Raw genomic sequence first — 57,116 nt, forward strand, 5'->3', positions numbered from 1 at the left:
TGCGCATCTGCGCGATGTCGAGCCCGTCGGTGAAGCCGAAGGGCGTGATGCCGAAGGCGCCCATCTGGTTCTTGAGCAGCGTTTCCGTGCCGCCATAGAGCGGGCGGGAATGCAGGATCGTGTCACCCGGACGCAGGAAGGCGAAGCAGGTCGTCGCGACCGCGGCCATGCCGGAGGCGAAGACGGCGCATTTCTCGGCCTCGTCCCAGATCGCCAGGCGATCCTCGAGGATCTCCATATTGGGATGGTTGAAGCGCGAATAGACGAGACCCGGCTTCTCTCCGGGCTTCGGCTGGCGCCGGCCCGAGGTGAAATCGAAGAAGTCCTTGCCCTGCTGGGCGTTCTCGAAAACGAAGGTCGAGGTCAGGAAGACCGGCGGCTTGAGCGAGCCTTCCGACATCGCCGGCGAATAGCCGAAGCCCATCATCAGCGTCTCGGGATGAAGCCGGCGATTGGCGATCCGGTCCTTGTGATAGCTGTCTTCGCTCATGGACTTTTCCTCCTGTGCCGCGACGGGCGCGACGGCCTCTGCCGCTCAGAATAATCTCGCAGGAACGCCATTGCTTGGTCGATCAGGCTCGCCTTAACATCCTCTCTGCAGCTTCCTGCTCATCCAAGGCCTACGGAGAGCATATCATGCTCGATACAATCGACCGCCGAATCCTCGCCGTGCTGCGCGAGGACGGACGCATCACCAACCAGGACCTCTCGCAGCGCGTCGGCCTCTCGCCGACCCCCTGCCTGCGCCGCCTGAAGCGGCTGGAGGAAACCGGCGTCATCCAAGGCTATGCCGCGATCGTCGACCCCAAGGCCTATGGCCTGCCCTTCAGCGTCTTCGTCTCGGTGCGCCTGATCCAGCAGAACCAGGACCATATCACCGAGTTCGAGAAGGCGGTCGAGAGTTGGAGCGAGGTGGCCGAATGCTATCTGATGACCGGCTCGCAGGATTATCTGCTGCGCGTCGTCACAGACGGCATCGAGGGCTATGAGCGCTTCCTGAAGCAGAAGGTGACGAAGCTGAAATGCATCCAGTCGGTCGAATCCAACTTCGCGCTGGCGACCATCAAGAAGCGTTCCGGCCTGCCGCCGATCTAGGGGCGGCCTTCAGAGGCCGCGATCCATCGCGCGGCGCACCACCTGCGTGACCTCGCTGTTGGACAGGAAGAGGTCGTGGCGCAGCATGCTCCAGCCGCGGCCAGAGGTGTCGGCGACGCGCACACCCAGAGATTCCAGCCGAGAGCGGTCGGCGGCGCCGGCCCGTGCCACGCCACCGGCGATGCGGGCCGAGAGCGCGAGCGCCCTGTCGCCCGGATCGATGATGACCGTCATGCGGCGAGCGAGCGGCCCGAGCTTCTTCACCGTCTGCTCGAAGGCGTCGATATCGACGTCCGGCGAGGCCAGCACGACCGAGCCGATCCGGGCGTAGACATCCTGCGAGTCGCGCAGCTCGCGCAGGCCTTCCAGCGTCAGGAACGTCCCCATCGAATGGGCGACGATGTGGATGCGCCCGACGGTCGGGTTGGCGACGAGCGCCTGGAGGGCCTGCACGAAGCCGTCTCGGGACCAGAGAGCGCTTTCCCGATCATAGGCGTAGTCGAAGAGCTTGCCGCCCGAGGGCCAGGTGAAGAGCGCCGTGCGTCCCTGGAATTCGAGCGCGTGCGAGAGCTGTCCGGCGCTACGCGCGGCCGATTCGAAACTCTCGTTGAAGCCGTGCACGTACAGCAGCACGTCGCGGCCGTTCGCAGCCTGGGCGAAGGCCCGCGTGGCGTCGCGGCTGGTCTCGCGCTCCGCGCCCAGCACCGCCCAGTCGCCGCTGACGGCGGAGGAAACGCGGCCAGCGATGCCGCGGCCGGGCGGATCGAGCTTGATCTCCGCGAAGGTCAGCGGGCCGCGGTCGGTGCCGAAATAGGGCGCCGTGTTGCCCGTCGCATTGCGGGTGGTCATCACGAGCAGCCGCGGCTCCTTACCGAGCGACGAGGCATCCGCCCGCTCCGGCTCGGAGAAGGGCGAAACACTCGCCTCGCTCTGCGCACAGGCGGAAAGCCCCAGCGGCAGCAGAGCGGCCAGGACCAGCGAACGGCAGGAGAAATCGCGCCTCGTGACAGGCATGAGGTCAGGCATCCGATGATTCGAGAGAGGCCGAAATTGGCCAGCCCCACCTTAAGGACAGGCCAACGCGGCCAGAATGCGGCAATCCCGCCGTCCGCTTCATGGAAAGACGCGAGCGTTGCACCAAGGCGACATCAGCGCGCGCCGGAGAGGATCGTGATCGGGGCGGTGACGACGAGCCCCACCGTGGAGCCGACCGTGCCGACCACGCCACCGGCGACATCACCGAGCCGGTCGCCGAACTGCGGCCCGGAGAAGCCGACGCCCTTGTCCTGCCTGAGCCGCTCGCCAATGAGCTGCACCACACGGGGAGACGAGGCGAACTTGCCATGGTTGAGGCCATCGCCGGACGAGATTTCAGAGAGGTCGATGAGCTTCACGCCGAGCTTCTCCAACTGGGCGATCGTCTCCGTATCCTTGCTCGAAACAGCCCCGAGCCGCTTCTTGTCGCCGGCGAAGCGGCGCGAAAAATCAAGTGCCCGGTCGTCGGCTGAGACGAAGACCGTGACGGGACGCCTGATCTCCCGCATCTGCGTCCTGAAGACGTCGAGATCGACATCCGGCGCCGCCAAGATCACGTCGCGCAGCTTGCCGCCGAAATCTCCGTCGCCGCGGATCGCGGCCTGCCGCAGCGCCTCGAGCGTCAGCATCGTCCCCATCGAATGGGCGAGGATGTCCATTTTCGTGGGGCCGAGGTCACGCGCGATCGCTCGCAGGTTGAGCTCCAGGAAATCGCGCGAATAGAAGGCGCTCTCACGGTCATAAGGATAGGCCAGGAGCTCGCCGCGAGAGGGCCAGGTGAACAGGACCGCTATGCCCTTGAAGCCGGAATCGTAGACGATCTGCGCGAAGCGATAGGCGGCGTCGGCGAAATTGGTGTTGTAGCCGTGGACGAAGACCAGCACGTCGCGCTGCGCGGCCGGCAGGCGTTGGATATCCCGCCGCACATCGGCCAGCACAGGGGCAAGGTCGAGCTTCTGGATCTGCGTCACCGTGAAATGTTTCGACGGATCGCCCGGCCCGGAGCTGGGCAGTTCCAGCTCGCCGGCCTTGTGGCTCAGCGGGACGGTGACGTCGAGCCGACCGAATGCAAGCCTCCGCCCGCGCTCACCGCTGAAATAGACCGGCTGCGCCGACGGCTCGCGGGTAGTCGCGACATAAATCTGGACCGTGCCCGCGACATCGGCCTTGGGTGCCTGGCTCAGCTCCAGCACACGCGGCGTGCCGCAGCCGGCGAGCACCACCGGCGCAAGCAGCACGAACATCAGGACACGAAGCCGCTTCGCAACGCACATCATCGTTCAGTCGTCCCACCACCGCGCCGAATCCTCAAGATGCGCGCATGACACAGTGATGAAGGATTGAGGATGCGCGGGGATAGCTTGTCGCCCGCGATGCCGCCTTGCTAACTGGCGCCATGGCCGACCCGACCTCCCCTGCCGACTCGCTCGGCGACGCGATCCTCGCCGGCGAGCGAGCGGCGCTGGCACGCGCCATCACGCTGGCGGAATCCCGCCGGGCGGACCATCGCGCGCAGGCGCAGAAGCTGATCCAGCGGCTGCTGCCGCATACCGGGAAAGCGATCCGCGTCGGCATCACCGGCGTGCCGGGCGTCGGCAAGTCGACGACGATCGATGCGCTGGGAACCTATCTGACGGGCAAGGGCCACAAGGTCGCGGTGCTCGCGGTCGATCCGTCCTCGACGCGGACCGGCGGCTCCATCCTCGGCGACAAGACCCGCATGGCACGGCTCGCCGTCGACCCCAACGCCTATATCCGCCCCTCGCCTTCGTCTGGCACGCTGGGCGGCGTCGCGGCCAAGACCCGCGAGACGATGCTGCTCTGCGAGGCGGCCGGCTTCGACGTGATCCTGGTCGAAACGGTCGGCGTCGGGCAGTCGGAGACGGCCGTCGCCGACCTCACCGACTTCTTCCTCGTCCTGATGCTGCCCAATGCCGGCGACGAGCTGCAAGGCATCAAGAAGGGCATCATCGAGCTCGCCGACATGATCGCGGTCAACAAGGCCGACGGTGCGGGGGCAACGCCCGCTCGCGTCGCGGCCGCGCAGTACAAGGCGGCGCTGCATATCCTTGCGCCGACCTCGTCGCTCTGGAGCACGCCGGCCGTCACCATCTCGGGCCTGACCGGGGAAGGCCTCGATGCGCTCTGGGCCAAGGTCGAGGAGCATCGCGACCGGTTCGAGGCCAAGGGCCTGATCGCCGAGAAGCGCCGCCGGCAGGATGTGAAGTGGATGTGGACGATGGTCCAGGACCGGCTGCAGGCAAAGCTGCGGCACGATCCGGCGCTCAAGGCCCGCACGCCGGAGCTGGAAGCCTCCGTCGCATCGGGAGAGCTGGCGCCGACCCTGGCGGCCGAGGAAATCGCGAAGGCATTGGGACTATGAGCAGCAACCGGACGCTGGACCTTCTCGTCACCGGCTTCGGCCCTTTTCCGGGCGTCAGAATCAATCCCACGACGCGGCTGGCGAAACTCGTCGAGGCCCGCCTGCGGAATTCCGGCCTGCGGATCGGCTCCGCAATTCTTGAAACAAGCTATGCGGCGGGGCTGCCCACTCTGCGACGAGAGATCGACGCTGCCGCTCCCGGAGCGATCCTGCTGCTCGGGGTCGCGGCGCGCGCCCGCAATGTCCGTGTCGAGCTGTATGCGCGCGGCCGCTCGAACCCGCTGCATCCCGATGCGACCGGGCGCACGCCCAAAAGCACGAGCCGTGGGGGCGGTCTGCCGAAGCTGACCACGGGCCGGCCGCTCGGCGCGCTGTCGCATCTGCGCCGCCTCGGCATCGCCAGCCGCCTCTCGCCCTCGGCCGGGCGCTATCTCTGCGATGCAAGCTATGCGGCGGCGCTCAACCACCCCGCGATGGCCGGGCGGCCGGTGCTGTTCGTCCATGTGCCCTGGCTGAAGCCGGCGGCCGGCTCTAAGCCTGCGACACGGGTGAAAGCCTTCCGGCCGGGAACGGATCGCCTGTCGCGGGCGCTGGCCGCGATCGGCCTGAGCCTCGCTGTCGCGGGTCGCTGACTGCTCTCAGGCGGCCGGCGCGCGCACGCGGCCGACCTCGATGCCGTTCCAGTTTTTCAGCACGGCCTCGCGCAACGGCGCGAAATCGGCTGCTGTCGCCTCGTCCATCGGCAGGAAACGCGCAATGAGCGCGCCGAGCGCGACCTCGGCGGCGCGGCCGGCGCCGTCGTCGCATTTGAGCGCGATGCCGTAACCCAGATCCGGCAGGGCCGCGCAGTAGACGCCCTCGGCCCCGGTCTTGGTGAAGGCGCGTGCGCCGAGCAGGGTCATCAGCCGCGTGTCATAGCGGTCGGTGCCCGCGACCATGAAGGGATGCGCCGCGGCCGCCGCCCGGATGCGCGCCGCAGCCTTTGCCCGCTCTGGGCCGAAGCCGTGGCCGGTGCCGAGGCGGGCGAAGCCGAGCGCCAACGCGTTGAGCGGCACGGCATAGGAAGGGATCGAGCAGCCGTCGGTGCCCATGTGCTCGGAAGTATGGGCGGCGCCCGTCACCGCTTCCAGCGCGCCGCGCACGGCCTGCTGGACGGCGTGGCCAGCCTTCACATAGCCGGCCGGGTCCTCGTCGAGGCCGCAGGAGAGGCAGACGAAGCCGGCATGCTTGCCGGAGCAGTTGTTGTTGAGCGCGCTCGGTTCGGCGCCGGACTTGGCCAGCGCGCGGGCGGCCTTCTCGTTCATCGGCCAATGCGCCCCGCATTCGAGGCAGCCGGCTTCGCGGCCCGCCTTCCTCAACATGCCGAGTGAGGTTTCGGCATGGAGCGGCTCGCCGGAATGCGAGGAGACTGCGAGCGCGATCTCGGCCTCGGTCAGCCCATAGCGGTCGGCCGCGCCGCTCTCCAGCAGCGGCAGGGCCTGGATCGCCTTCACGGCCGAACGCGGGAAGACCGGCCGCTCGAGATCGCCGGCTGCGAAGACCACCGCGCCATCGGCATCGACCACGATCGCGGAGCCGCGATGGCGCGACTCGACGGTGTTGCCGCGCGTGACTTCGGCGAGAACGGGATTTTCCATGGCGGCCTCCTTGTCCCACGCTCCGGCGGGTCGGCGCGTTTTGGCCGCAGGCGCGTGTCCTGTCAAAAGCATCGGCGGCGAAAGCGCTGGCGGAACGGCGCCATGGCTGCCACGTTGGACCTGAAGATCGCCTTGGCGAGCAGGATGCCGATGTCACCCGACTACGAGACCGAGTACAACAACCGCGCCCGCGTGCCGGAGCATCCCGGCATCATCGCCGGCTGGCAGGCGGATGCCGAGGCCTATCGCTCCACGGCGCTCTGCGAGCTCGGCGTCTCCTATGGCGAGGGCGAGCGGCAGTTCTACGACCTGTTCAAGCCGGAGACCCAGCGCGGCAACGCGCTCGTCATGTTCATTCATGGCGGCTACTGGCAGGCGCTCGACCGCAGCTTCTTCTCGCATATGGCGCGCGGGCTGAACCGACTCGGCCTGCCCGTCGCTGTCATCGGCTACGACCTCTGCCCGCAGGTTTCGCTCGGCCATATCGTCTGGGAGGCACAGCATGCCGCGGCCGCGCTCTGGCAACGCTTCAACCTGCCGGTGATCGCGACCGGCCATTCCGCCGGCGGGCATCTCAGCGCCTGCGTGCTGGCGACGAACTGGAAGAATGTCGATCCCGACCTGCCGGAGCATGTCGTGCCGGCCGCCTATGGAATCTCCGGCCTCTACAACCTTAAGCCTCTGGTCGAGACGAGCATCAACCAAGCGCTCGGCCTCACGCTGGAGGAGGCCGAGCGTGAAAGCCCGCTGTTCTGGCCGGCCCCGGCCTCGCTGACGATGGATGCCGTCGTCGGCGGCGCCGAGAGTGAGGAGTATCTCAGGCAGAGCCGCCGGCTTGTCGATGTGTGGGGGCTCGAAGGCGTGACGACGCGCTACGAGGAAATCCCCGAAGCGAACCATTTCACCATCGTCTCGGGCCTCACCGATCCGGATAATGCGATGACCAGACGCATCGCCGCGCTCGCCGGCGCTTGATCTCACCACGTCCGGGGAAGCGTTGGTTTAGGCATCAACTCACCCGAAAACCGCATTCCACTTTTCGGGCCGATGCCTTATCCAGACCGCATCAGAGTTTCGGAGCGCGCGATGCAGACCTTCTTCGTCGAGATCAAATGCAAGCTCGGCAAGACCTACGAGGTCGCCAGCGAACTGGCGGATCGCGAGATCGCCTCCGAGATCTACTCGACCGCCGGCAACTACGACATCCTGGCCAAGTTCCATGTCGCGGCCGATGTCGATATCGGCCATTTCGTAGCCCAGAAGGTGCAGTCGATCCCCGAGATCGCCGACACGCACACGATCATCACGTTCAAGGCGTTCTGAGCTCGCATCACCCTCTCCGTCATTCCGGGCAAGCGAAGCGCAGACCCGGAATCCATCGTGGAGCGTGGCGCCTTCCATGGCTTCCGGATCGGCGCGGCTACGCCGCTTGTCCGGAATGACGGTGGAGCTCGCGTCGATTTTCCTGAGTCATTTCCACCGATTGCGTCCCAATGCTCGCAATCCGATTCATCACGTTAACAGCTTGATTCACCTTGTTGAGAACGTGATTCAACAGGCGATGCCGCTCCCGATCGCCGCCCGACATTTGCCCGGCTCTGCGGTCGATTGAGGCATCCTTCCGGCTTGACGGCGCATGGCCTTTCGCGCGACCAGCAGCGTTCGGACTGCGGGGAAGACAGGCGCCATGAAAAGCACTCTCTCGAACGATCTGCGCTCGGGCGCGCTCGTCTATCACCGCCAGCCACGCCCGGGTAAGCTCGAGATCCAGGCGACCAAGCCGCTCGGCAACCAGCGCGACCTCGCGCTCGCCTATTCGCCCGGTGTCGCCGCCGCCTGCGAGGCGATCGTCGACGATCCCGCGGAAGCCGCCGAACTCACCTCCCGCCAGAACCTCGTCGCCGTCGTCACCAACGGCACGGCGGTGCTCGGCCTCGGCGACATCGGCCCGCTGGCCTCCAAGCCGGTGATGGAGGGCAAGGCGGTCCTCTTCAAGAAATTCGCCGGCATCGACTGCTTCGACATCGAGGTCGAGCAGAAGAACATCGAGAAGTTCGTCGACGTCGTCGCGGCGTTGGAGCCGACCTTCGGCGGCATCAACCTCGAAGACATCAAGGGTCCGGAGTGCTTCGAGATCGAGGAGCAGCTCAAGGCCCGGATGAAGATCCCGGTCTTCCATGACGACCAGCACGGCACGGCGATCATCGTCTCGGCCGCGGTGCTGAATGGACTCGACCTCGCGGGCAAGAAGATCGCCGACGTCAAGATCGTGGTCTCGGGCGCCGGCGCTGCGGCGCTGGCCTGCCTCAACCTGCTGGTCGAGATCGGCGCGCAGCGCAAGAATATCTGGGTCAGCGATATCGACGGCGTGGTCTACAAGGGCCGCAACACGCTGATGGACCGCTGGAAGGAGGTCTATGCGCAGGAGACCGACGCCCGCACCCTCTCCGATGTCATCGGCGACGCCGACGTCTTCCTCGGCCTCTCGGCCGCAGGCGTGCTGAAGCCCGAGATGGCCAAGCGCATGGGCCCGAAGCCGCTGATCCTGGCGCTGGCCAATCCCAACCCCGAGATCACGCCTGAGGATGCGCTGGCGGCACGGCCCGACGCGATGATCTGCACCGGCCGCTCGGACTATCCGAACCAGGTCAACAACGTCCTCTGCTTCCCCTACATCTTCCGCGGCGCGCTCGACGTGCAGGCGACGACGATCAATGAGGCGATGAAGCTCGCCGCCGTGCGCGCCATCGCCTCGCTCGCCCGCGAGGCGACCTCGGACGTCGCGGCGCGCGCCTATGGCGGCGAAGCCTCGACCTTCGGCGCGACCTCGCTGATCCCGAACCCCTTCGACCCGCGCCTGATCATGCGCATCGCTCCGGCCGTGGCCGAGGCGGCCATGGCGACCGGCGTGGCGCGCAAGCCGCTCATCGACGTCGAGGCCTATCGCGAGCAGCTCTCGCGCTTCGTCTTCCGTTCCGGCTTCCTGATGAAGCCGCTGTTCCAGAAGGCCAAGGCCGATCCCAAGCGCGTGATCTATGCCGAGGGCGAGGATGAGCGCGTGCTGCGCGCGGCGCAGGTCGCGCTGGAGGAAGGGCTCGCCATCCCGATCCTGATCGGCCGCCCGAGCGTGATCGAGAGCCGCATCCAGCGCTTCGGACTGTCCCTCAAGCCCGGCATCGACTTCCAGGTGGTCAATCCGGAGGACGATCCGCGCTATCGCGACTACGTCCAGACCTATCTCGACATCGCCGGCCGGCGCGGCATCACGCCAGAGGCGGCGCGGGCGCTGGTGCGCACCAACAACACCGTGATCGCGGCGCTGGCCGTGGCGCGCGGCGAGGCGGATGCGATGATCTCCGGCCTCGAGGGCCGCTTCATGTCGCGGCTCAGGCACATCCGGGACATCATCGGGCTGGCGCCGGGCGTCTGCGACCTCGCGGCGATGACGCTCATCATCACCAACAAGGGCGCCTTCTTCCTCTCCGACACGCATGTGAAGCACGATCCCACGGCCGAGGAGATCGCGGACATGACGCTGCTGACAGCGAACCATGTCGAGCGTTTCGGCCTCACGCCCAAGGTCGCCCTGCTCTCGCATTCGGATTTCGGCGCGGCGGACACCCCGACCTCGCTCAAGATGCGCAAGGCGCTCTCTCTGATCCGCGAGCGCGCACCGCAGCTCGAATGCGACGGCGAGATGGAAGCCGACACGGCGATGCTGCCGCTGACGCGCGAGCGCGTCCTGCCCTCGTCGACCCTGAAGGATGTCGCGAACGTCCTGATCTTCCCGAATCTCGACGCCGCCAACATCGCCTACCAGTTCGCCAAGGTGCTGGCGGACGCCCTGCCGGTGGGGCCGATCCTGATCGGCACCGCCAAGCCCGCCCATATCCTCACGGGCTCGGTGACGGCACGCGGCGTCGTCAACATGACGGCGGTGGCGGTGGTCGAGGCGCAGGAAAGCGCGGCGGCGACAGCGGCGCGTTGATCCGCGTCATGGCCTTGCTGCGCCTGCTGGCCGCTTTTGTCGTCGGCCTCGCCGCAACGGCGGCAGAGGCGCAGGAGCCGTTGCGGGAGGAGCCCGGCTTCCTACGCGTTCAGATCGACGGGCGCGGGACTCGCCTCGAAACACTGATCGTCCGCCCCGACCATGCCTCGGGCCGGCGGCCGCTCGCGTTGATCACGCATGGCAAGGCGCCGAGCCATGCGAAGATGAGTGACCTGCGCGCTGTCGACTATGCCGGCGTCGCGCGCGACCTCGCCCGCCGCGGCTGGATCGCCGCGGTCGTCGTCCGGCGTGGCTTCGGACAGTCGGACGGCCCCTTCTCCGCGGAAGGAGCGGGCTGCGGTCTGCCCAACATGGTGCAGCGCTTCGAGAACGAGGCGAAGGAACTCGAAGCCGCACTCAAGGCCCTGACCGAGCGACCCGATGTCGATCCCGATCGCATCATCGCGCTCGGCCAATCGGCAGGCGGGGCTGCGGTCATGGCGCTCGCCCAGCGCAAGCCGCCGGGCTTGAAGGCCGTCATCAACCTCGCCGGCGGCCTCGACTTCGGCGACTGCGTCGAGAAGGGCCGCGATGCGCTCGTCGCGACCGTCCGGCACTGGCCCTGGAAGGACACGATCCCTCAGCTCTGGGTCTATGCCGGCAACGACGAGCTTTTCCCGCCGCCGGTGGTCGACCGCATGCGAGCAGCGGCTCTCGATCGCGGCGGCGATGTGCGTTTCATCGCGTTGCCGGAGATCAAGCCGAGCGGCCACGCAGTCTTGCTGAACACCAGAGCCCGCTTCGTCTGGCTGCCGGAGATGGACACTTCGCTGCGTGCCTGGAAGCTGCCGACCCTTCCCGCCGAGCGGCCCCAATCGGAGTTCGAGCGCCTTGGGCTCCAGGGCCGGGCTTCCGTATTCGAGGGTTATTTCAGCGCCCCCGGCGAAAAGGTAATGGCCGTCAGCCGAACGGCCAAGGCCTTCTCCTACCGGTACGGCACGAAGGATCTCGAAACGGCCCGCCGGAACGCTCTGTCCGAATGCGGCAAGAAGGCCGCGGATTGCCGGACGGCGTTCGAAAACGACCGCGCCATCGTGGCACCATAGCGCAGGCTCGCTTTTTCCGACTTGGCAGACTCAAGCGGACGGGTTCTACTCCCTTGAAGTCGGGCACCGCTCGCAACGGCGCCCGCCTGAGGGGAGGTCGCCATGCTCGACGTCACGCGCCGCCAGGCGCCCCTGGCTCTCGCGGCCATGCTGGCCGCGGCCCGCGCCGCTTCGGCGCAAAGCAAGATCGTCTTCCACCGCGGCAATGACGGCGACCCCGAGACGCTCGATCCGCACCGCACCTCGACCGTAGCCGAAGCCCATCTGCTGCGCGACCTGCGCGAAGGGCTCGTCATCCACAACATGAGGGGCGAGGTCGTCCCCGGCGTCGCCGAGAGCTGGACGATGAGCCCGGATGGCAGGCTCTGGCGCTTCAAGCTGCGTGCCGAAGCCAGATGGTCCAATGGCGAGCCGTTCAAGGCCTCTGATTTCGTCTACTCCTTCAGGCGCATCATCAACCCGGAGACCGGCGCGAAATACGCCAACCTGCTCTTCCCGATCCGCAACGCCGAGGCGATCCACAAAGCGGTGCCAGGCTCCTCGCTCGAAGAGCTGGGCGTTAGCGCACCCGACGAGCAGACGCTGGAGCTCGTGCTGGAGCGGCCGACGCCCTATCTGCTCGAACTCCTGACCCATCAGAGCGCACTGCCGGTCCACCCCGCCACCATCGATCGCGCGGCGCAGGAACCGGGACGCCCGGAAAACTGGATCACCAACGGCGCCTATGCGCTCAAGGAGCTCGCACCGAACTCGCATATCCGGCTCGACCGCAACCCGCATTTCCACGACGCAGCCCATGTGAAGATCGACACGGTGATCTTCTACCCGGCTTCAGACCTGCTGGCGGCCGCGCGGCGCTTCCAGGCGGGCGAGCTTCATCTCACCACGGACATCCCGGCAGACCAGTTCAAGCAGTTGCGCGGGAAGCTTGGCGAGCAGGTCCGGATCGGCCCCTATCTCGCGACCTATTTCCTGATCCTCAATTCGGCCAAGGCGCCCTTCGACGATCCGCGCGTGCGCCGGGCGCTCTCGCTGCAGATCGACCGCGAATTCATCGCGGACCGGGTCTGGGGCGGCACGATGCTGCCGGCCTATGGCGTGATCCCGCCCCATATTCGCAATTATGGGGAGCGCGCCGAGCTCGACTTCCGCCATCAGTCGATGCTGGAGCGCGAGGACGAGGCCAGACGCCTGCTCGCCGCGGCCGGCTTCGGCAACGGCATACCGCTCGAGATCGAATTCCGCTTCAACACCACCGACAACAACCGTAACACCGCGCTGGCCATCGCCGAGCAGTGGCGCGGCATCGGCGTCGAGACCCGCTTCGTCGAGACCGACTTCCGCACGCATTTCGCCTATCTGCGCGAGGGTGGCGACTTCGACGTCGCCCGCTATGGCTGGATTGGCGATTATTCCGATCCGCAGAACTTCCTCTTCCTGTTCCAGAGCGACAATGCGGGCTTCAACATCGGCAAATACGCCAGTTCGCAGTTCGACGCGCTGATGAAGCTCGCCGCGGACGAACTCGACATCGCGAGGCGCGCGGCCGTCCTGCGCGAAGCGGACAGCATCGTCATCACCGAGCAGCCCTGGATCCCGGTGCTGCACTATTCGACCAAGAACCTCGTCTCGCCGAAACTCGCCGGCTTCGAGCAGAACCTGCGCGGCGCGATCCCGACCCGGTTCTTGAATTTGAGGGCGTGAGCGCTCTATCGGTCTTTCCTGGAAAAATGCCGTGCCCCCAAAGCCGGCCCTTCGCTGCGCGAAGCCCTGGAATGACGCGGGGGCGTTTCCATCCGGGCGCAGCATGATCTAGGAAGGAAAGCCTTCCTTCTTACGCAAGCGAGCCTCCCCCGATGAGCCGTATCGTCTATGTCAATGGCGCCTATCTCCCCGAGGAGGAGGCGAAGATTTCCGTGTTCGACCGCGGCTTCATCTTCGGTGACGGCATCTACGAGGTTTCGGCCGTGATCGGCGGCAAGCTGGTCGATTGCGAGGCGCATCTGGCCCGCCTCGAACGCTCCTGCGGCGAGATCCGGCTCGCACTGCCCTGGTCGAAGGCCGAGCTCGTCGCGATCCACGAGGAGCTGATCAAGCGCAACAGCCTCGACGAGGGCGGCATCTACCTGCAGGTCTCGCGCGGCGCGGCCGATCGCGACTTCCCCTTCCCGAAGGATGTGGCGCCCACGCTGGTGATGTTCACCCAGGCCCGCAACTTCGTGAACGCGCCGACGGCAAAGACCGGCATCAAGGTAGTCTCGACGCCGGATCTGCGCTGGGCGCGCCGCGACATCAAGAGCGTCAACCTGCTCGCTCCGGTGCTCGCCAAGCAGTTCGCGCTGGAGAACGGCGCGCAGGAAGCCTGGCTGACCGAGGACGGCGTGGTGACCGAGGGCGCCTCGTCGACCGCCTGGATCGTCAAGAACAAGACGCTGATCTCGCGCCCGCTCTCCAACAAGGTGCTGCCGGGCATCACCCGCAAGGCCGTGCTCGCCTATCTGGCGGAGTCGGGCTTCTCCTTCGAGGAGCGCGAGTTCACGCTAGAAGAGGCGCTCGATGCCGAGGAGGCCTTCATCACCTCCGCGACCAGCCTCGTCATGCCGGTGACCACGATCGACGGCCACACGATCCACAACGGCGCCCCCGGCCCGACCGCGCTGCGCCTGCGCGAGATCTATGTCGACTACGCCCGCAAGGGCGGCGTGCTGGGCTGACCATAGCCGTCATGGTCGGGCTTGACCCGACCGTCTCGGAAACCAGCTTTTTCGTCCTGAGATTCTCGGGTCGGCGCTAGGCGCCGCCCGAGAACGACGATGCGCTAGCCAGTTCCCCCATCACATAAGTCGCGACGACATTGCGCTCGTCGCCGAGCGTGACGAGCACGAAAAGCTCCTCCGCCAGATCGCGCACCGTCTCCAGCCGGTGCGCCATCGCCCGCGTCGCGCCCGTGTCGAGCACCACCGCATCCGCCTCGCGGCCGGGCTCGAAGGAGCCGATCAGGTGGTCGAGGCCGAGTGCCGCCGCGTTGCCGAGCGTGATCGCATGCAGCGCCGCGAAGGCCGGCAGCGACTGGCCCTGAAGCTGCAGCACCTTGTAGGCCTCGGCCATGGTCCGCAGCATCGAATAGGAGGTGCCGCCGCCGATATCCGTCGCGACGGCGACCTTCACGCCCAGCGTCCGGGCATGGGCCCAGTCGAACAGGCCTGAGCCGAGGAAGAGGTTCGAGGTCGGGCAGAACACGGCGACGGCGCCGGCCTCGGCGAAGGCGCGCCATTCGTTGTGGAGCATGTGGATGCTGTGGCCCATCAGGCTCTTCGAGCCCAGCAGCCCGTATCGCGCATAGATGTCCGCATAGTCGGCGGCCTGCGGATAAAGCTCGCGGGCGAAGGCGATCTCGGCGCGGTTCTCGTTGATATGGGTCTGGATGTGGCAGTCCTGATGCTCGGCGGCGAGGCGGCCGGCCGCCGCCAGCTGCTCCGGCGTCGAGGTTAGGGCGAAGCGCGGGGTGATGGCATAAAGCTGCCGGCCCCTGCCGTGCCAGCGCGCGATCAGGTCCTTGGAGTCGCGATAGCTGCTTTCGGCCGTGTCGGTGAGGGCCTCGGGGGCGTTGCGGTCCATCATCACCTTGCCGGCGATCATGCGGGTGTTGCGGCGGTCGGATTCCGTAAAGAATGCCTCCGCCGATTGCGGATGGACCGAGCAGTAGACGGCTGCCGTCGTGGTGCCGCTCGCCAGAAGCTCGTCGAGGAAGAAGCGCGAGAGCTTCTCGGCATGGCCCTGCTGGCCGAGTTTCTGCTCCTCGACGAAGGTGTATTTGTTCAGCCACTCGATGAGCTGCGCGCCATAGGAGGCGACAACCTGTGTCTGCGGCATGTGGATATGGGCGTCGATGAAGCCCGGCATGATCAGATGCGGGCGATGGTCGACGACCTCGGCATCGGCCGGCAGCGTGGACAGCAGCGCCTTGGCCTCGCCCGCCGCCTTCACCAGCCCGCTTTCGATGACCAGCAGACCGTCCTCGACGAAGCGATGCGCGCGCTCGCCCGCGTCGTGCGGATCAGCCGTGAACCAGAGCAGGCGGCCGCGCAGGGCGCGGATGGCGGTGGTTGCAGTCACGGTCAGCAGCTCCGGCCCAAATCCACATCACATCTGCACCAAATCAAAGCTTCCGGCCAAGCAGGATCATGCCTAATCTGAGGGCATGAGAAGACGACGCGAGCGGAGCGAGCGGAATGCGTAAGACGCTGCGCTTCCTCCTCGGCGACGAGCCGGTCGAGATCGACGCCTGTAATCCGACGCTGACGGTGCTCGACTGGCTGCGCCTCGAACGGCGGATGACCGGCAGCAAGGAAGGCTGCGCCGAGGGCGATTGCGGCGCCTGCACGGTCGTGGTCGGCCACCTCGACCGGGGCCTGCTGCGCTATGAGGCGATCAACGCCTGCATCCGCTTCCTGCCGACGCTGGACGGCTGCCAGCTTCTCACCGTCGAGCATCTCAAGGCCGAGGATGGCGGCCTGCATCCAGTCCAGCAGGCGATGGTGGAGTGCCATGGCTCGCAATGCGGGTTCTGCACGCCGGGCTTCGTGATGTCGCTGCTCGCGCTGAGACTGAACGAGACGGAACCCTCCATCGGGCGGATCGAGGACGCGCTCGCGGGCAATCTTTGCCGCTGCACCGGCTACGAGCCGATCATCGCCGCCGGCCGGCGCATGGACGAGATCGCGCCGCCCGAGACGGACCCCTTCCTGAAGCAGCGTGTGGCGACTGCCGCCAAGCTCTCGGCCTTGCAGGATAGCAAAACGTTGGCGCTCGAAGGACAGGGCCGCCGCTTCTATGCGCCCGCGACGCTCTCCGCGCTGGCCGAACTCGTGGCCGCCCATCCGCAGGCGACGCTGGTCGCGGGTGCGACCGATGTCGGGCTCTGGGTGACGAAAGGGATGAAGCGGCTCGACCCCGTCATCTATCTCGGGCGGGTCGAAGAGCTGCGCGCGATCAGCGACGAGGGCGAGCACCTCCGCTTCGGCGCCATGGCGACGCATGTAGATGTCCGTGAGGCGGCGGCCGGGCTTTCTCCGCAGCTCGACGAGCTGATGCGCCGCTTCGGCGGCGAGCAGGTGCGCAATGCCGGCACGATCGGCGGCAACATCGCCAATGGCTCGCCGATCGGGGATCTGCCGCCGGCCCTGATCGCGCTCGATGCGACGCTGCTACTGGCCCGCCGCGTGGATGGCGGCGAAATCGAGCGCCGAGCCCTCCCGCTCGAAAGCTTCTTCCTCGACTACCGCAAGCAGGACCGGCGGCCGGGCGAGTTCGTCGAGGCCGTGCTGGTGCCGAAGCTGCCTGACGGCGCCCTGTTCCATGTCTCGAAGGTGTCGAAGCGCTTCGACGAGGACATCTCGGCCGTCTGCGGCGCCTTCCGGCTGCGGCTCGGCCCCGATGGGCGTGTGAGCGAGGCAAGGCTCGCCTATGGCGGCATGGCCGGCATCCCGAAACGGGCCAAGGCCGCGGAGGCCGCGCTGATCAGCCAGCCATGGGGCGAGGAGGCGGTCGCGGCCGCCATTTCCGCCCTGCCTCGCGATTTCACGCCACTCGACGACATGCGCGCCTCGGCGCAGTATCGACTGAGGATTGCCGGTAACCTGCTGCGCCGTTTCCTGATCGAGACGACGCAAGCCGACACGCAGACGCGGGTCGCCGGATTGCTGGCGGAGGCCGCCCATGGCTGACGCACGCCGCAAACTCGACATCGCCACGGAATCCGGCCCGGTCGGCGGCTCGCTGGCGCATGATTCCGCAGCCAAGCACGTCGCCGGCGAAGCGGTGTATATCGATGACATCGCCGCACCCGAAGGCATGCTCCATGCCTATCTCGGCTTGAGCACCATCGCGCATGGCAGGCTGATCTCGCTCGATCTCGCATCGGTCCGTGCCGCGCCGGGCGTCGTCGCCGTGCTGACGGCGCAGGATGTTCCGGGCGTCAACGACATCTCCTCGACGCATCGGCATGACGAGCCACTCTTCGCCACGGATCGCATCCTGTTCCACGGCCAGCCGCTTTTCGCCGTGGTGGCGGAGACGCGCGAGCAGGCGCGCCATGCCGCGACGCTCGCCGAAGCGGACTATGCCGAGGACGCTCCGGTGATCGACATCGCGGCGGCGCGGGCGGCGGGGGGAGCGCTCGTCACCGATCCGCTGAAGCTCGAGCGCGGCGATGTCGCAGAGGCGCTGGCGGCGAGCCCGCGTCGGCTCAAGGGCTCGATGGCGATCGGCGGGCAGGAGCATTTCTACCTCGAAAGCCAGATCGCTCTCGCCGTGCCGGGGGAGGATGAAGACATGCACGTCTTCGTCTCGACCCAGCATCCGAGCGAGGTGCAGCACATGGTCTCCGCCGTGCTCGGCGTCGGTTCGCATGCGGTGACGATCGAGGTCCGGCGCATGGGCGGCGGCTTCGGCGGCAAGGAGACGCAAGCCAATCTCTTCGCCTGCGTCGCGGCGGTCGCAGCCCGCGGGCTGAAGCGTCCAGTGAAGCTGCGGCCCGACCGCGACGATGACATGGCGATCACGGGAAAGCGCCACGACTTCGTCTGCGACTACGAGATAGGCTTCGACGAGGACGGCCGCATTCATGCGGTCGATGCCACTTACGCAGCGCGCTGCGGCTGGAACGCCGATCTCTCCGGCCCGGTGACGGACCGTGCGCTGTTCCACATGGACAACTGCTATTTCTACCCGGCGGTGCGCGCCCGCTCGGAACCACTCTTCACCAACACCTGCTCGAACACCGCGTTCCGCGGCTTCGGCGGGCCGCAGGGGATGGTCGGCGCCGAGCGCTTCATCGAGGAAGTCGCCTACGCCACCGGGCTCGACCCGCTGGAGGTGCGCAAGCGCAACTTCTATGGCGAGCCGGGTCGGGACGTCACGCCCTATCACCAGACGGTCGAGGACAACATCGCCGGCCATGTCATCGCGGAACTGGAACGGCGCTGCGACTATCAGGCAAGGCGGGCGGCCATCCGCGAGGCTAATGCGAAGAGCGCCATCATCAAGCGCGGTATCGCGCTGACGCCGGTGAAGTTCGGCATCTCCTTCACCGCGACCTGGTTCAACCAGGCGGGCGCGCTGGTGCATGTCTATACGGACGGGACGGTGGCGCTGAATCATGGCGGCACCGAGATGGGGCAAGGGCTCTACATCAAGGTCGCGCAGGTGGTGGCGCAGGCCTTCGGCATCGGGCTCGAACAGGTCAAGATCACCGCAACGACCACCGGCAAGGTGCCGAACACCTCGGCCACCGCAGCCTCCTCCGGCTCCGATCTCAACGGCATGGCGGCGCTCGACGCCTGCGAGACGATCAAGAAGCGACTGACGGAATTCGCCGCGAAGCACTGGCAGGAGCGGCCGGAGGACATCGCCTTCCTGCAGGGCCGGGTTCGGATCGGCACGCGCGAAATCGCATTCCGGGAGCTTGTCCAGGCGGCCCATATCGCGCGCATCCAGCTTTCGGCGACGGGCTTCTACGCCACGCCGAAGATCCATTGGGATCGCAAGGCCGGGCGGGGCCACCCCTTCTACTATTTCGCCTATGGCGCGGCTGCCGCCGAAGTCGCCATCGACACGCTGACCGGGGAATACAAGGTCGAGCGCGTCGACATCCTGCATGATTGCGGCCAGTCGCTGAACCCCGCCATCGACAAGGGGCAGATCGAGGGCGGCTTTGTGCAGGGCATGGGCTGGCTGACCACCGAGGAACTGGTCTGGGACGAGAAGGGGCGGCTCTCGACCCACGCGCCCTCGACCTACAAGATCCCCGTCGCCTCCGACCGGCCGCGTATCTTCAATGTCGAGCTGCTGGAGAACGCCCCCAACCGCGAGCCGACGATCCATCGCTCGAAGGCGGTGGGCGAGCCGCCGCTGATGCTGGCGATCTCTGTGCTGCACGCGCTGTCGGATGCGGTGGCGAGCGTGGGCGATTACCGGGTCTGCCCGCGCCTCGATGCGCCGGCGACGCCGGAGCGCGTGCTGGACGCGGTGGAGCGTGTCAGGGCGGGGGTGGCATCATGAGCCTCTCCACCTTCCTCGCCGCCCATCGCCGCGAGGGCATCGTGCTGGTGCGGATCGAAACAGCAGAGGGCTCCACCCCGCGCGAGGCTGGTGCGACGATGGCCGTGGGCGCGCGCGCCATCGCCGGGACGATCGGCGGCGGTCAGCTCGAATTCCATTGCATCGACTTCGCCCGGCAGATGCTCGCGACCGGCGCCACCGACCAGCGGCTCGACATCCCGCTCGGGCCGCAGATGGGCCAGTGCTGCGGCGGGCGGGTGCGGGTTTCGCTCAGCCACGCCACCGCAGCCGAGATCGCCCTGATTGCCGCCAGCGAGAAGGCGGAGGCCCTGGCCCGGCCGCCGGTGCTGATCTTCGGCGCGGGCCATACCGGCCGAGCGCTGGCGCAGGCGCTGGCGCCCCTGCCCTTCGCCGTCTCGCTGATCGACGACCGCGACGACGTGATGAGCGGGCTGCCGGCCTGCGTCACCTGCATCCGCATGGCCGATCCCGTCGATGCGGCGACCAGCGCGCCGGAAGGCAGCGCCTTCGTCGTGCTCTCGCACAGCCATGCGCTGGACTACCGGCTGGCCGAGGCGGCGCTGGCGCGAGGCGATGCGGCCTATGTCGGGATGATCGGCTCCGCCACCAAGCGCGCCCGCTTCGAAGCGAGCTTCCTGCGCGCGGGCGGCCGGCGCGAGGCGCTAGCCCGCTTCACCTGCCCAATCGGCGGAGCGGATGTGGACGACAAGCGCCCGGAGGTGATCGCGGCCTTGACGGCGGGGGAGCTGGTGCGTTGCTTGCTTGGCAGCAGGCAGCCGGCGAAGGGGAGACGGTCGAGACATGAATCAGCCGCGTGAGCAGACCGTGCCGCCGCGGCTGGCGCTCGCCCATATCTCCAAGAGCTTCCCGGGCGTGAAGGCCAATGAGGACATCAGCCTCAGCGTCGCGCCGGGCGAGATTCACGCGCTTCTCGGCGAAAACGGCGCCGGCAAGTCCACGCTGGTGAAGATCATCTACGGCGTTCAGCAGGCCGACGAGGGCACGATCTCGTGGAACGGCGCGCCCGTCGCGATCCCTTCGCCGAAGGCGGCGCGCAAGCTCGGCATCGGCATGGTCTTCCAGCATTTCTCGCTGTTCGACGCGATGACAGTGATCGAGAACATCGCGCTCGGGCTCGACGAGGCGGTGGATCGTGAGGCGCTGAAGGCCCAGGTCGCAGCGATCCTCGAATCCTATTCGTTGCCGCTCGACCCCGACCGTGAGGTGCATACGCTCTCCGTCGGCGAGCGGCAGCGCATAGAGATCGTGCGCTGCCTGCTGCAGAAGCCGAAGCTCCTGATCATGGACGAGCCGACCTCGGTGCTGACGCCGCAGGAGGTCGAGCGGCTGTTCGCGACGCTGCGCCAGATCGCACTGGGCGGCTGCTCGATCCTCTACATTTCGCACAAGCTCTCCGAGATCAAAGCGCTCTGCGACGGCGCCACCATCCTGCGCGGCGGGCGCGTCGTGGCGAGCTGCGACCCCAAGGTCGAGACGACCAAGCGCATGGCCGAGCTGATGATCGGCGCCGAGCTGCGCAAGATCGAGCATGGCAACGCGGCCGAGGCGGGAGTCGTGCGGCTCAGCGTGAGCGGGCTTTCCCTGCCGGGCGAGCCGCCCTTCGGCACGGACCTCGAAGAGATTTCCTTCGACGCGCGGGCCGGCGAGATCCTCGGCATCGCCGGCGTTGCCGGCAACGGACAGGCGGAATTGCTGACGGCGCTCTCGGGCGAGCGGCTGGCGGCGAAAGCCGAGGCGATCAGTCTCGACGGCAAACCGATCGGGCTGGAAGGCGCGGGTGCGCGACGGGCAGCCGGGCTGGCTTGTGTGCCGGAAGAGCGCAACGGCCACGCGGCCGTGCCAGATTTCTCGCTGGCCGAGAACGCCATCCTGACGGCGCGCCACCGCCTGCCGCTGGCGCCGCTCGGCCTCATCAGCCGGGGCATGGTGCAGCGCTTTGCAGACGACGTGATCAGGCGCTTCGACGTGCGCACCACCGGCAACGGCGCGCTCGCCCGCTCGCTCTCGGGCGGCAATCTGCAGAAGTTCATCATGGGCCGCGAGATCGGCCAGCAGCCGGCCGTGCTGGTCGTCTCGCAGCCGACCTGGGGCGTCGATGCGGGCGCGGCAGCCGCGATCCGGCAGGAGCTCGTCGACCTCGCCGCCAAAGGCTCGGCGGTCGTGGTCATCTCCCAGGACCTCGACGAACTGCTGGAGCTGGCCAACCGGCTCTGCGTCATCAACGAGGGGCGATTGTCGGCGCCACGCCCGGTCGCGAGCCTCGGCATCGACGAGATCGGCCTGATGATGGGCGGCATCCACGGCGCGGAGACGGCCGCCCATGCTTGAATGGCGCCGCCGGCGCGAGCCGAGCACCCTGATGCTGTGGCTGAGCCCGCTGATCGCGATCGCGCTCACCATGCTGCTCGGCATGATCGTCTTCACCGCCATGGGCTATGACGGCTGCCACGCGGTCGAGAGCATCTTCCTGACGCCCTTCCTCGAGCCGCAACGCTGGGCGGATATCGGCGTGAAGGCCGCGCCGCTGGTCATGATCGCTCTCGGCCTCGCCATCGGCTTCCGCGCCAATGTCTGGAACATCGGCGCCGAGGGGCAATACATCATGGGCGCCATCGCCGGCACCGGCGTCGCGCTCCTGACCTACGAGATGACCGGCTGGTGGATCCTGCCCGCCATGGTGCTGGCCGGCATCCTCGGCGGCATGGCCTGGGCGGCGATCCCCGCCTTCCTGCGCGTGAAGCTGCAGGTCAGCGAGATCCTGACCAGCCTGATGCTGACCTATGTCGCAGTGCAGTTCCTCTATTACCTAGTGCGCGGCCCCTGGAAGGATCCGGACGGCTTCAACTTCCCGCAGACACGCATGTTCACGGCCGACCAGACGCTGCCGATCATGCTGGAGGGTTCGCTCGTCCATCTCGGCATCCCGGCCGCACTGCTGCTCGCCGTCGTCGCCTGGCTGACGATGGAGAAGACGATCGCTGGCTATGCGGTGAAGGTCGTCGGGCTCGCGCCGGCGGCGGCGCGCCATGGCGGCTTCAGCGCGGGGCGCACCACCTGGGCGACACTCCTGTTGAGCGGAGCGCTCGCGGGGCTCGCGGGGCTGTTCGAGGCGGCCGGCCCCTTCGGGCAGCTGACGCCGCAATTCCCGGTCGGCTACGGCTTCACCGCAATCATCGTCGCCTTTCTCGGGCGGCTGCATCCGCTGGGCATCGTGTTTGGCGGCATCGTGCTGGCGGGAACCTATGTCGGCGGCGAGATCGCACAATCCACGGTGAGGCTGCCGCAGGCCGCGACTGGGCTGTTCCAGGCGCTGCTGCTCTTCATGCTGCTGGCGACCGACGTGCTGGTGCGCTGGCGGATCGCCTTCAAGTGGAGGGCCGCATGACCACCGCCATCCTCGTCTCGATCCTGATGACGCTGGTCGCGGCTTCGACGCCGATCCTGCTCGCGGCGCTGGGCGAGCTGGTCGCGGAGAAGGCGGGCGTGCTCAATCTCGGCGTCGAGGGCATGATGCTCTGCGGCGCGGTCGCGGGCTTCGCCGTCGCCTTCTCCAGCGGCAGCACGACGCTTGGCCTCCTCGCCGCACTTCTTGCAGGCGTCGCCGCGGCGATGGTTTTTGCGGTGCTGGCGCTCTCGCTCAACGCCAACCAGGTCGCGACGGGGCTCGCGCTGACGATCTTCGGCATCGGCGCCTCGTCGCTGATTGGAGCAGGCTTCGTCGGGCGCACCATTCCGCGCCTGGGGCCGATCTTTCCGGCCGGCCTGTCGGAGCATCCCTGGCTGCGCGCCATTTTCGGGCACGACATCCTCGTCTATCTCTCGCTCGCGCTCATCATCGGCGTCGGCTACTTCCTACGCCGGACGCGATCCGGCCTGATCCTGCGCGCAGTGGGCGAGAACGATGCCTCCGCTCATGCCATCGGCTATCCGGTCATCGCCATCCGCTATGCGGCGGTCGCCTTCGGCGGGGCGCTGGCCGGGCTGGGCGGAGCCTATTTCTCGCTGGCGCTGACCCCGATGTGGGCCGAGCGGCTGACCGCGGGCAGAGGCTGGATCGCGCTGGCCCTCGTGGTCTTCTCTGCTTGGAAGCCCGGCAGGCTGCTCGTCGGCGCCTATCTCTTCGGCGCCGTGATGACGCTCGAGCTCCAGGCCAAGGCGGCGGGCGTGAACTGGCTGGCGCCGGAAGTGCTGGCGATGACCCCCTACCTTGCGACGATTGCGGTTCTGACCATGATGTCGATAGGACGAAGGACCGGCCGGCTCGACGCACCGGCCTGCCTCGGCAAGCCTTTCTCGGCGACGTGACGGCCGAACTGAACAACAGGAGTTGTACCCATGACCAGCATCATCACCCGCCGCAGGCTGACCTTCGGCGCGGCCGCTGCCTCGACCCTGCCGCTCGTGGGCCGCGGCGCTCAGGCGCAGGCCCCGCTCGGCGTCGGCTTCATCTATGTCGGGCCGATCGGCGACCATGGCTGGAGCTGGACGCACGACCAGGGCCGGCTCGCGGTCGAAAAGGAATTCGGCGGCAAGGTGAAGACCAGCTTCCTTGAGAACGTCGCCGAAGGGCCGGACGCCGCGCGCGCCATCCGTCAACTCGCCCAGGCCGGCAACCAGCTGATCTTCACCACCTCCTTCGGCTTCATGAACCCGACCATCCAGGTGGCCAAGCAGTTCCCGAAGGCGAAGTTCGAGCACGCCACCGGCTATCAGCGCGCCGAGAACGTCGCGACCTACAATGCCCGCTTCTATGAGGGCCGCGCCGTGATCGGCACGATCGCCGGGCATATGTCGAAGTCGGGCCAGGCGGGCTACATCGCCTCCTTCCCGATCCCGGAGGTGGTGATGGGCATCAACGCCTTCCACCTCGCTGCGAAGAAGGTGAACCCCAACTTCAAGACCAAGGTGATCTGGGCCTCGACCTGGTACGACCCCGCCAAGGAGGCCGACGCCGCCAAGGCGCTGATCGACCAGGGCGCCGACATGATCACCCAGCACACCGACTCCGCCGCGGCCCTGCAGGCGGCCGAGCAGCGCGGCGTCTTCGCCTTTGGCCAGGCTTCGGACATGAGGGCCTTCGCGCCCAAGGCGCATCTCTCGGCCATCGTCGACGACTGGTCCGGCTACTACATCAAGCGCGTCAAGGAGGTCATGGACGGCAGCTGGAAGTCCGGCGACGTCTGGGGCGGGATCAAGGACGGCTTCGTCAAGATCGCGCCCTATAACGACGCGGTGACGCCGGCGGCGCGCGCCGCGGCGGACGAAGTCCAGAAGGGCATCGTCGCCGGCACGCTCCACCCCTTCACCGGCGAGCTCAAGGACCAGAAGGGCGAAGTGCGGATCAAGGCCGGCGAGAAGGCCTCCGACGAGATCCTCTCCAAGATGGACTGGTACGTCGACGGCGTTCAAGCCTGATCGGACCCCGACCCGGGCGGTGGCGGGCTCGCCCGTCGCCGCCAAGATGCGCGAATCATCGCGCCGCCGTTAAGTCGGCGTTCTCCAAAATGCCGGCTTCTCGCCGCCAATAAGGCGGCCATCTCATCAAAACCGCCGGAACGAAGCCGTTTTCTGTGCGTATCTACCGCCGCGGGCATCGTATTTCTGCGGTAACCATGGCAACTGCGAGCCTGCGCGCCGCGGATTTGGAGCGTTGCGGCCGCCTTTCCCGCAAAGGGGTGACGGCCGTAGTCGTGCGCGACGCCTGAAAAAAGCACCTTCTCAAGGAGGCACCAATGACGAAGAACGAACTGATTGCCGCCATCGCGGAAGAGACCGGCAAGACCAAGGCGGACGTCTCCGCCATCTTGGCTTCCCTCGGCACCACCGTTGCCAAGACCCTGAAGAAGGGCGACGACATCACGCTCGGCGGCATCGGCAAGCTCTCCGCCGCCAAGCGCGAGGCTCGCGAGGCCCGCAATCCCTCGACCGGCGCCACCATCAAGGTGCCGGCCAAGACCGTCGTGAAGTTCAAGGTCACCAAGGACCTCGCCGACGCCGTGGCGTAAGCCCACGATCGGGATCAGGCAGCGTTCGCTCATGAAATGCGGACGCTGCTTGCCCCCATCGTCATGCTCGGGCTTGACCCGAGCATCTCTTCGACGAGATTCTCGGGTCCACGCTACGCTCCGCCCGAGAATGACGCGCCCGCATGTTCCTTCGCCTCTTCACCGATCTGCGCGCAGCCAAGGTCCCCGTGACCTTGCGGGAATATCTGACGCTGCTCGAAGGGGTGGAAGCCGATCTCGCCGAGCACCGGGTCGATGAGTTCTACTATCTCGCCCGCGCCACGCTGGTGAAGGACGAGCGCCATCTCGACAAGTTCGACCAGGTCTTCGCCGAGGTGTTCAGGGGGCTGGAGACGCTCGGACAGGCGATCGAGCAGGCCGGCATCCCCGAGGAATGGCTGCGCAAGCTCGCCGAGAAATTCCTGACCGACGAGGAGAAGGCCCAGATCGACGCGCTCGGCTGGGACAAGCTCTGGGAGACGCTGAAGCAGCGGCTCGAAGAGCAGAAGGGCCGCCACCAGGGCGGCAGCAAATGGATCGGCACGGCCGGCACCTCGCCCTATGGCGCCTATGGCTACAACCCCGAGGGCGTCCGCATCGGCCAGGACAAGAACCGCAACTTCAGGGCGGTGAAGGTCTGGGACAAGCGGGAGTTCAAGGATTTCGATGACACGCGCGAACTCGGCGTGCGCAATATGCGCATCGCGCTGAGGCGCCTGCGCCGCTTCGCCCGCACCGGCGCGGCCGAGGAACTCGATCTCGACAACACCATCTCGGAGACGGCCCGCCACGGCTATCTCGATGTGAAGCTACGCCCCGAGCGGCGCAACGCTGTGAAGGTGCTGCTCTTCCTCGATGTCGGCGGCTCGATGGACTGGCATATCGAGCTGGCCGAGGAGCTGTTCTCGGCGGCGCGGGCCGAGTTCAAGCATTTCGAGCATTTCTACTTCCACAACTGCCCCTATGAGCGGGTCTGGAAGGAGAACCGGCGCCGCCAGGAGCAGCAGATCCCGACCTGGGACGTGCTGCGGACCTACCCGGCCGACTACCGGCTCGTCTTCGTCGGCGACGCCTCGATGAGCCCCTACGAGATCGGTATGCCCGGCGGCTCGGTCGAGCACTGGAACGAGGAGGCCGGCCAGGTCTGGATGGAGCGGCTGACCGCAAAATTCCCGAAGTCGGTCTGGCTCAATCCGGTCCAGCAGCATCTCTGGAACTATACCCAGTCGATCCGGCAGATCGGCGGACTGATGGGCGGACGGATGTTCCCGCTGACCCTGGACGGGCTCGACGGCGCGATGAAGGTTCTGGCACGCTGACAATGGCTGATATGGACAACGACGAAGACGGCGCCCCGAGCTGGCGCCAGAGGCCGCGGCCGGTCGGCATGGAGATCGGCTACAAGCTCGACGGAGACAGGCTGCAGGTCGATCGCACGCGCCGGGTCGACAACGTCGATCTGAGGGCGGTCGAGCAGGTGCGCTTCCTCTATGCGCCTAGCAACGTCTCGTCGAAGGGTTTCAGGACGCAGCTCCGACTAAGCGACGGCAAGACCGTGACCTTCGGCAACCTGTCATGGCGCTCGCTCACCGATCTCGATCGGGACGACGCGCGCTATCACCGCTTCGTCACCGCGCTTTCGGCCGCGATCGCGCGGGCCAATCCCCGAGCCCGCTTCGTCGCGGGCAGGCCGCGGGCGATCTGGATCGCCACCGCGCTGGTCGGCGCTCTGTGCTTCGCGATGCTGGCGGTCTTCACGCTGCGCGCCTTGCATCAGGGCCTGACCAACGCCGCGCTGCTCGGCGTTCTTCTGGTCGCCGTCGCGTTCTGGCAGGTCTGGCCGCTCGTCAGCCTCAACCGGCCTCGGGAATTGAAGACCGGCGAGGTTCCCGACGAGCTGGTGCCCGGGCGCGAGGGCTGACGCTCACCGTCATTCCCGGGCGGAGCAAAGCGGCCTTTCCTTCTCCCCTTGCGGTAGAAGGTGGCAGCCGAAGCGCTAACGGATGAGTCCGTCATGCCCGGGGCAAGCCCGAATATGACGCAGAAAGAGGCCTCAGCGCACCACCAGCACCGAGCAATGCGCGCGCCGCACGATGGCCGAGGCGTTCGAGCCGAGCACGAAGGCCAGCATGCCCGGCTCATGCGAGGCAATGACGACGAGGTCGGCGCCGCTGGCATCGGCCTCGGCGAGAACCTCGCCATGCACCGAGCCGATCAGAACCTTGGCGGAAACCTGCTCCGGCGGCAGATCGACCTTGGCCGCGATCTCGGCGAGCTTCGCCTCGGCGTCCTGCTGCTGCTCGGCATCGAAGTCGGCCGGCACGAATTCCATGTAGGTGACCGGGATCAGCGAACGGACATAGACGAGCCGCACGGTGCCGCCCGAGATCTTGGCGAAGGACACCGCGGCTTCAATGGCCGGCTGTGCCAGTTCGGGTTCCGCCAGATCGACGGGAACCATGATTGACTTGTACATCGCAAGCTCCTGGGCTGGTTGTGCAACCATTCTGGAGTTTGGCAGCGCCAGCGCCATGATCCAGCGCAAAATGCAAATGGGGCGCTGCGGCACGCGCAGGTCTGGGGTCTTTCCCCCTTAGCCCTGGCGCGCCGGGGTGCGCACGACGAGGCCGTCGAGATCGTCCCTGACCCTGATCTGGCAGGAGAGGCGCGACGTCGGGCGGACATCGAAGGCGAAGTCGAGCATGTCCTGCTCCATCGGCTCAGGCCCGCCGACGGCTTCCACCCAGGCCTCGTCGACATAGACGTGGCAGGTGGCGCAGGCACAGGCGCCGCCGCATTCGGCCTCGATGCCCGGCACGCCGTTGCGGATCGCCGTCTCCATCACGGTGGAACCGGCGTCCGCCGCGACGGTGCGGCTCTCGCCGTGAGCGTCAATGTAGGTGATGTTCGGCATGGAGGACTCCGGCGGGGCGTTCAGAGCTCCGCTTAGAGGATTTCAAAGCGGCGCGGAACGGCATTTGGCGCCGCAGCGCCCCTCAGCGCCTGAAGGTCAGGCCGCGCAATCGAAGCGGGCAACGACCGCCCTCGCCTCGGCCGCCGCCAGCGCCAGGGCGTCCATGGCGCTGTCCGCGAGGGACTGGCCGGGCTCCGCCAGGCTGAGCTCGATGCGGTCCGCCGCCTCCGCGACCTGCCAGGCGCCGACGGCCAGCGCCGCGCCCTTGAGCGTATGGGCCGCATCCATCCGGGCCTGCCGGTCGGCGCTGCCGTGGATCGTGCGCAGATGGGCGGCGCATTGTTGGACGAAGAGCGTCAGCAACTCACGCTCCAGTTCGTGGTCGCCGCCGGTTTGGCGGGAAAGATGCGCGGTATCGATAGCCTGCTGGGTCATGCGAGAACTCGTGAAGCGAACTCTAGAAATGAAACATCCGAAAGCCCTCGAACCTGCCCCTTCGGCTGGCGTCCTAGGCCGGACATATCGGGCGGCTGCAAGAGCCGTTCCTCGCCCTCAAACAAGCGCTTCCATGGTGAACGAGGCGTTAACGACGTTTGTGAATCGCGCGCTTAAATGGGTTTCCAAGGGTCCGGGGCTCCACTACCCTTTCATTTGGTAAATGATGGGTGCAGTGTTTCCGTTCAACCCGGCCAGAGGCGGCAGGGGCGACCGGGCGTTTGCGTCGTGCCCATCATCAGTAGCGTGGCGAGGCGGCAACCATGAATCGACCCAAGAAGCTCCAGGACCCCACTGAAGCTGCGATGTCGGCGATCGAGGAGGCACTGCGGCTCGACCAGCCCCAGGCCGAGCCTGCCACGGACGAGGCGGAGACGCCCGTCAACGCCGAACCGCGCCTGCCCTCCACCAGCGAGAACGACCTCAAGCTCGAGCTGCCTCGCGTCGAGCCTGCCGCTCCCGTGATCGCGCCGCCGGTTGCGCCTGTCGCTCCGCCCTCGCAACAGACCCAGCAGGCATCCCCCCGCGCGAGCGCAGCGCTCGCGCCCGACGCCAGCCGCGTCGCCAATGACGACCGCCGGGATTCCAGCTCGCTGGTCCATGCCTTCTCTGCCCGCACCTCGCGCAAGCCCTATGTCTTTGCAGCGCTCGCCTCGCTGACCTGGCTCGGCGGCGCCGCCTTCGTGCTGTTCGGCCGCTTCGGCTCCTTCACCAACGGCCTGCCCGAGCCGGTCGCCAATTTTGGCGTCGGCGAATGGACGCTGCTGGCGCTGTCCATCGGCGCGCCGATCGTATTCTTCTTCGTCCTGGCGGCGCTCTATCGGCGCACGCAGGAAATGCGCCTGATCTCCCGCGCCATGACCGAAGTGGCGCTGAGGCTCGCCGAGCCGGAGGTGGCTGGCGCCGACACCGTGCTGTCGCTCAGCCAGACGATCCGCCGCGAGGTCGCCGCCATGGGCGACGGCATCGAGCGCGCCGTGGCGCGCGCCGGCGAACTCGAGACCATCGTGCGCGGCGAGATCTCGACGCTCGAGCGCGCCTATGCCGACAACGAGATCCGACTGCGCTCGCTGATTGACGAACTCGTCACCCAGCGCGAGGCCGTCGTCGGCAATGCCGAGCGCGTGAAGCTCGCCATCAGCGGCGCGCATGAAGGCCTGTCCAAGGACCTCGACGGCGCCAGCCGCGCCATCGCCGACGCCGTCGCGCAGGCCGGAGACCGCGTCACCGGCTCACTCGGCGCCAAGGGCGACCAGATCACCCTGGCGCTCGGTCGCGCCGGCGAGCGCATGATCGAGGAGATCGGCGGGCGGAGCCACGAGCTGGTCGAACGGCTGCAGATCTCGTCGGGCGAACTGTCCCAACGGCTGGCCGGGGCGAGCGACAACCTCTCGACGATGCTGGACGGCCGCGCGCAGGAGATCGCTGGCTCGCTGGAACGCACCGGCACCGCGCTGAGTGAGAACCTCGCCAATGGTGCGCAGGAGGCCACGCGCGCCATCAACGAGACCGGCATGCAGGTGGCCCAGACGCTGACCTCGCGCATCGAGAGCGTCAACGAGACGCTGAAGGCCACGGGCGAGACGCTCTCCCAGGACATTTCGGCGCGCGGCACGGAAGCTGCCGAGCGCTTCGAGGTGAGCGGCCGCAGCATGATCTCGCTGATCGAGACGCAGGGCGTCGATCTGCAGAAGCGACTGTCGGAATCGGGCGAGGCCCTGCGCAGCACGCTCGCCGAAGAAGGCGAGAGCGTCACCACCCGGCTCGCCGAGGTCGGCCGCGGCGTCAACGGGCTGCTCAGCCGCCAGAACGAGGCGATCGCCACCCGGCTCACCGAGGTCGGCGACAGCGTCCATGCCCTCATCGGCAACCATGGTGATGCGCTGGTCGGCCGCCTCAGCGAGGTCGGCACGAACATCGAGACCCTCATCGGTAGCCAGGGCGACACGCTCGTCGGCCGCCTCAGTGAGGCCGGCAGCAGCATCCACAACCTCATCGGCAGCCAGGGCGATACTCTGGTCGGCCGGATCACCGAGGCCGGCGAAAGTGTCCAGAATCTCATGGGCACCCATGGTGAAACCCTGGTCAGCCGCATCACCGAGGTCGGCGAGAGCGTCCAGAACCTCATGGGCACGCATGGCGACACGCTGGTGAGCCGCATCACCGAAGTCGCCGGCCAGGTGCACGGCCTATTCACCGAGCAGGGCGGCCAGCTGGTCGATCGCCTCGGCGAGACCGGCGAGACGGTCCACGGCCTGCTCGATCAGCAGACCGAGAGGCTGATCGGCCGCGTTTCGGACGCCGGCCGCGAGCTCGCCGCTCTCGTCGGCGACCAGAGCGAAGCCCTCGTCTCCAGTGTTGCGGGCGCCGTCGACACCGTCGAGGCCCGACTGCGCGGCGAAGGCGAGCGCCTGACCTCTGGCCTTTCCGAGACCGGCATGCGCGTCAGCGCCCTTCTGGAAGAGCAGGCCGGCGCGATGACCGTCAAGGTTTCGCAGGCCGGGCTCGAGATCAAGGATCTGCTCGGCAACGAGAGCCAGGCGCTGGCGAGCCGCGTCGCCGATGTCGGCCGCTCGGTGCACGGCATCCTGTCCGAGCGCAGCAACGCGCTCATCTCCCGCCTCGCCGAGACGGGCGACAGCATCGACCAGCGGCTGGACGAACGCGGCCTGGCGCTCGCTACCCGCATCACCGAGAGCGTCGAAGCTGCGCAGGGCGCACTGGAGCAGCAGCAGGCCGGCTTCCTCTCCAGCGTCAGCGGGCAGAGCGAGGAGCTGGCGCGCCGCCTGGGCGACGCTACCCGCAACCTCACCGAGACCATCAATGTCGATGGCCGCGACATCGCCGACCGTGTCACCGCCGCGACGCAGGGGCTGCGCGAGACCTTCACCGTCCATGCCGACGAGGCGCGCGGCCTGCTCGCCGACACGGGCCGGGACATCGTGAAGGCGCTGACCCAGCAGGGCGGGCGCGTCAACGAGGCGCTGGCGGCCAATGCCGAGTCGATGCTGCGCTCGGTCGAGGGCCGCGCCCAGGCGCTGAACGAGTCGCTGGCCGGCCATCACGATGCGCTGACCAAGCTCTTCGACGAGCGCGGCCACGAGGTTGAGGCAGCGCTCAGCGAGCGGCTGCGCAGCTTCGAGGGCCTCATCCTCCAGCAAGGCGGCGCGCTGACCACCAAGATCGCCCGCGACGCGGCGCTGCTAACGCAGGCGCTGAACGCCTCCATGGCGCAGGTCGAGAAGCTGATCGCCGAGGACGGTGCCTCGCTCGCCAACAAGGCCGGCGCCCGCGCGCTGGAGGCCGCCCAGCTCCTCGCCGACCGCACACGCGAGGCGGCCGACGCGATGGAAGCGCAGATCACGCTGTTCGAGGACCGCTCGGGCGCCAAGAGCGCCGAGATCGCCGGCACGCTCGACAGCCTGATCGCGCGCATCGACGGCAGCCTCGGCTCCCGCGCCACGGCGCTGAACGAGGCGCTGGTCGAGCGCACGGTCGACATCGCCCGCGTGCTGGCCGAGGGCGGCCGCGAGGTCACCCGCGCTCTCGCCGCCAAGGCCGACGAGATCGGCGCAGCCGTCACCTCCAAGAGCGAGTCGCTCACGCGCACGCTCAGCGACAAGGCCGACACGATCAACGCCACGCTCGGCGGCCGCGCCCTGCAGATCGCCGACACGCTCGACCAGAGCGTGGCGCGCTTCGAGGAGCGCGTGGTCAACCGGCTCGACACCGTCTCCAACACGCTCGACACGCGTGGCAACGAGATCGCCACCGCGCTGCAGGGACGCTCCGAAACGATCTCCGCGGCGCTGTCCGAGCGGACGCAGGAACTGCGCAGCCTGTTCGACGACAAGGGCGGCGGCCTGATCACCGCGCTGAACCAGCGCGGCGAGGCGCTCGCGAGCGAGTTCGCCACGGTCGGCGACACGGTCGTGAAGGCTCTGCAGAACCGCGGCGATGCCATCATCCTCGGCCTGCGCGACCGCGGCACCGCGATCGCCAACGCCGTCGAGGCTTCGACCAACTCGCTGCGCCAGACGCTCGAAAACGGCTCGCGGCAGTCCATCGATGCGCTGGTCGGCACCAACGAGCAGCTTCGCGACGAGCTGGGCGGCATGCTCGGCCGCCTCGACGAGGCGAACGCGATGATGCAGCAGGTCGTCAGCGGCACGAACAAGAGCCTCCACGCCGTCGAGAACAGCCTGTCGCTGCGCGTCGGCGAGCTGCAGAACGTGCTGCGCGGCGTGATGACGGAGGCTTCCAACGCCTCGCGCCACGTCACCTCGCAGATCGCCGAGCTCAAGGACTTCTCGGAAGGCACGCTGAGCGAGACGGCCGCGCTGATCGGCCGGCTCGACGACCGCGGCGGCTCGCTGCACGAGGCGACCGAGGCCAGCGCCGCCGCGCTTTCGGCCGTGGTTGGCCGTCTGGAGCAGATCGAGGGCCGTGTCGGCCGGGCGCTCGCCGAGCGTCGCGACTCGCTGGAGCAGCTCCACGGCCTGATCGCCCATCGCACCGAAGACGTCGAAGCGATCACCCGCTCCTTCGCGGCCTTGATCGACGAGTCTCTCGGCGGCGCCGAGGAACGGGCCCGCCAGATCAGCGCCGTGCTCTCCGACTCGGCCGACCAGACGACGCGTGCCATTGCGCAGCAGTACGAGACCATCAAGACCGCATCGGGCAAGGAGCGGGAGCGCACGGCCGAGGCGCTGCGTGCAGCCTACTCGCAGGTCTCGAGCGAGATCGGCGGCGAGCTCGCCAAGGTAACGGAGCGCTTCCAGAAGGCGGCGCAGGACATGCGCGGCGTGACCACGGAAATCCAGCGAGAGCTGGAGGCGACCCGCTCCGAGCTGAAGCGCGGCGTCATCGAGCTGCCGCAGGAGGCCCAGGAATCGACCTCGCAGATGCGCCGGGTCGTGGCCGAGCAGATCAAGGCGCTGAACGACCTCACGGAGATCGTGACGCGGGCCGGCCGGCGCGGCGACGTCTCGCTGCCGCTCGACCAGATGGCGACGACAACCACGACGACCAGCCGCCGGAACACGACGGCAGCCGTCGCCGCGGCCGTGGCTTCCCCTGCCCCGGCGCAGCAGCCGTCCTTCATCCCGCCGCTGCCGCTGCCGCGTTCCAAGGCTGCAGCCACCGAAGAGCCCGCCCTGCGGCCGTCGCTCGATGCCGGCGAACCCGCGCCGCGCAGCCCGGCGCCCCGGCCCGAGGCGCGGCAGGAGCCGGCACCGGCCCCGGCGCGGGCAGCCCCTGCTCCCGCCCCGGAGAAGCCCCGCGACGCTGCGCGCCGCCAGCCGGACAATGCGCCGCAGCAGCCCGCCAAGGCAGGCTGGCTCTCCGACCTGCTGACCCGCGCCTCGCGCGAGGACGGCACGCCCGAGCTGAGCAAGCCGACGACGCATGCCATCGAGAAGCTGGACTCGCTGTCGGTCGACATCGCGCGGATGATCGACCACGACGCCGCCGTCGAGCTCTGGGACCGCTACAAGCGCGGGGAGCGCAACGTCTTCACCCGCAGGCTCTACACGCTGCAGGGCCAGCAGACCTTCGACGAAATGCGCCGGAAGTATCGGCGTGATGCGGAGTTCAAGGAGACGGTGGACCGCTACATCGACGAGTTCGAGCGCCTGCTCGGCGAAGCGGCCAAGGACGACCGCGACTCGATGGTGGCGAAGACCTACCTGACCTCGGAAACCGGCAAGGTCTACACGATGCTGGCCCATGCCAGCGGGCGGTTCGAGTAAGCCGAAGAGGCTTCATCCAAATGCAAAGGCCGCCCGAGAGGGCGGCCTTTTTTTGGCTCTGAACCGCAAGAAGTCAGCGAGGGCCTACCGCGCCCAGCGCACGATCTCGATCAGCACCTGCGAGAGCGCCCGGTCGAGGGCCTGGGCCGCGCCCGGCCCGTCGACGGAGCTTGCCGGAACGCGGGCGGAGAACAGGCGCGCGCGCTGAATCTGCCCGGTCCGGTCTCCGACGACCTTGGCGGTCATCTCGACCACCGCCGCGCCGCTCGCCGCGTCGATGTTGAAGCTGCGGATATCGGTATTGAGCTGCACGTCGGGGGAGATGCGCTGCCCCGGCCCGGAGACCGAGCCGATGCGGCTGGCGTTCTCGAAGGTCTGGATCAGGCGAGCCTGCACCAGCGCCGGAATACGGTCCGCCCATTGCGCACCGCCGACGAAGGAGAGCGCACCGCTCGAATCCTTGACGATGACTCGATCGGAATCGAGCGCCTGCACCGTCGTCGGCTGGGCCACGACCATGACGGCACGCGAGCCCCCTACCCGGCCGAAGCCGCTGGGTGCCGAGAGATCGAAAGTCGTCGGCGAAGGACTGCTGCAACCTGCCAGGAACAGGCAGCCGGCCAGGGTCGCGATCCCCAGCCTGGCGCGGCGGACCGGCGAAGGCGGCACCTGCATCGTCTGCGGCCCAGTTGCCTTGGCCTCGGTAGTCTTGGCCTCGGTCGTCTTGGACCCGGTCGTCTTGGCCTCGAAGATCATGGGCTAGCGGGATCCGTTATATTGCGGGAGGGGAGCTCTGCCGCCGAAGATGAACTGCTGCGGGTTACGCTCGAAATTCCGCAGCGTCCTGTTGAGTTCCGACAAGGTGCGCTTACCATCCGAGGCCAGGCTTTCGACATCGCGCAGGCCAGGGCCCGTGAAGCGATTGATGCCAGCGGTGATCTCTGCGGTGCGCTTGTCCAGATTGTCGGCGAGCAAGCGAATCGATTTCGCGGCGTCGGCGACCTCCTGGAACGCACTGCGGCCCTCGGTGCCGGCGGCCGTGTTGAGGAAGGTCTGGGCTGCCTTGAGCACGCCCTCGACCTGGTCGGCCGCCCGGTTGAGCTTGTCCGTGATCGAGGCGGCATCCTTGACCACCTTCTCGACCTCGACGCTGGAGCCGCCGAGCGCGCCAGTGAACTTGTCGACATTCTCGACAATGGCGGCGATCCTCTGCCGGTCGACCGCGCGCACCACCTCCGTCAACTCCTTGGCCAGCGGCTGAAGCGTGTCGGCGATGGTGCCGAAGCTGGCGAGCAGCTTGTCGAGCCCGTCGGCATTGTTGCCCAGAGCCTGCGAGAACTTCTCGACATTGCGGACGGTGTTGTTGATCGGCTGGGTGTTCTGCTTGATCAGCCCGTCCAGCGAGGTCAGCGCCGTATCCGCCTTCTGGGCGACGTTGCGCACCGTCTCGAGGATGTCCTGCAATTCGGAGCGCTCGGCGATGATCGTGGGCAGCGGCTCGCCCGGCTTGGCTTTCAGGACAGCGGAGTCCGAGGCGCCGCCGATGAGCTGCAGCGCGACGACGCCGGCAAGCCCCTGCGCCTCGATGCGGGCACGGGTGTCCTCGCGCAGCGGCGTCGTGTTGGTGACCTGGATGACGGCATAGATGCGGCGCGGATCGTCCGGCTGAAGCTCGATATTCGTCACCTCGCCGACGCGAAGGCCGTTGAACAGCACGCTGGAGCCGCGGCCGAGCCCGGTCACGGAGCCGGTGAAGATGACGCGCACGCTCTCCTTGCGCCCGGCGCCGCCGCTGTTGAACCAGTAGACGAAGCCGAACGCCGCCGCGAGCACCGCGAGCGTGAACAGACCGACCAGAGCATAGTTTGCGCGGGATTCCATGGTCTAGGTTTGTAATCCCTGCTCCCCGGCCGACAACCGGGCCATGGCACGCTCTCCGCCAAAATACGCCTTCAGCCATGGATGGTCGGAAGCGAGCATCGTCTCCAGCGGACCGGCGGCGATGACCTTCCTGTCCGCCAGGGCGGCGATTCGGTCGCAGGCATGATACAGGCTGTCGAGATCGTGGGTCACCATGAAGACGGTGAGCCCGAGCGTCTGTTTCAGCGTCATGATGAGGTCGTCGAACTCGGCGGCGCCGATCGGGTCCAGACCCGATGTCGGTTCGTCGAGGAAGACGATGTCGGGATCGAGCGCCAGCGCGCGGGCGAGCGCGGCGCGCTTGATCATGCCGCCCGAGAGTTCCGAAGGCGCCTTGTCGGCCGCGTCGGGTGGGAGGCCCACGAGATCGAGCTTCACCATCGCCAGTTCGTCGAGCAGATCCGGCGACAGATCCAGATATTCGCGCATCGGCACCTGGATATTCTGCTTCACCGACAGCGCCGAGAAGAGCGCGCCCTGTTGGAACATCACGCCGAAGCGCCGCTCCAGCGCGCGCCGCTGCGGAGGCGTCAGCGTATCGACGTTCTCGCCGAAGACCTCGATCGTGCCCCGCGATTTGCGCACGAGACCGAGGATGGTGCGGGTCAGCACCGACTTGCCCTGCCCCGAACCGCCGACGAAGCCCAGGATCTCGCCGCGCATCACGTCGAGGTCGAGCCCGTCCATGATGACCTTGTCACCGAAGGCCACCTTCAGGTCGCGGACCTTGATGACCGCTTCGGGGGCTTTCGCCGGGGCTGCTGCTGCCGGGCGCTCATGAGCGAGAGTGTTCTGCGTCACCATCGTCACATCTCGATCGAGGCGAAGAACATGGCGAAGAGGCCGTCGACGACGATCACCATGAAGATCGCCTTCACCACCGAGGCCGTGACCTGCCGGCCGAGCGATTCAGCCGAGCCTTTGACAGCCAGCCCCTCGATAGAGGCGATGAGGCCAATGACGAAGGCCATGAAAGGCGCCTTGATCAGCCCGACGGCAAAATGCTTCCAGGTGATGACCGACTGCAGCCGGGCGAGGAAGGTGTCGACGCCGATGCCGCCATAGAGCCAGGTCACCAGCCCCGCCCCGACGAGGCCAGCCATCGCCGAGATGAAAGTCAGGATCGGCAGCGAGATGATCAGCGCCAGTATGCGCGGCACGACCAGCACCTCGATCGGATCGAGCCCCATCACGCGCAGCGCATCGATCTCCTCCCGCATCTTCATCGACCCGATCTCGGCCGTGAAGGCGGAGCCGGAGCGGCCGGCGATCATGATCGAGGTCAGCAGCACCGCGAGTTCGCGCAGGATCAGGATGCCGGTCAGGTTCACCACGAAGACCGTCGCGCCGAACTGCTCGAGCTGGAAGATTCCCTGCTGGGCGACGATGCAGCCGACGAGGAACGAGATCAGCATGATGATCGGAGCGCCGTCGAAGGCGATCATCTCGACCTGGTTGACGAGCGAAGGGCCGCGGAACTTGCGGGGGCCGAGCACCACCCCCGCCGAGCCGACGATGACCTCGCCCAGGAACATCGCGCCGCCCACCATGTCGCGACCGAAGCCGACGACGCTCTCGCCGATGTTCACGAGGACGTCGATGATACGGATCTGCCGGTGTGGCGCCGGCTTCTCGCCCTCATGAATCTTGACCTCGGCGAGCAGGATGCCGTGCTCTGGCCGGCTGCTGACGAGTTCGACGTCGCAGCCCTCGCGCTCGCGGCGCGCCTTCAGCCGGTTTAGGACATAGGCGCCGAGCGTATCGAGCCGCGTGACGGCCGAGAGATCGATCCTCGCCCGGCTCGGCAGGCGGTCGCCGATCTCCTCGATCAGCTCTTCGACGCGCGGAGCGCGGTCCGCGCTCCAGGAGCCCGCCAGCGCCACCGCGAGGGTCCCGGCATCGTCACGGAAGATCGCCTGCGGTTCGGCGGTATCGACGCTCGCCATGTCGCTACGACGTCCCTCACCGCCCGAAAAGCCTCGCGGCTCCGGCTCGTCGCCCCGAATTGCCCCCATGTCCCTGTATTGCCGTGGCGAGGCCGCTTTGCAAGCGCGCGGCGCGGTGTCGGACACTTCCGTTCCGAAGCGTTGCCGCGGTGCCATGGTTTGCAGGCCGGAGGAACGGCCGAATGTCCCGAAGACCTCGGCAGCAATTCCTTAAGCAATGCCGAGCAACATCGAGCGCGAAACCTCACGACCGCCATGGCTGATTCGGCCGGTCTATCAAAGGCAGAACCGTCATGGGCGACGCGCGCTCGCTGACACCGCTGAGCCAAGCCGACTACGAGGCGATCGAAGCCGCGGTGCTGGAGACGTCGCGCGGCCGCTGGTTCATGGCCGAGTACGCCAAGCGGAACCGCCAGGCCGACACGCTGCAGCTTCTGGATTCGATCCAGCGGATCGAACGGGTCGTCGGCCTCAGCGCGCAGGAGACGGGCCGCGACGACAACCTGATCGAGGCAGCCGAGCTGATCGGAGATCTGCGCGCCGATCTCGAACGCGTCAGCGGCAAGGCGGACCCGCAGGGCTCCGGCCTCGCCGTCCAGATCGCGAACGCGGCCGACAGCATCGTCGCCGCGACCGAAAATATCCAGGAGGCTGCCTGGGAGCTGCGGGAAGCCGGCGCGGCGGAGGCGCTCTGCGACCGGCTCGACCGGCGCTCCACGGAAATCTCGGCCGCGGCGGGCATCGTGGACGGGCTGGTGCAGCGCATCGACAAGATCGCCGACACCATCGCCATGCTCGATACCAGCCTGCGGGCCTTCGGCGATCTCTCCCGTGAGCCCGGCCCGATCCTCGAAGCCATCGAGACCCCGGCGGACGAAGGCGGCGCGCGCGCTTTGGCGGCAGCGGCCAGCCATGCCGCTGAGGATTCCGATCGCGTCCCGTTCTCCCTGCCGGAAAGCGGCGGCTCGCTGCACATCAACGACCACGCCCCGCGCGAAAGCCGCATCGCGAGCGTCCACCTGCTCGACGACGACATCGTCTTCGACGACGACGCCCCAGCGATGCCAAGGCCTCTCACGGCCGCCGCAACTTCGGAAGCCGGACTGCGCGAGATCGATTCCCTCCCCGCCGACCGCAAGCTGGCCTATTTCGTCTGACCGAGACGGCACATTGGGCCGTTTCGGCGCCATCAGCTTAACACCTGCGCACTCGGATCGGCGGCGAGAAGATCCCGGCGCGCGCGATCGAGACCAGCGCAAGCGCGGCGAACGCGCGGGACCTTGAGCCCGGATACGCCACGCGCACGTTGCGGTGCCTTCACAAATCCGAACTGGTCTTGCCGCGGTAGCGGCGGAAGAATGGCCGCCTCGAAGACGAGGACCGGACGGACATGAAGCTCAAACTTCTCCGCAACGCGACGTTGAAACTGGAGTACGGCGGCAGGACCTTCCTGATCGACCCGGATTTTGGCCCGCGCCACAGCCGTCGTTCCTTCACCGGCCGCTCGCAGAACCCGATGGTCGACCTGCCCGAGCCGATCGAGGACATCCTTGCGGGCGTCGATACCGTGATCGTCTCCCATCTCCACGCCGATCATTTCGACGAGGTCGCCAAGGAGCGCGTGCCGAAAGACCTGCCGGTGATCTGCCGACCCGGCGACGAAGAGGCCATCGCGGAGGCGGGTTTCACCTCGATCACCCCTGTCGAATGCTTCGTGCGGCTCGGGTCCATCGTGCTGAAGCGGCACCCGGCCCAGCACGGAACCGGCGCCGTCGTCGAGAAGATGGGACCGGTCATGGGGCTCAGCTTCGAGGCGCCGGGCGAGCCGACGCTCTACTGGTGCGGCGACAGCGTGCTCTACGAACCCCTGAGCGACGCCGTCGCGGCGACCGATCCCGACGTGATCGTCACCCATTCCTGCGGCGCGCGCTGGGACGACACGCTGATCGTGATGGACGACGCGCAGACGCTCGATCTCGCGGAAGCACAGCCGCGCGCCACCGTGATCGCGACGCATATGGAAGCGCTCGACCACGCTACGATCAGCCGCGCGGCGCTCCGGGGTGCCGCGGAGAAACGGGGCATCTCCCCGCAACGCCTGCACATCCCGGCCGACGGCGAGACGATCGAGATCAAGGCGCCAGCGCTGGTGTAACTAAGCACTCCACCGCCATGCTCGGGCCAACCGTAGGTAAACTCGGACAGCGCGGGGAAAACTCTCCCGGAGGGAGAGGGGTTCCCCGCGCCCGAATCTCATTCTCATGCGGGCGATCAGCGACGCGGAATCTGTCTACTCGCCCGCCTTCAGCGCCTTGGCGTAGATGTCCTTGTACTGCTCGCGCAGCAGGTTCTTCTGGACCTTGCCCATGGTGTTGCGCGGCAGATCGGCCACGACGAAGACCTGCTTGGGCTGCTTGAACTTGGCGAGGCGCTGCTCCAGCGCGGCCGCGATCGACTTGGCGGTGATCGTCGCGCCGGGCTTCAGGACGACGACAGCCGTCACGCCCTCGCCGAAATCGGGATGTGGCACGCCGATGACGGCGCTCTCGATCACGCCCGGCATCTCGTCGATCTCGGTCTCGACCTCCTTGGGATAGACGTTGTAGCCGCCCGTGATGATGAGGTCCTTGCCGCGCCCGACGATGTGGACATAGCCGGCGGGATCGATCTTGCCGAGGTCCCCGGTGATGAAGAAGCCGTCCGGCTTGAACTCGGCGGCGGTCTTCTCGGGGTTGCGCCAGTAGCCCTTGAAGACGTTCGGACCCTTGACCTCGATCATGCCGATCTCGTCGGCGCCGAGCCCCTTGCCCGTCTCGGGATCGACCACACGCGTCGAGACGCCCGGCAGCGGATAGCCGACCGTGCCGGCGACGCGATCCCCGTCATAGGGATTCGAGGTGTTCATGTTGGTCTCGGTCATGCCGTAGCGCTCGAGGATGGCGTGGCCGGTGCGCTCGCGCCATTCGCGATGCGTGTCGGCCAGCAGCGGCGCCGAGCCGGAGACGAAGAGGCGCATATGGCTGGTCGATGCGGGGGTCAGCCTGTCATCCTGCAGCAGCCGCACATAGAAGGTCGGCACGCCCATCATGCTCGTCGCCTGCGGCAGGTGCTTGAAGACCTGATCGGGATCGAACTTCGGCAGCAGGATCATCGAAGCGCCGGCGAGGAGGATCGTGTTGGTCGCAACGAAGAGGCCATGCGTGTGGAAGATCGGCAGCGCGTGCAGCAGCACGTCGTCCTTGGTGAAACGCCAGTAATCGACCAGCGAGAGCGCGTTGGAAGCCAGGTTGTCGTGGCTCAGCATCGCGCCCTTGGAGCGGCCGGTGGTGCCGGAGGTGTAGAGGATGGCGGCGAGATCGTCCGGCCCGCGGTCGATATCCGTGAAGCTCGCCGAGGCGCTGAGCGCCTTGTCGGAGAGCGTGCCGGCCGAGATGTCCGGCGAGCGCCAGACGCCGAGCGTCTCCAGCTTCGCGCCGGCCTTTTCGGCGAACGGCTTCAGCGCTTCGGCCTTGGCAAGGTCGCAGACGAAGACGGCGGGCTCGGCATCGCCGAGGAAGTACTCGATCTCGGCCGGGGTGTAGGCCGTGTTGAGCGGAAGGAAGATCGCCCCGGCGCGGACCGTGCCGAGATAGAGCATCAGCGCCTCGATGCTCTTCTCGACCTGGACCGCGACGCGATCGCCCGGCTTCACGCCGAGCGAGACCAGCGTGTTGGCGAAGCGGGCCGAAACGTCGAGCACGTCCTGATAGCTGTAGCGGCGACCGTCATCGATGAGCGCGAAGGGCGCCTCCGGCCCCGGCATGCGCGACCGGATCAGGTCGAAGAGATGATTGCCCATGATTTCGGGTCCTTTCAGGCGTTTCCGTCGCAAAGCAGCTTGGAGAATATAGCCCTCATCCTGAGGAGCCGCGTCAGCGGCGTCTCGAAGGATGCTCCAGGAGGCTCCGCAACCATCTGGAGCATCCTTCGAGACGGCCCTGCGGGCCTCCTCAGGACGAGGGCTGGAGGGGTCATCAAGGCCTTCAACCCGCCGCCGGCCGCAGCAGCTTGCGCACGCTGGATGAGGCCACGACCGTGTTTCGGGTGGCGAAGGCTTCGTGGTTGGTCTCGATGTCGTCGAGGTCGTAGCGGTAGTTCACCATCACGCCATGCGACTCGCGCAGGCCGCGCGCCGAGAGGTTGCCGCCGACATTGATGCGCTCCAGCCGCGCGCCATTGCCGAGGTGGAAGCGCGCGACGGGGTCGATGACGCGGCCCGACGTCGTGCGCGCCCGCAGCATGTATTCCGCCGTCATCTGGCCGAGCAGCTTGTCGCGGCGCGCCTTCGCCGGATCGTCGAGCGAGATGGCTTCCACGGCCGGGCGAGCAAGCTCGGAGCGCTCCTCATTGGTCAGCGCGACCTCCCCCCCCTCCGCAACAGCCGCGGAGAGCCAGCGGGCAAGGCCCGGCACCGGCGAGAGCGTGACGAAGGTGTCGAGCCCCGGCAGCTCGCGCTTCAAATCCTCGGCGACCTGCTTGATCAGGAAATTGCCGAAGGAGATGCCGCGCAGGCCCTCCTGGCAGTTCGAGATCGAATAGAACACCGCCGTCGTCGCCTCCTGGGCAGGCAGGACCGTGCGTTCGGGCTCCAGCAATTCGCCGATCGAGCGCGGAATCTCGGTCGTCAGCGCGACCTCGACGAAGATCAGCGGCTCGTCGACGAGCTGGGGATGGAAGAAGGCGAAGCAGCGCCGGTCCGCCGGCTCGAGCCTGCGCCTGAGATCGTCCCAGCCCTGGATCTCGTGAACCGCTTCGTAGCGGATGATCTTCTCCAGCACATTGGCCGGGCTGCGCCAGTCGATGCGGCGCAGGACGAGGAAGCCGCGATTGAACCAGGAGCCGAACAGGTGGCGAAAATCGTCGTCGATGGCCTTGAGCTCCGGCTCGGCCGCGATCGCCTCGAAGAGCGCCTCGCGCATCCTGACCAGCACATGCGTGCCCTCGGGCGCGAGGTTGAGGCGGCGCAGCAGCTCCTGCCGGCGCGGCTCGGCCGCCAGATGCAGCGCCGAGATCGCCGCCGCGTTCGGATTCTCGCGATAGGCCTCGATAGCAGCGTCGAGCCCGGCCTGATCCGGCCCGAACCGCTCCTTCAGCAGATTGAAGAAGGCGAGCCGGCCGGGCTTGTCGAGCTGCTCCCACGCATCCAGCACGGCCTGCGCCAGCGCCATGCCCGAGGCCTCTCCGCGGCCCGAGAGCAGATCCTCGCAAAGCCGGTCGATCGGCCGGGCACGATTGCCGATGAAGCGCTCGAAACCGATCAGCGCGCGGCCGCGATCGGCCACGCTGGTGAGCAATTCGCCGAGAAACGCCATGTCCATCCGGCCTCCCCTAGTTATCCTGCGATCCTAGAGCGGGCCGCGCCCTTGCGGAAGCGGCAGCAACGCACGTCATGCTCGGGCTTGCCCAGAGCATCTCGGAAACCAGTGTCTTCTGGTCAGGAGATTCCCGGGTCGAAGCTGCGCTTCGCCCGAGAATGACGCCATCCTGCCGTCAACGCAGCAGCTTCCAGGCCTTCAGGAAGAAGTCCGGCGTGCCGAAATTGCCGGATTTGAGCGCCACGACCATCTCAGGCCCGTCGACCACGCGGGTCCAGGGCACGCCTGGGTCGATCTCTGGACCGATCTCCAGCGTCCGGATGCCGAGCCCCAGCACGGTCGCGCCGGAGGTTTCGCCACCTGCGACCAGAAGCCGCGTCACGCCGCCTTCCGAGAGGCGACGCGCCACCTCGGCGAAGGCGTCCTCGACGATAGCTCCCGCCTTCTCGCGGCCGAGCCTCTGCTGAACGGAGGCGACTTCCGCAGGGTCATCGCTGGAATAGAGCAGGAAGGGCTTGTCGGCAGGCTGAGAAAGCGCCCAAGCGGCGAGCCCGGCAGCGTCCTGGCTGCCGTCGGCGAGCGCCAGCGGATCGACCTTGAGCGCCGGCAGGCCTGCCGCCAGCGCCGCGGCGATCTGGCCGCGCGTCGCCGTCGAGCAACTGCCGGAGATGATGCCGGCGCGGCCGGCGGGCGCCGCCAGTTCCTTCGGGCCCGGGCGTTCCGGCAGCAGCCCCGCCTTGCGGAAGTTCTGGGGCAGGCCCATCGCGATGCCAGAGCCGCCGGTGAGCAGGACATGCTCGGAAACCGCCGCGCCCAACGTCATCAGGTCTTCGTTGGTGACGGCGTCAGTCACGACGTAGCGGACGCCCTCGGCCTGCAGCTTGGCCAGACGCGCCTTCACTGCGGCGGGACCGGACAGCACGGCGGCATAATCGACGAGGCCGACATCGGTCTTCGCCTGCGCCGCCATCAGCCGCATGAGGTTGGAATCCCGCATCGGCGTCAGCGGGTGGTCCTTCATCGAGCTTTCATGCAGCGGCACGGCCCCGACGAAGAGATAGCCCTGGTAGATCGAGCGGCCATTGGCCGGGAAGGCTGGGCAGACGATGGCCTGCCTGGCGCCCAGCCGCTCGGCCAGCGCGTTCGCGACCGGGCCGATATTGCCTTCCGCCGTCGAATCGAAGGTGGAGCAGTATTTGAAGAGGATCTGGCGCGCGCCGGCCTTCAGCAGCGCCTCGCAGGCAGCCAGCGAATCCGCCACAGCCTCCGCCACCGGGTTGGTCCGCGACTTCAGCGCGACGACGACCGCATCGGCCTCCGGCAAGGCGCTGCCGACCGGGGGCACGCCGATGACCTGGACGGTGCGCATGCCAGCGCGGTTCAGCATCAGGGCGACATCCGTCGCACCCGTCATGTCGTCGGCGATCACGCCCAGCAGCATGCAAACTCTCCCTTGATCCTTAGTCTTGTTCTGCGAGGTTCGTTCTAGCGGCACGCCGCCACCGAAGCGACAGCCATCGCCGCATCGGGCGGTCCTGCATACGGCATGCCGGGGCCATTGCAGCTGCCGGACTGCCTTTCCGTAAGGCATCGCTGCCTGCGAATTCATGCGCCCCCCGGATCGACGGCAGCGCTGCTTTGAGTCAGGTTAGTGCCACGGGGAACAAAATCCGGAGGGTCGGCACACCGCCGGCTTATCCGGATGTCTCACAGCAAGACCAACGGGCAAGGCCATTCGCCACAGGGGGAGAATCATGAAGCTGTTGAAGGTTGCAATCTCGGCCGCGGCGCTCGCGCTCGCCACGCTTCCGGCGCTGGCGCAGGCACCCTCCACCCTGCGGATCGGCCTGCAGGAAGACCCGGACATGCTGGACCCGCACAAGGCGCGCACCTTCGTCGGCCGCATCGTCTTCATGGGCCTCTGCGACAAGCTGCTCGACATCGACCCCAGCCTGAAGCTGGTGCCGCAGCTCGCGACCGAGTGGAGCTTCTCGCCCGATGGGCTGACGCTGACGATGAAGCTGCGCAGCGACGCCAAGTTCCATGACGGCGAGCCCTTCAACGCGGAGGCGGCCAAGACCAATCTCGAGCGCGCGATGACGATGCCGGATTCGCTGCGCAAGTCCGAACTCGCCTCGGTGGGCAGCGTCGAGGCGCCGGATGCCACGACGCTGGTGCTCAAGCTCAAGCGGCCCGACGCGACGCTGCTCGCCCAGCTCACCGACCGTGCCGGCATGATGCTGGCGCCGAAGAGCCTCGGCGGCGACGTCGCCGCCAAGCCGGTCTGCTCCGGCCCCTACAAATTCGTCGAGCGCGTCCAGAACGACCGCATTGTGCTGGAGAAATTCAAGGAGCACTGGAACGCGGCGCAGTACGGCTTCGACCGCATCGTCTACCGCGCCATCCCCGACACCACGGTGCGCCTCGCCAATCTGCGCTCCGGCGAGCTCGACATGCTGGAACGGCTCGCGCCGACGGACGTGAAATCGGCGCAGGGCGACAAGTCGCTCAAGGTCGCGAGCATGCCCAATCTCGGCTACCAGGGCATCACCATCAACACCAACAACGGCGAGGCCTCCAAGCAGCCGGTGGGGCAGGACAAGCGCGTGCGCCAGGCGCTCTCGCTCTCCATCGACCGCAAGGTGCTGAGCCAGGTGGTGTTCGAGGGGCTCTATGCGCCGATGAACCAGCCGTTCAACCCCGGCAATTTCTATGTGAACGCCGATCTGCCGTTGCCTGAACGCGATGTCACCAAGGCCAAGGCGCTTCTGAAGGAAGCCGGGCTCTCCAAGGTCTCTGTCGAGCTCTTCGTCACCAACAACCCGGTCGACGCCCAGCTCGGACAGGTGCTGCAGGCGATGGCGCAGGAAGCCGGCATCGACATCCAGATCCGCGCCACGGAATTCGCCAGCCAGCTGCGCGACCAGCAGCAGGGCAAGTTCCAGATGAGCCGCATCGGCTGGTCCGGCCGCATCGACCCGGATGGCAACATCCACCAGTTCGTCACCTCGAAGGGCAACCAGAACGACGGCAAGTATTCGAACGCCGAAGTCGACAAACTGCTCGACGAGGCCCGCACGGTCTACGAGCCGGCCGAGCGCAAGAAGCGTTACGATGCGGCGCAGAAGATCCTGCAGGACGAGCTGCCGCTCATCTATCTCTACAACCAGACGGTGTTTTTCGCTCTGCGCTCCAATATCGAGGGCTTCGTGATCAACCCGGACGGCATGATCCGCCTGGCAGGGCTGAAGCGCTCGTGAGAGCTCGCAAATCGGCTGGCCATGGCGATACCGCCATGGCCGTCATTGCGAGAAGCGTAGCGACGAAGCAATCCGAGGGGGCGTGGAGCTCTGCCGCCCCTGGATTGCTTTGCTACGATCGCAATGACGGTGGGAGCGGCCAATGGCGACCCTGATCATCCGCCGCTTCCTGATCGCGATACCGACGCTCTTCCTGGTCTCGCTCTTCGTGTTCGCCCTGCAGCGCGCGCTGCCGGGCGACCCCTTTCTCGTGATCGCGGGAGAGGAGCGCGACCCGGAGGTGATCGCGCGGCTGCGCGAGATCTACCGGATGGACGATCCCATCATCGTGCAGTTCTTCGCCTGGCTGGGCCAGGTGATGCAGGGCGATTTCGGCCGCTCGTTGCGGACCGGCGAGCCGGTGCTCGGGCTCATCCTGCAAAAGCTGCCGGTGACGATCCAGCTCGCCACCGCCTCAATCCTGGTGGCGGTCGCCATCGGCATTCCGATCGGGATACTGGCAGCGCGGCACAAGGGCACCGTCGTCGACTATTCCGCGAGCGCCGTCGCTCTCTCGGGGCTGTCGATCCCGAATTTCTGGTTCGGAATCATGCTGATCCTGCTCGTCTCGGTGCATCTGAAATGGCTGCCGGCCTCCGGCTATGAATCGATCTTCGTCCACCCCTGGGAGGCGATCCAGCGGCTGATCATGCCGGCCTTCGTGCTCGGCAACGGGCTCGCCGCCTTCCTGATGCGGCATACGCGTTCCGCCATGCTGGAAGTGCTGCGCTCGGACTATGTCCGCACCGCCCGCGCCAAGGGGCTCGACGAGGACACGGTCGTGCACCGCCATGCGCTGCGCAACGCGCTGGTGCCGATCATCACGCTGACGACGCTGCTCTTCGGCGAGCTGCTGGCGGGCGCGGTGCTCACCGAGCAGGTCTTCACCATTCCCGGCTTCGGCAAGCTGATCGTGGATGCGGTTTTCACCCGCGACTATGGCGTCGTACAGGGCGTGGTGCTGTGCACGGCCATCGGCTTCATCCTGATGAACCTGCTGGCCGATGTGCTCTACATCCTCGTCAATCCGCGATTGAGGACCGGCTGATGGCGTCGCTGGATTCAGTTTCAGCCGCCGGTGCGGCCGGCGGCATGAAGGCGCGGCCCGGCGTGCTCGCACGACTGATCCGCAACCGCTCGGCGCTGATCGGCGGCTCCATCGTGCTCGTCTTCGTGCTGATGGCAGTGCTGGCGCCGGTGCTGCCGATTGCCGACCCGTTCAAGTCGAACTTCCTCGCCATCCGCAAGCCGCCCTCCGAACTCTACTGGTTCGGGACGGACGAGCTCGGGCGCGATCAGGTTTCGCGGCTGTTCTACGGCGCGCAGGCCTCGCTGCTCGCCGGTATCGTCTCGGTGCTGATCGCGGTGGCCATCGGCCTTCCCTTCGGCCTTCTGGCCGGCTGGTATGGCGGCTGGGTCGACATCGTGATCTCGCGCGTCACCGAGGCGCTGCTGGCCTGCCCCTTCCTGATCCTCGCCATCGCGTTCGCAGCGGTGCTCGGGCCATCGCTGACCAATGCGATGATCGCGATCGGCCTGTCCGCCGTGCCGATCTTCATCCGGCTGGTGCGCGGCCAGGTGATGAGCGTGAAGGCGGAGGATTTCGTCGAGGGCGCGCGGGCGGTGGGGGCGCGGGATCTGCGGCTGATGTTCCGCCATGTCCTGCCGAACACCCTGTCCCCCATCGTGGTGCAGTCGACTTTGTTCATGGCGCAGGCCATCATCCTCGAAGCAGCGCTCTCCTTCCTCGGCCTCGGCCAGCAACCGCCCTCCCCCTCCTGGGGCCAGATGCTCAACGTCGCCAAGAACTTCATGGAGCAGGCGCCCTGGATGTCGGTCGCGCCCGGCATCTGCATCTTCCTCGCCGTGCTCGGCTTCAACCTGCTCGGCGACGGCCTGCGCGACGCGCTCGATCCAAAAGAAAACTAGGCTTTCAGGAATACGCCCATGTTCACGACCCGCCCCGAAATCCTCGGCACCTTCGGCGTCTGCACGTCGACGCACTGGCTCGCAACCGCCTCCGGCATGGCGATGCTGGAAAAGGGCGGCAACGCCTTCGACGCCTGCGCGGCAGCCGCCTTCGTGCTGCAGGTCGTGGAGCCCCATCTCGTCGGCCCGGCCGGCGAGGTACCGGCCATCTTCTATTCGGCCACGTCGAAGAAGGTCGAGGTGCTTTGCGGGCAAGGCACGGCGCCCGCCGCCGCGACCATCCCCGCCTTCAAGGCGCTGGGGCTCGATCTCGTCCCCGGCTCCGGCCTGCTCGCGACCGTGGTGCCCGGAGCCTTCGGCGCCTGGATGACGCTGCTGCGCGACCATGGCCGCCTGCCGCTGCGCGACGTGCTGGAGCCGGCGATCGGCTATTTCGAGAACGGGCACCCGATGCTGCCGCGCGTCTCGAACTCCATCGCCGAGCTGACCGATCTCTTCACCGGCGAATGGCCGACATCGGGCGCGGTCTATCTGCCGGGCGGCAAGGTTCCGGAAGCACGCAAGCTCTTCCGCAACCCAGCCGCGGCCGAGACCTACAAGCGCATCCTGGCTGAATCGGAATCCGCCGGCGGCAACCGCGAAAAGCAGATCCAGGCGGCCTACGACGCCTGGTACAAGGGCTTCGTCGCCGAGGCGATGGATCGCTTCTGCCGCGAGAACGAGGTGATGGATTCCTCAGGGCGGCGCCACAAGGGCTTCCTCACCGCCGACGACATGGCGCGCTGGCAGCCGAACTACGAGGCGCCGGCCTCGGTCGACTATCACGGCTGGGAGGTGTTCAAGATCGGCCCCTGGGGTCAGGGTCCGGTCTTCCTGCAGACGCTGAAAATCCTCGAAGGCATCGACCTTGCGGCGATGGGGCCGGACAGCGCGGCCTTCGTCCACACCGTCGCGGAAGCGATGAAGCTCGCCTTCGCCGACCGCGAGGCCTATTACGGCGACCCCGATTTCGTGAAGGTGCCGCTGGCGACGCTGCTCTCCGCGGACTATGCCGCCGGCCGCCGGAAGCTGATCGGTGAGACCGCGTCGCGCGAACTGCGCCCCGGCAGCATTCCCGGATTCGAGCAGCAGGTCGCCCAGGCCATGGCGGCGCTCGGCGCCATCGGCGGGACGGCGGGCGGCGGCGCGACCGTCGGCGAGCCAACCATGGCCTCGATGGTCGCGGCCGGCCGGCGCGGCGACACCGTCCATATCGACGTCATCGACAAATGGGGCAACATGATCTCGGCCACGCCGTCGGGCGGCTGGCTGCAATCCTCGCCCGTCATCCCGGATCTCGGCTTCGGCCTCAACACCCGCGCGCAGATGTTCTGGCTCGAAGAGGGGCTGCCTGCCTCGCTCGCCCCGGGCAAGCGGCCGCGCACCACGCTCACGCCGACGCTCGCCTTCGAGAAGGGCGAGCCACGCCTCGCCTTCGGCACGCCGGGTGGCGACCAGCAGGAGCAATGGCAGCTCGGGCTCTTCCTGCGCCGCGTCCATCACGGCCTCAATCTGCAGGAGGCGATCGACCTGCCGCTCTTCCACACCCAGCATTTCCCCTCCTCGTTCTATCCCCGCGGTTCGCGACCCGGCCATCTGGCGGTGGAGGAGAGCATCGGCGAGGCGGCGCTGGCGGAACTCGAGAAGCGTGGCCACGATCTCGAACGCTCTCCGGCCTGGACCATCGGCCGGCTGACCGCGGCCGAGAAGAGCGCGGACGGGCTCTTGCGCGCGGCGGCGACGCCGCGTCTGATGCAGGCCTATGCTGCGGGCCGCTGAGGGAGCGAGCGCATGACCTGGTCCATCGTCGCCCGCGATGCCGCGACCGGAGCCTTCGGCGTCGCGGTCTCGACCTGCGCCTTCGCCGTGGGTTCGCGCGTGCCCTATGGCGGCGGGCGCGTGGGCGCCATCGCGACGCAGGCCTTCGTCAATCCGCTCTACGGCGTCGATGGCCTGAAACTCCTTCAGGAAGGCCGCCCGGCCGTCGAGATCGTCGCGACGCTGACCGCCGCCGACGAGGGCCGTGCCCATCGCCAGCTCCATGTCATCGACCGCGACGGTAAGATCGCGGCCTATACGGGCGCGGCCTGCATCGACTGGTGCGGGGCGGTCGACGGTCCGCAGGTCTCGGTCGCGGGCAACATGCTGGCCGGGCCGCAGGTCATCCAGGAGACGCTGAAGGCCTATATCGCGGCCTCGGCGCTGGACTTCGACGAGCGGCTGCTGGTGGCGCTGGAGGCCGGCGAGAAGGCCGGCGGGGATAAGCGTGGCAAGCAATCGGCCGCGATCCGCATCTGGAACGGCGAGCCGGTGGCGAGCTTCGATATCCGCGTCGACGACAACCCCGAGCCGCTGGTAGAGATGCGCCGGCTCTGGCGCGTCGCGCATCAACGCTATGTGCCCTTCCAGCAGGCCTCGCCATCGCGGTCCCGGCCTGCCGGCGTCACCGACCGGGCCGAGCTCGACCGGCTCTGCGAGGATTACGCAGCCGCCTGGAACGCCCGGCATCCGAAAGCCTGATCCCGGAGCCCCCCGGCCGGCCGACAGCATTCTCGCAACGGATAGAGCGTGTTAGCCTGATCGTTCGCCGTATTCCGGGCGGACGATACGGGAGAGCACCATGGCCGATCCGAACACCGACAGCCTCCTTCGCCGGATCGCGGAGCTCGAAACGCAGGTCGCGCTCCTCACCCAAGCGATCAAGGTCGACCGGGGAGGCAATGTGACGATCAGCGCGCCGGGCGGCCTGGCGATCACCAGCGGCGGCGCGACGACAATCAGCGTCGGGTCTGCGATGTCCGTGTCGATCGGCGGGCAGATGACGATCGCCGCCGGGAACAAGATCAGGCTCAGTGCCGCGCAGGAAATCGTGCTGGAAGCGCGCTATTACAACGTCAACGCCACCGTCGGCGTCGACATCGCCAGCGGTCAGACGCTGGCGATGAAGGCCAGCAAGGACATGATCGTCCGGGCCGGCAAGACGCTGTCTCTGAATGCTGCGGATGCAGCCGAGCTGAAGAGCGGCGGGGCCGACCTCGATCTCAAGAAGGACGGCACGGTCAATCTCAAGGGCCGCGACATCGCCATCCAGGCCAGCGGAGGTTTCACCGCCAAGGCGTCCGGCGCCGTGACGGTGAAAGGCTCCAAGATCCTGCAGAACTAGAGTCTGCAGAACCGAAGGCTGGTCAGGTCAGCTTGCCGCGCGCCGCGACGGGCAGCTCTCCGATCAGCTTGTCGCCGCGCACAGTGACGAGCCGGTCGACCATGTTGACGACGACGCAGACATGGTTCGGCACGACGCGCACCACCTCGCCCACCACCGGCCGCTCGTTCGAACCCGACAGGTCGAGGAAGCCGTGCTCCTCGGCAAACTGTGCTATCCGCGCCCGCGGATATTCGAGGATGTAGCCGTGGCCGTCGAGATTGCCCTTGTCGCTGGTGAGCGTCTTGGAGCCTGAATCGAGGATGCCGCGGTCTGGGCCTGCGCGGCTCACCACCGAGGCGTAGACCGTCAGCGCGCAATCCTCGAGCGTCGCGACGCCGGCCGCCATCTGCATGCGGTCGTTGAAGATCGACGTGCCCGAGCGATGCTCGGTCGAGCCCCTGAGCTTGCCCATGTTGGGGATGTTCGGCGAGCCGCCGGTCGAGATGATGTCCGCCCTGAGGCCGGCATCGGCGAGGCCGGCATTGGCGGTGTCGAGGAAAACTTGAGTCCTCTCCCAGCCATCCTCCGGCGGATACATCAGGAAGCCGGCAAAGCGCAGGCCGGGCGAAGCCTCGATCATCCTCGCAAGCTCGACCGCCTCGCCCGGAGTCTCGACGCCAGCACGCTTGCGGCCGGTGTCGCATTCGACGACGACCTCCAGATCGCGTCCGGCGATCTCGGCGGCGCGCGGCAGGCCCGAGATGGTGACCGGGTTGTCCGCGGCGACGATCATGCGCACGCGTCTCTGAAGGGCCCCCAGACGGCCCAGCTTCTCCTCGCCGAGGATGTTGTAGCTGATCATGATGTCGTCGAGGCCGCCATCGGCCATGACCTCCGCCTCGCCGAGCTTCTGGCAGGTGATGCCGCGTGCGCCGGCCTCGACCTGCAGACGCGCCAGCTCGGGCGACTTGTGCGTCTTGATATGCGGGCGGTTGGCGACGCCGGCGGCGTCGCAGGCGGCCTGGAGCCGGGCGATGTTGGCATCGACCTTATCGAGGTCGATCACCACGGCGGGCGTGCCGTAGCGGCGGGCGATCTCGGCCGCGAGCGGGGTCGCCGCCGGCTGGTCGATGGCGGGCGAGGTGGTCGGGGTGACGCTCACGGGAGCACCCGGATGATGGCCTCGATCTCGACCGGCATGTTGCCCGGCAGCGAGCCCATGCCGACAGCCGAGCGGGCATGGCGGCCGTTATCGCCGAGCACCGCGACGAGCAGGTCCGAGCAGCCATTGATGACCTTGGGCTGATCGCCGTATTCCGGCACGGCATTGACCATGCCGAGCAGCTTGATCACCTCGACCTTGTCGAGCGAGCCCGCCGCCTCCTTCATCGCCGCCAGCAGCCCGAGCCCGGTGTTCTTCGCGAACTCATAGGCCTGCTCGGTCGTGAACTCCTTGCCGACCTTGCCGTTCGGGATCGAGCCGTCCGCATTGCGCGGGCCCTGTCCGGAGAGGAAGACGAGGTCGCCCACCTTCTTGAAGCGGACATAGTTCGCCATCGGCGCGGCGAGCGTGGGCAGGGCCAGCCCCAGATCCTTCAGCTTCTGTTCGGCGCTCATCGGTGTTCTCCCTCAATCCAGTTTGTCACGTTTCGATCCGGTGCGGCGTCAGCCTGCCGCCCGTTCCATGTAGCGGGCGGCATCGTCATAGCTCGCCAGCGTTGCGGCAAGGGCGGGGTCATGCACCTCGTGAAACCCATGCCGACGCCAGAAGCCGGCCGAGTCGTTGACCGCCACGAGCGCCAGGCTCGTGCAGCCGGCACTCGCCGCGTGGTCGGCAACGGCGGATGCGATCGCCCCTGCCGCGCCGCCGCGCCTTGCCAGCGGCAGCAAAGCGAGGTCGTGGATGTACCAGTTCGTGGTGCCGGCCGGGATCTCACCAAGCAGCGAATTGAGCTTCGGCACGGCCCCCCGCGGCCAGCGATGGCTGACGACATAGCCGAGCAGCCCGCCATCGCCGTCGGCCAACACATGGCACCCCGCGGGCGCCAGACGCAGCCGCTCGGCGAAGACGGCCTCGTCCTCGGGATAGGTCGGGTGGACGAGGCCGGCGATCCGCATCACGGCCGGCAGGTCGGCCGGCGCCATCGGGCGCCAGCGCGCTCCGGGGGGCATCGCGGCTCAAGCCACCTTCTTGAACTTGTTTGTCCGCTTCGGGTGCCACCATTTGCCCTTGAGCACGACGCCCTCGGAGACAATCTTCTTGTCGCCGATCATGTGCTCGCCGACGACGTCGACATAGTCGAACTTGCCTTCCTTGACGGTCAGGATCGTAGCATCGCCGAGCGATCCGATCTTGAGCGAGCCGTATTCGGGGCGCTTGAGGGCCATCGCAGCATTCACGGTCGAAGCCGCGACGACATCGTTCAGGCTCATGCCCATCAGCAGGAACTTCGACATGGTGGTGACCTGATCGTAGGCCGGGCCGTCGATGCAGAGCTTGTGGACGTCCGACGAGATCACGTCCGGCTGGAAGCCGTTGGCGAGCATGGCGCGCGTGGTCTTGAAGGAGAACGAGCCCTTGCCGTGGCCGATGTCGAAGATGACGCCGCGCTTGCGGGCAGCGAGCACCTCCGGCTTCACCGTGCCTTGAGCGGTGCAGGGCGCGTTCGGGAAGGGGCGGAAGGCGTGGGTGAGGACGTCGCCCGGCCGCAGCATGTTGACCACCTCCTCATAGGACGGAGGCGGATGGTCGATATGGCACATCAGCGGCATGCCGACCTCGTTGGCGACCTGCAGCGCAATGTTCAGCGGCACGGTGCCCGAGGTTCCCGAGGCATGCAGGCCGACGCGGACCTTGATGCCGACGATCAGGTCGCGGTTCTCGTCCGCGACCTTCACGGCATCGATCGGGTTCATCAGGCGCAGATCCCCGCTCTCGCCGACCATGACGCGATGGTCGAAGCCGTAGATGCCGGCATGGGAGACGTGGAGATAGGCGAGGATGCGCGCCTGGCTCTGCTCGATGACATGCTTGCGGAAGCCCGCCCAGTTGCCCGGGCCGGCCGAGCCGGTGTCGACCGAGGTAGTGACGCCGGACAGGCGGCAGAACTCGTCGGCGTCGATACCAAGCGAAGTGCCGCCCCAATAGACATGGGTGTGCAGATCGATCAGGCCCGGCGTGACGATGTAGCCGGAGACGTCCCGGATTTCCTTCGCACCCTTCAGGTCCTTGCCGAAGCCGGAAACCTTGCCGTCGGTGAAGGCGACATCGAGGACGCCGTCCTGCTTCTGGGACGGGTCGATGACGCGTCCGCCCTTGAGGATGAGATCGTGGGTCATGGCTCTTGCCTTGAAAATCCGGTTGCCTTGGAAAATCCGGTCAGACCGGGGAAACGGCGCCCTTGCGCTCGACGATGAGGCCATAGGCCTGCGGCTCGCGATGCATGGCGAAGTTGAAGACGGAGGATTTGTAGCTCTTGCCCATGTCCAGGTCGCAGCGGGCGACGATGAGCTCGTCACCTTCGGTGACGGCCTGCGCCACCACTTCGCCGGAGGGCGCGATGATGCAGGAGCCGCCAATCTGGTCCACGCCCGCCTCAAGCCCGGCCTTGGCGACGCCGACGACCCAGGTGGCGTTCTGGTAGGCGCCCGCCTGCATCACGAGCTGGTTGTGGAAATTGCCGAGCCGATCATGCTCCGCGGCCCAGGGATTGTGCTTGGGCGTGTTGTAGCCGAGCACGACGAGCTCGACGTCCTGCAGGCCCATGGTGCGGAAGCTCTCAGGCCAGCGGCGATCGTTGCAGATCATCATGCCGATGTTGGCGTCCATCGACCGCCAGACCGGCCAGCCCAGATTCCCGGTTTCGAAATAATGCTTCTCGAGATTCTGGTAGGGCTGTGCCGGCCGGTGCTCGAAATGGCCCGGCAGATGGATCTTGCGGTACTTGCCGACGATCGAACCGGATTTGTCGACGAGGATCGCGGTGTTGAAGCGGCGCTTGCGGCCCTCTTCCTGCGCCAGCTCGCAATAGCCGAGGTGGAAACCGATACCGAGGCGCTTGGCCTCCTCGAAGAGCGGCGCGGTCTCGTTGGAGGGCATCGCCGTCTCGAAATAGCTGTCGATCTCGTTGTCGTCCTCCATCCACCAATGCGGGAAGAAGGCGGTGAGCGCCGCCTCCGGGAAGACGACGAGATCGGCGCCGTGCCCCTTGGCCTGGCGCATCAGCTCGATCATGCGGGCGACGGCCGAAGACCGGCTTTCGTCGCGCTGGATAGGGCCGAGCTGCGCGGCGGCGACGGTGAGAATGCGGGTCACGTCTGGAGCTCCGGATGAAGACCGTCTTGCAGGCGGCAAGGCTTCGAGAATGAAGGCGGCGCGTCAAGCGCCGGCAACGCATGGCCGGGGTTGCTCCGGCCGCGGGACCTCCTGCCGGCGCAAGGGCCGGCAGGCGCGGGTCACGGGCTGGGCTCGGTCACAGGTTCTTGGCGAGCCGGGGATCGAGCGAGTCGCGCAGGCCATCGCCGAGCAGGTTCACAGCCAGCACGGTCAGCGAGAGGAAGATGGCCGGGAACAGGATGATGTGCGGCCTGACCTGCCAGAGCGCCCTGCCCTCCGCCATGATGTTGCCCCAGGAGGGCGTCGACGGCGGCACGCCGGCACCGATGAAGGAGAGGATCGCCTCGACGATCATCGCGCTGGCGCAGATATAGGTCGCCTGCACGCTCATCGGCGCGAAGGTGTTGGGCAGGATGTGGCGGAAGATGATGCGCGGCGCGCGCGCGCCATTGGCGACCGCGGCCTCGACATAGGGCTGCTCGCGCAGCGACAGCGCGACACCGCGCACGAGGCGCGCCACGCGCGGGATCTCGGCGACGGTGATGGCGATGATGACGTTCTGGATCGAGCCGCGCGTCAGCGCCATCAGGGCGATGGCGAGCAGGATGGGCGGGATCGACATCATGCCGTCGATGAT

50 protein-coding genes (2 of these 50 only partly in view) are annotated in these 57,116 nt (G+C 67.3%); 29 read left to right on the forward strand and 21 right to left on the reverse strand.

Translation table 11 applies throughout. From position 1 onward, the window contains the following. Positions 1-490, reverse strand: the start of a protein-coding gene (locus BoBH3_RS22080; protein ID WP_262333009.1) for a cystathionine gamma-synthase family protein. The gene continues 794 nt to the left of window position 1, outside the view; the window shows 490 of its 1,284 coding nt (coding positions 1-490); its start codon is at positions 488-490; its stop codon lies off the left edge, out of view. A 146-nt stretch (positions 491-636) separates the two neighbouring features. Here BoBH3_RS22080 and BoBH3_RS22085 point away from each other — a divergent pair, with 146 nt between their 5' ends. Further along, positions 637-1,095, forward strand: a complete 459-nt coding sequence (locus tag BoBH3_RS22085) for an Lrp/AsnC family transcriptional regulator (RefSeq protein ID WP_262333010.1) — start codon at positions 637-639, stop codon at positions 1,093-1,095. Positions 1,096-1,104: 9 nt separating this feature from the next. Here BoBH3_RS22085 and BoBH3_RS22090 read toward each other — a convergent pair whose 3' ends face one another. Both BoBH3_RS22090 and BoBH3_RS22095 read right to left on the reverse strand, forming a co-directional pair. Further along, positions 1,105-2,109, reverse strand: a complete 1,005-nt coding sequence (locus BoBH3_RS22090; RefSeq protein ID WP_262333011.1) for an alpha/beta hydrolase — start codon at positions 2,107-2,109, stop codon at positions 1,105-1,107. Between the two features lie 134 nt (positions 2,110-2,243). Further along, positions 2,244-3,407: an alpha/beta hydrolase gene (locus BoBH3_RS22095; RefSeq protein ID WP_262333012.1), complete on the reverse strand. Its 1,164-nt coding sequence runs from the start codon at positions 3,405-3,407 to the stop codon at positions 2,244-2,246. A gap of 119 nt (positions 3,408-3,526) precedes the next feature. Here BoBH3_RS22095 and meaB point away from each other — a divergent pair, with 119 nt between their 5' ends. Both meaB and BoBH3_RS22105 read left to right on the forward strand, forming a co-directional pair. Then, entirely contained in the window at positions 3,527-4,513 is a 987-nt protein-coding gene (gene meaB, locus BoBH3_RS22100; protein ID WP_262333077.1) for a methylmalonyl Co-A mutase-associated GTPase MeaB, read from the forward strand. Further along, entirely contained in the window at positions 4,510-5,145 is a 636-nt protein-coding gene (locus tag BoBH3_RS22105) for a pyroglutamyl-peptidase I family protein (RefSeq protein ID WP_262333013.1), read from the forward strand. The genes meaB and BoBH3_RS22105 overlap by 4 nt, the downstream gene beginning before the upstream one ends. A gap of 6 nt (positions 5,146-5,151) precedes the next feature. On the opposite strand, the gene BoBH3_RS22110 is transcribed toward BoBH3_RS22105, so the two are convergent. Further along, entirely contained in the window at positions 5,152-6,150 is a 999-nt protein-coding gene (locus tag BoBH3_RS22110; protein WP_262333014.1) for an asparaginase, read from the reverse strand. A gap of 102 nt (positions 6,151-6,252) precedes the next feature. On the opposite strand from BoBH3_RS22110, the gene BoBH3_RS22115 reads away from it, so the two are divergent. The 7 genes from BoBH3_RS22115 to BoBH3_RS22145 all read left to right on the forward strand — a co-directional run bounded on the left by BoBH3_RS22115 (position 6,253) and on the right by BoBH3_RS22145 (position 13,958). Continuing rightward, positions 6,253-7,125, forward strand: coding sequence for an alpha/beta hydrolase (locus BoBH3_RS22115; protein WP_262333015.1), 873 nt, complete (start codon positions 6,253-6,255; stop codon positions 7,123-7,125). 111 nt (positions 7,126-7,236) lie between these two features. Beyond that, the gene (locus BoBH3_RS22120) at positions 7,237-7,473 is read left to right on the forward strand and encodes an Lrp/AsnC ligand binding domain-containing protein (RefSeq protein WP_038361355.1); all 237 of its coding nucleotides are present in this window, start codon (positions 7,237-7,239) and stop codon (positions 7,471-7,473) included. Positions 7,474-7,549: 76 nt separating this feature from the next. Then, a complete protein-coding gene (locus BoBH3_RS22125) occupies positions 7,550-7,762 on the forward strand; it encodes a hypothetical protein (protein ID WP_262333016.1) in 213 nt (70 codons plus the stop codon). Between the two features lie 75 nt (positions 7,763-7,837). After that, positions 7,838-10,138, forward strand: coding sequence for an NADP-dependent malic enzyme (locus tag BoBH3_RS22130; RefSeq protein WP_262333017.1), 2,301 nt, complete (start codon positions 7,838-7,840; stop codon positions 10,136-10,138). Positions 10,139-10,146: 8 nt separating this feature from the next. Continuing rightward, complete coding sequence (locus BoBH3_RS22135; protein ID WP_262333018.1) at positions 10,147-11,244, forward strand: alpha/beta hydrolase family protein; 1,098 nt, start codon at positions 10,147-10,149, stop codon at positions 11,242-11,244. A 102-nt stretch (positions 11,245-11,346) separates the two neighbouring features. Continuing rightward, a complete protein-coding gene (locus BoBH3_RS22140) occupies positions 11,347-12,948 on the forward strand; it encodes a peptide ABC transporter substrate-binding protein (RefSeq protein WP_262333019.1) in 1,602 nt (533 codons plus the stop codon). 152 nt (positions 12,949-13,100) lie between these two features. Beyond that, entirely contained in the window at positions 13,101-13,958 is an 858-nt protein-coding gene (locus tag BoBH3_RS22145) for a D-amino-acid transaminase (protein ID WP_262333020.1), read from the forward strand. 76 nt (positions 13,959-14,034) lie between these two features. On the opposite strand, the gene guaD is transcribed toward BoBH3_RS22145, so the two are convergent. Continuing rightward, positions 14,035-15,360, reverse strand: a complete 1,326-nt coding sequence (gene guaD / locus BoBH3_RS22150; protein ID WP_262333021.1) for a guanine deaminase — start codon at positions 15,358-15,360, stop codon at positions 14,035-14,037. Positions 15,361-15,476: 116 nt separating this feature from the next. Here guaD and xdhA point away from each other — a divergent pair, with 116 nt between their 5' ends. The 10 genes from xdhA to BoBH3_RS22200 all read left to right on the forward strand — a co-directional run bounded on the left by xdhA (position 15,477) and on the right by BoBH3_RS22200 (position 27,273). Then, positions 15,477-16,970 carry a xanthine dehydrogenase small subunit gene (gene xdhA, locus BoBH3_RS22155; RefSeq protein WP_262333022.1) on the forward strand — a complete coding sequence of 498 codons (1,494 nt, stop codon included), beginning with the start codon at positions 15,477-15,479 and terminating at the stop codon, positions 16,968-16,970. Continuing rightward, positions 16,963-19,305, forward strand: coding sequence for a xanthine dehydrogenase molybdopterin binding subunit (gene xdhB, locus BoBH3_RS22160; protein WP_262333023.1), 2,343 nt, complete (start codon positions 16,963-16,965; stop codon positions 19,303-19,305). The genes xdhA and xdhB overlap by 8 nt, the downstream gene beginning before the upstream one ends. Then, positions 19,302-20,144, forward strand: coding sequence for a xanthine dehydrogenase accessory protein XdhC (xdhC, locus tag BoBH3_RS22165; RefSeq protein ID WP_262333024.1), 843 nt, complete (start codon positions 19,302-19,304; stop codon positions 20,142-20,144). Before xdhB ends, xdhC begins: the two co-directional genes overlap by 4 nt. Further along, positions 20,128-21,675, forward strand: a complete 1,548-nt coding sequence (locus BoBH3_RS22170) for an ABC transporter ATP-binding protein (RefSeq protein WP_262333025.1) — start codon at positions 20,128-20,130, stop codon at positions 21,673-21,675. The genes xdhC and BoBH3_RS22170 overlap by 17 nt, the downstream gene beginning before the upstream one ends. Then, positions 21,668-22,732, forward strand: coding sequence for an ABC transporter permease (locus BoBH3_RS22175; protein ID WP_262333026.1), 1,065 nt, complete (start codon positions 21,668-21,670; stop codon positions 22,730-22,732). The genes BoBH3_RS22170 and BoBH3_RS22175 overlap by 8 nt, the downstream gene beginning before the upstream one ends. Continuing rightward, entirely contained in the window at positions 22,729-23,652 is a 924-nt protein-coding gene (locus tag BoBH3_RS22180) for an ABC transporter permease (protein WP_262333027.1), read from the forward strand. The genes BoBH3_RS22175 and BoBH3_RS22180 overlap by 4 nt, the downstream gene beginning before the upstream one ends. Before the next feature lie 30 nt (positions 23,653-23,682). Further along, entirely contained in the window at positions 23,683-24,762 is a 1,080-nt protein-coding gene (locus BoBH3_RS22185) for a BMP family ABC transporter substrate-binding protein (protein WP_262333028.1), read from the forward strand. A gap of 317 nt (positions 24,763-25,079) precedes the next feature. After that, positions 25,080-25,352 (forward strand): HU family DNA-binding protein, encoded by a 273-nt coding sequence (locus BoBH3_RS22190; protein ID WP_262333029.1) that lies wholly within the window; start codon positions 25,080-25,082, stop codon positions 25,350-25,352. A 143-nt stretch (positions 25,353-25,495) separates the two neighbouring features. Then, the gene (locus tag BoBH3_RS22195) at positions 25,496-26,671 is read left to right on the forward strand and encodes a vWA domain-containing protein (RefSeq protein ID WP_262333030.1); all 1,176 of its coding nucleotides are present in this window, start codon (positions 25,496-25,498) and stop codon (positions 26,669-26,671) included. Between the two features lie 11 nt (positions 26,672-26,682). Next, positions 26,683-27,273 carry a hypothetical protein gene (locus BoBH3_RS22200; RefSeq protein WP_262333031.1) on the forward strand — a complete coding sequence of 197 codons (591 nt, stop codon included), beginning with the start codon at positions 26,683-26,685 and terminating at the stop codon, positions 27,271-27,273. 132 nt (positions 27,274-27,405) lie between these two features. On the opposite strand, the gene BoBH3_RS22205 is transcribed toward BoBH3_RS22200, so the two are convergent. The 3 genes from BoBH3_RS22205 to BoBH3_RS22215 form a co-directional block, all read right to left on the reverse strand. Then, positions 27,406-27,828 (reverse strand): universal stress protein, encoded by a 423-nt coding sequence (locus BoBH3_RS22205; RefSeq protein WP_262333032.1) that lies wholly within the window; start codon positions 27,826-27,828, stop codon positions 27,406-27,408. A 117-nt stretch (positions 27,829-27,945) separates the two neighbouring features. After that, the gene (locus BoBH3_RS22210) at positions 27,946-28,266 is read right to left on the reverse strand and encodes a 2Fe-2S iron-sulfur cluster-binding protein (protein ID WP_262333033.1); all 321 of its coding nucleotides are present in this window, start codon (positions 28,264-28,266) and stop codon (positions 27,946-27,948) included. 96 nt (positions 28,267-28,362) lie between these two features. Then, positions 28,363-28,701 (reverse strand): Hpt domain-containing protein, encoded by a 339-nt coding sequence (locus BoBH3_RS22215; protein ID WP_262333034.1) that lies wholly within the window; start codon positions 28,699-28,701, stop codon positions 28,363-28,365. Between the two features lie 323 nt (positions 28,702-29,024). Between BoBH3_RS22215 and BoBH3_RS22220 the strand changes: the two genes are divergently transcribed. Beyond that, positions 29,025-34,511: an apolipoprotein A-IV repeat region-like domain-containing protein gene (locus BoBH3_RS22220; RefSeq protein ID WP_262333035.1), complete on the forward strand. Its 5,487-nt coding sequence runs from the start codon at positions 29,025-29,027 to the stop codon at positions 34,509-34,511. 84 nt (positions 34,512-34,595) lie between these two features. Here BoBH3_RS22220 and BoBH3_RS22225 read toward each other — a convergent pair whose 3' ends face one another. The 4 genes from BoBH3_RS22225 to BoBH3_RS22240 are packed head-to-tail and all read right to left on the reverse strand — an operon-like array spanning position 34,596 to position 38,377. Continuing rightward, the gene (locus tag BoBH3_RS22225) at positions 34,596-35,267 is read right to left on the reverse strand and encodes an ABC-type transport auxiliary lipoprotein family protein (RefSeq protein WP_262333036.1); all 672 of its coding nucleotides are present in this window, start codon (positions 35,265-35,267) and stop codon (positions 34,596-34,598) included. 3 nt (positions 35,268-35,270) lie between these two features. Then, positions 35,271-36,392 carry an MlaD family protein gene (locus BoBH3_RS22230; RefSeq protein WP_262333037.1) on the reverse strand — a complete coding sequence of 374 codons (1,122 nt, stop codon included), beginning with the start codon at positions 36,390-36,392 and terminating at the stop codon, positions 35,271-35,273. A 3-nt stretch (positions 36,393-36,395) separates the two neighbouring features. Then, positions 36,396-37,235 (reverse strand): ABC transporter ATP-binding protein, encoded by an 840-nt coding sequence (locus BoBH3_RS22235; protein ID WP_262333038.1) that lies wholly within the window; start codon positions 37,233-37,235, stop codon positions 36,396-36,398. A 2-nt stretch (positions 37,236-37,237) separates the two neighbouring features. Beyond that, on the reverse strand, positions 37,238-38,377 hold the full coding sequence (locus BoBH3_RS22240) for an ABC transporter permease (protein WP_262333039.1): 1,140 nt from the start codon (positions 38,375-38,377) through the stop codon (positions 37,238-37,240). Positions 38,378-38,670: 293 nt separating this feature from the next. Here BoBH3_RS22240 and BoBH3_RS22245 point away from each other — a divergent pair, with 293 nt between their 5' ends. Then, positions 38,671-39,534 (forward strand): hypothetical protein, encoded by an 864-nt coding sequence (locus BoBH3_RS22245; protein ID WP_262333040.1) that lies wholly within the window; start codon positions 38,671-38,673, stop codon positions 39,532-39,534. Positions 39,535-39,767: 233 nt separating this feature from the next. Next, complete coding sequence (locus BoBH3_RS22250; RefSeq protein ID WP_262333041.1) at positions 39,768-40,532, forward strand: MBL fold metallo-hydrolase; 765 nt, start codon at positions 39,768-39,770, stop codon at positions 40,530-40,532. Positions 40,533-40,667: 135 nt separating this feature from the next. On the opposite strand, the gene BoBH3_RS22255 is transcribed toward BoBH3_RS22250, so the two are convergent. The 3 genes from BoBH3_RS22255 to otnK all read right to left on the reverse strand — a co-directional run bounded on the left by BoBH3_RS22255 (position 40,668) and on the right by otnK (position 45,172). After that, positions 40,668-42,215 carry a malonate--CoA ligase gene (locus BoBH3_RS22255; protein ID WP_262333042.1) on the reverse strand — a complete coding sequence of 516 codons (1,548 nt, stop codon included), beginning with the start codon at positions 42,213-42,215 and terminating at the stop codon, positions 40,668-40,670. Positions 42,216-42,399: 184 nt separating this feature from the next. Next, positions 42,400-43,734: a malonyl-CoA decarboxylase gene (locus tag BoBH3_RS22260; protein WP_262333043.1), complete on the reverse strand. Its 1,335-nt coding sequence runs from the start codon at positions 43,732-43,734 to the stop codon at positions 42,400-42,402. 172 nt (positions 43,735-43,906) lie between these two features. Next, on the reverse strand, positions 43,907-45,172 hold the full coding sequence (otnK, locus tag BoBH3_RS22265; RefSeq protein WP_262333044.1) for a 3-oxo-tetronate kinase: 1,266 nt from the start codon (positions 45,170-45,172) through the stop codon (positions 43,907-43,909). A 313-nt stretch (positions 45,173-45,485) separates the two neighbouring features. Here otnK and BoBH3_RS22270 point away from each other — a divergent pair, with 313 nt between their 5' ends. The 6 genes from BoBH3_RS22270 to BoBH3_RS22295 all read left to right on the forward strand — a co-directional run bounded on the left by BoBH3_RS22270 (position 45,486) and on the right by BoBH3_RS22295 (position 52,161). After that, positions 45,486-46,991 carry an ABC transporter substrate-binding protein gene (locus BoBH3_RS22270; protein WP_262333045.1) on the forward strand — a complete coding sequence of 502 codons (1,506 nt, stop codon included), beginning with the start codon at positions 45,486-45,488 and terminating at the stop codon, positions 46,989-46,991. A gap of 142 nt (positions 46,992-47,133) precedes the next feature. After that, complete coding sequence (locus BoBH3_RS22275; protein WP_262333046.1) at positions 47,134-48,078, forward strand: ABC transporter permease; 945 nt, start codon at positions 47,134-47,136, stop codon at positions 48,076-48,078. Between the two features lie 44 nt (positions 48,079-48,122). Further along, positions 48,123-48,959: an ABC transporter permease gene (locus BoBH3_RS22280; protein ID WP_262333078.1), complete on the forward strand. Its 837-nt coding sequence runs from the start codon at positions 48,123-48,125 to the stop codon at positions 48,957-48,959. 18 nt (positions 48,960-48,977) lie between these two features. Further along, positions 48,978-50,777, forward strand: a complete 1,800-nt coding sequence (locus BoBH3_RS22285; RefSeq protein WP_262333047.1) for a gamma-glutamyltransferase family protein — start codon at positions 48,978-48,980, stop codon at positions 50,775-50,777. Between the two features lie 12 nt (positions 50,778-50,789). Continuing rightward, on the forward strand, positions 50,790-51,518 hold the full coding sequence (locus BoBH3_RS22290; RefSeq protein WP_262333048.1) for a DUF1028 domain-containing protein: 729 nt from the start codon (positions 50,790-50,792) through the stop codon (positions 51,516-51,518). Between the two features lie 100 nt (positions 51,519-51,618). Beyond that, positions 51,619-52,161 carry a DUF2345 domain-containing protein gene (locus tag BoBH3_RS22295; protein WP_262333049.1) on the forward strand — a complete coding sequence of 181 codons (543 nt, stop codon included), beginning with the start codon at positions 51,619-51,621 and terminating at the stop codon, positions 52,159-52,161. A gap of 22 nt (positions 52,162-52,183) precedes the next feature. Here BoBH3_RS22295 and BoBH3_RS22300 read toward each other — a convergent pair whose 3' ends face one another. The 6 genes from BoBH3_RS22300 to BoBH3_RS22325 all read right to left on the reverse strand — a co-directional run. After that, complete coding sequence (locus BoBH3_RS22300; RefSeq protein WP_262333050.1) at positions 52,184-53,305, reverse strand: alanine racemase; 1,122 nt, start codon at positions 53,303-53,305, stop codon at positions 52,184-52,186. Next, positions 53,302-53,760, reverse strand: coding sequence for a RidA family protein (locus BoBH3_RS22305; protein WP_262333051.1), 459 nt, complete (start codon positions 53,758-53,760; stop codon positions 53,302-53,304). Before BoBH3_RS22305 ends, BoBH3_RS22300 begins: the two co-directional genes overlap by 4 nt. A 48-nt stretch (positions 53,761-53,808) precedes the next feature. Further along, positions 53,809-54,288, reverse strand: a complete 480-nt coding sequence (locus BoBH3_RS22310) for a GNAT family N-acetyltransferase (RefSeq protein ID WP_262333052.1) — start codon at positions 54,286-54,288, stop codon at positions 53,809-53,811. A 33-nt stretch (positions 54,289-54,321) separates the two neighbouring features. Continuing rightward, complete coding sequence (locus BoBH3_RS22315; protein WP_262333053.1) at positions 54,322-55,482, reverse strand: amidohydrolase/deacetylase family metallohydrolase; 1,161 nt, start codon at positions 55,480-55,482, stop codon at positions 54,322-54,324. Positions 55,483-55,522: 40 nt separating this feature from the next. Further along, positions 55,523-56,458, reverse strand: a complete 936-nt coding sequence (locus BoBH3_RS22320; protein ID WP_262333054.1) for an N-carbamoyl-D-amino-acid hydrolase — start codon at positions 56,456-56,458, stop codon at positions 55,523-55,525. Positions 56,459-56,615: 157 nt separating this feature from the next. Continuing rightward, a protein-coding gene (locus BoBH3_RS22325; protein WP_410050634.1) for an ABC transporter permease crosses the window boundary here: on the reverse strand, positions 56,616-57,116 show its 3' portion. Its footprint extends 414 nt past the window's final position; only the last 501 of its 915 coding nucleotides appear in the window; its start codon lies beyond the right edge, outside the window; its stop codon occupies positions 56,616-56,618.

The organism is Allobosea sp. BH3, from assembly GCF_025499465.1.
In the GTDB taxonomy this organism is placed as follows: domain Bacteria; phylum Pseudomonadota; class Alphaproteobacteria; order Rhizobiales; family Beijerinckiaceae; genus Allobosea.

Coding starts and splice junctions, on each gene's coding strand:
- BoBH3_RS22085 (WP_262333010.1), top strand. CDS start 637: ATGCTCGATACAATCGACCGCCGAATCCTCGCCGTGCTGCGCGAGGAC.
- BoBH3_RS22090 (WP_262333011.1), bottom strand. CDS start 2,109: ATGCCTGTCACGAGGCGCGATTTCTCCTGCCGTTCGCTGGTCCTGGCC.
- BoBH3_RS22095 (WP_262333012.1), bottom strand. CDS start 3,407: ATGATGTGCGTTGCGAAGCGGCTTCGTGTCCTGATGTTCGTGCTGCTT.
- meaB (WP_262333077.1), top strand. CDS start 3,527: ATGGCCGACCCGACCTCCCCTGCCGACTCGCTCGGCGACGCGATCCTC.
- BoBH3_RS22105 (WP_262333013.1), top strand. CDS start 4,510: ATGAGCAGCAACCGGACGCTGGACCTTCTCGTCACCGGCTTCGGCCCT.
- BoBH3_RS22110 (WP_262333014.1), bottom strand. CDS start 6,150: ATGGAAAATCCCGTTCTCGCCGAAGTCACGCGCGGCAACACCGTCGAG.
- BoBH3_RS22115 (WP_262333015.1), top strand. CDS start 6,253: ATGGCTGCCACGTTGGACCTGAAGATCGCCTTGGCGAGCAGGATGCCG.
- BoBH3_RS22120 (WP_038361355.1), top strand. CDS start 7,237: ATGCAGACCTTCTTCGTCGAGATCAAATGCAAGCTCGGCAAGACCTAC.
- BoBH3_RS22125 (WP_262333016.1), top strand. CDS start 7,550: ATGGCTTCCGGATCGGCGCGGCTACGCCGCTTGTCCGGAATGACGGTG.
- BoBH3_RS22130 (WP_262333017.1), top strand. CDS start 7,838: ATGAAAAGCACTCTCTCGAACGATCTGCGCTCGGGCGCGCTCGTCTAT.
- BoBH3_RS22135 (WP_262333018.1), top strand. CDS start 10,147: ATGGCCTTGCTGCGCCTGCTGGCCGCTTTTGTCGTCGGCCTCGCCGCA.
- BoBH3_RS22140 (WP_262333019.1), top strand. CDS start 11,347: ATGCTCGACGTCACGCGCCGCCAGGCGCCCCTGGCTCTCGCGGCCATG.
- BoBH3_RS22145 (WP_262333020.1), top strand. CDS start 13,101: ATGAGCCGTATCGTCTATGTCAATGGCGCCTATCTCCCCGAGGAGGAG.
- xdhA (WP_262333022.1), top strand. CDS start 15,477: ATGCGTAAGACGCTGCGCTTCCTCCTCGGCGACGAGCCGGTCGAGATC.
- xdhB (WP_262333023.1), top strand. CDS start 16,963: ATGGCTGACGCACGCCGCAAACTCGACATCGCCACGGAATCCGGCCCG.
- xdhC (WP_262333024.1), top strand. CDS start 19,302: ATGAGCCTCTCCACCTTCCTCGCCGCCCATCGCCGCGAGGGCATCGTG.
- BoBH3_RS22170 (WP_262333025.1), top strand. CDS start 20,128: ATGAATCAGCCGCGTGAGCAGACCGTGCCGCCGCGGCTGGCGCTCGCC.
- BoBH3_RS22175 (WP_262333026.1), top strand. CDS start 21,668: ATGCTTGAATGGCGCCGCCGGCGCGAGCCGAGCACCCTGATGCTGTGG.
- BoBH3_RS22180 (WP_262333027.1), top strand. CDS start 22,729: ATGACCACCGCCATCCTCGTCTCGATCCTGATGACGCTGGTCGCGGCT.
- BoBH3_RS22185 (WP_262333028.1), top strand. CDS start 23,683: ATGACCAGCATCATCACCCGCCGCAGGCTGACCTTCGGCGCGGCCGCT.
- BoBH3_RS22190 (WP_262333029.1), top strand. CDS start 25,080: ATGACGAAGAACGAACTGATTGCCGCCATCGCGGAAGAGACCGGCAAG.
- BoBH3_RS22195 (WP_262333030.1), top strand. CDS start 25,496: ATGTTCCTTCGCCTCTTCACCGATCTGCGCGCAGCCAAGGTCCCCGTG.
- BoBH3_RS22200 (WP_262333031.1), top strand. CDS start 26,683: ATGGACAACGACGAAGACGGCGCCCCGAGCTGGCGCCAGAGGCCGCGG.
- BoBH3_RS22205 (WP_262333032.1), bottom strand. CDS start 27,828: ATGTACAAGTCAATCATGGTTCCCGTCGATCTGGCGGAACCCGAACTG.
- BoBH3_RS22210 (WP_262333033.1), bottom strand. CDS start 28,266: ATGCCGAACATCACCTACATTGACGCTCACGGCGAGAGCCGCACCGTC.
- BoBH3_RS22215 (WP_262333034.1), bottom strand. CDS start 28,701: ATGACCCAGCAGGCTATCGATACCGCGCATCTTTCCCGCCAAACCGGC.
- BoBH3_RS22220 (WP_262333035.1), top strand. CDS start 29,025: ATGAATCGACCCAAGAAGCTCCAGGACCCCACTGAAGCTGCGATGTCG.
- BoBH3_RS22225 (WP_262333036.1), bottom strand. CDS start 35,267: ATGATCTTCGAGGCCAAGACGACCGGGTCCAAGACGACCGAGGCCAAG.
- BoBH3_RS22230 (WP_262333037.1), bottom strand. CDS start 36,392: ATGGAATCCCGCGCAAACTATGCTCTGGTCGGTCTGTTCACGCTCGCG.
- BoBH3_RS22235 (WP_262333038.1), bottom strand. CDS start 37,235: ATGGTGACGCAGAACACTCTCGCTCATGAGCGCCCGGCAGCAGCAGCC.
- BoBH3_RS22240 (WP_262333039.1), bottom strand. CDS start 38,377: ATGGCGAGCGTCGATACCGCCGAACCGCAGGCGATCTTCCGTGACGAT.
- BoBH3_RS22245 (WP_262333040.1), top strand. CDS start 38,671: ATGGGCGACGCGCGCTCGCTGACACCGCTGAGCCAAGCCGACTACGAG.
- BoBH3_RS22250 (WP_262333041.1), top strand. CDS start 39,768: ATGAAGCTCAAACTTCTCCGCAACGCGACGTTGAAACTGGAGTACGGC.
- BoBH3_RS22255 (WP_262333042.1), bottom strand. CDS start 42,215: ATGGGCAATCATCTCTTCGACCTGATCCGGTCGCGCATGCCGGGGCCG.
- BoBH3_RS22260 (WP_262333043.1), bottom strand. CDS start 43,734: ATGGACATGGCGTTTCTCGGCGAATTGCTCACCAGCGTGGCCGATCGC.
- otnK (WP_262333044.1), bottom strand. CDS start 45,172: ATGCTGCTGGGCGTGATCGCCGACGACATGACGGGTGCGACGGATGTC.
- BoBH3_RS22270 (WP_262333045.1), top strand. CDS start 45,486: ATGAAGCTGTTGAAGGTTGCAATCTCGGCCGCGGCGCTCGCGCTCGCC.
- BoBH3_RS22275 (WP_262333046.1), top strand. CDS start 47,134: ATGGCGACCCTGATCATCCGCCGCTTCCTGATCGCGATACCGACGCTC.
- BoBH3_RS22280 (WP_262333078.1), top strand. CDS start 48,123: ATGAAGGCGCGGCCCGGCGTGCTCGCACGACTGATCCGCAACCGCTCG.
- BoBH3_RS22285 (WP_262333047.1), top strand. CDS start 48,978: ATGTTCACGACCCGCCCCGAAATCCTCGGCACCTTCGGCGTCTGCACG.
- BoBH3_RS22290 (WP_262333048.1), top strand. CDS start 50,790: ATGACCTGGTCCATCGTCGCCCGCGATGCCGCGACCGGAGCCTTCGGC.
- BoBH3_RS22295 (WP_262333049.1), top strand. CDS start 51,619: ATGGCCGATCCGAACACCGACAGCCTCCTTCGCCGGATCGCGGAGCTC.
- BoBH3_RS22305 (WP_262333051.1), bottom strand. CDS start 53,760: ATGAGCGCCGAACAGAAGCTGAAGGATCTGGGGCTGGCCCTGCCCACG.
- BoBH3_RS22310 (WP_262333052.1), bottom strand. CDS start 54,288: ATGGCGCCGGCCGACCTGCCGGCCGTGATGCGGATCGCCGGCCTCGTC.
- BoBH3_RS22315 (WP_262333053.1), bottom strand. CDS start 55,482: ATGACCCACGATCTCATCCTCAAGGGCGGACGCGTCATCGACCCGTCC.